The sequence below is a fragment of the Rhizobium sp. J15 genome (assembly GCF_002531825.1).
GTDB lineage: Bacteria > Pseudomonadota > Alphaproteobacteria > Rhizobiales > Rhizobiaceae > Rhizobium.
In genome coordinates, this window is sequence record NZ_NWSX01000010.1 from 1 (window position 1) to 57,671 (window position 57,671).

The 57,671-nt window shown below is 61.8% G+C and carries 50 protein-coding genes and 1 pseudogene (1 of these 51 running past the window's edge); 23 read left to right on the top strand and 28 right to left on the bottom strand.

Annotation, left to right across the window (positions count from 1 at the left end):
- The 3 genes from CO670_RS11320 to CO670_RS11330 all read right to left on the bottom strand — a co-directional run.
- Window positions 1-394, bottom strand: a 394-nt coding sequence (locus CO670_RS11320) for an electron transfer flavoprotein subunit beta/FixA family protein (RefSeq protein ID WP_141502261.1), incomplete at its 3' end; no start/stop codon positions are given.
- A 31-nt stretch (window positions 395-425) separates the two neighbouring features.
- Complete coding sequence (locus CO670_RS11325) at window positions 426-1,031, bottom strand: dimethylsulfoniopropionate lyase (protein WP_097590326.1); 606 nt, start codon at window positions 1,029-1,031, stop codon at window positions 426-428.
- Window positions 1,032-1,131: 100 nt separating this feature from the next.
- Window positions 1,132-3,168, bottom strand: coding sequence for an NADH:flavin oxidoreductase (locus CO670_RS11330; protein ID WP_097590327.1), 2,037 nt, complete (start codon window positions 3,166-3,168; stop codon window positions 1,132-1,134).
- A gap of 147 nt (window positions 3,169-3,315) precedes the next feature.
- On the opposite strand from CO670_RS11330, the gene CO670_RS11335 reads away from it, so the two are divergent.
- From CO670_RS11335 to CO670_RS11365, 7 genes are all read left to right on the top strand, one after another.
- The gene (locus CO670_RS11335) at window positions 3,316-3,945 is read left to right on the top strand and encodes a TetR/AcrR family transcriptional regulator (protein ID WP_097590328.1); all 630 of its coding nucleotides are present in this window, start codon (window positions 3,316-3,318) and stop codon (window positions 3,943-3,945) included.
- A gap of 13 nt (window positions 3,946-3,958) precedes the next feature.
- Window positions 3,959-4,753: a pyrroline-5-carboxylate reductase dimerization domain-containing protein gene (locus CO670_RS11340; protein ID WP_097590329.1), complete on the top strand. Its 795-nt coding sequence runs from the start codon at window positions 3,959-3,961 to the stop codon at window positions 4,751-4,753.
- Window positions 4,754-4,821: 68 nt separating this feature from the next.
- A complete protein-coding gene (locus tag CO670_RS11345) occupies window positions 4,822-5,823 on the top strand; it encodes an ABC transporter substrate-binding protein (protein WP_097590330.1) in 1,002 nt (333 codons plus the stop codon).
- A 94-nt stretch (window positions 5,824-5,917) separates the two neighbouring features.
- The gene (locus CO670_RS11350; protein WP_088675604.1) at window positions 5,918-6,805 is read left to right on the top strand and encodes a proline/glycine betaine ABC transporter permease; all 888 of its coding nucleotides are present in this window, start codon (window positions 5,918-5,920) and stop codon (window positions 6,803-6,805) included.
- Complete coding sequence (locus CO670_RS11355; protein ID WP_097590331.1) at window positions 6,798-7,877, top strand: glycine betaine/L-proline ABC transporter ATP-binding protein; 1,080 nt, start codon at window positions 6,798-6,800, stop codon at window positions 7,875-7,877. Before CO670_RS11350 ends, CO670_RS11355 begins: the two co-directional genes overlap by 8 nt.
- A 27-nt stretch (window positions 7,878-7,904) precedes the next feature.
- A complete protein-coding gene (locus tag CO670_RS11360) occupies window positions 7,905-9,158 on the top strand; it encodes a DUF3422 domain-containing protein (protein WP_097590332.1) in 1,254 nt (417 codons plus the stop codon).
- Window positions 9,159-10,030: 872 nt separating this feature from the next.
- A complete protein-coding gene (locus CO670_RS11365) occupies window positions 10,031-11,041 on the top strand; it encodes a helix-turn-helix domain-containing protein (protein WP_097590333.1) in 1,011 nt (336 codons plus the stop codon).
- On the opposite strand, the gene CO670_RS11370 is transcribed toward CO670_RS11365, so the two are convergent.
- From CO670_RS11370 to CO670_RS11400, 7 genes are all read right to left on the bottom strand, one after another.
- Window positions 11,038-11,313, bottom strand: a complete 276-nt coding sequence (locus CO670_RS11370) for a hypothetical protein (RefSeq protein ID WP_097590334.1) — start codon at window positions 11,311-11,313, stop codon at window positions 11,038-11,040. The genes CO670_RS11365 and CO670_RS11370 overlap by 4 nt on opposite strands.
- Window positions 11,310-13,604 (bottom strand): FdhF/YdeP family oxidoreductase, encoded by a 2,295-nt coding sequence (locus CO670_RS11375; protein WP_097590335.1) that lies wholly within the window; start codon window positions 13,602-13,604, stop codon window positions 11,310-11,312. Before CO670_RS11375 ends, CO670_RS11370 begins: the two co-directional genes overlap by 4 nt.
- 210 nt (window positions 13,605-13,814) lie before the next feature.
- The gene (locus CO670_RS11380) at window positions 13,815-15,746 is read right to left on the bottom strand and encodes a diguanylate cyclase (protein ID WP_097590456.1); all 1,932 of its coding nucleotides are present in this window, start codon (window positions 15,744-15,746) and stop codon (window positions 13,815-13,817) included.
- Between the two features lie 271 nt (window positions 15,747-16,017).
- Window positions 16,018-17,457: a coniferyl aldehyde dehydrogenase gene (locus CO670_RS11385; RefSeq protein ID WP_097590336.1), complete on the bottom strand. Its 1,440-nt coding sequence runs from the start codon at window positions 17,455-17,457 to the stop codon at window positions 16,018-16,020.
- 22 nt (window positions 17,458-17,479) lie between these two features.
- On the bottom strand, window positions 17,480-18,586 hold the full coding sequence (locus tag CO670_RS11390; RefSeq protein WP_097590337.1) for an NAD(P)-dependent alcohol dehydrogenase: 1,107 nt from the start codon (window positions 18,584-18,586) through the stop codon (window positions 17,480-17,482).
- Between the two features lie 54 nt (window positions 18,587-18,640).
- Window positions 18,641-19,465: a p-hydroxycinnamoyl CoA hydratase/lyase gene (locus CO670_RS11395; protein WP_097590338.1), complete on the bottom strand. Its 825-nt coding sequence runs from the start codon at window positions 19,463-19,465 to the stop codon at window positions 18,641-18,643.
- A 40-nt stretch (window positions 19,466-19,505) separates the two neighbouring features.
- Complete coding sequence (locus CO670_RS11400; RefSeq protein WP_097590339.1) at window positions 19,506-21,092, bottom strand: AMP-binding protein; 1,587 nt, start codon at window positions 21,090-21,092, stop codon at window positions 19,506-19,508.
- A gap of 213 nt (window positions 21,093-21,305) precedes the next feature.
- On the opposite strand from CO670_RS11400, the gene CO670_RS11405 reads away from it, so the two are divergent.
- Both CO670_RS11405 and CO670_RS33350 read left to right on the top strand, forming a co-directional pair.
- Window positions 21,306-21,791 (top strand): MarR family winged helix-turn-helix transcriptional regulator, encoded by a 486-nt coding sequence (locus CO670_RS11405; RefSeq protein WP_097590340.1) that lies wholly within the window; start codon window positions 21,306-21,308, stop codon window positions 21,789-21,791.
- Window positions 21,792-21,808: 17 nt separating this feature from the next.
- A pseudogene (locus tag CO670_RS33350) lies at window positions 21,809-22,055 on the top strand (hypothetical protein).
- A 360-nt stretch (window positions 22,056-22,415) separates the two neighbouring features.
- Here the strand turns inward: CO670_RS33350 and CO670_RS11415 are convergent.
- Together CO670_RS11415 and CO670_RS33725 are read right to left on the bottom strand one after the other, a co-directional pair.
- A complete protein-coding gene (locus tag CO670_RS11415; protein WP_088675592.1) occupies window positions 22,416-22,616 on the bottom strand; it encodes a hypothetical protein in 201 nt (66 codons plus the stop codon).
- A gap of 817 nt (window positions 22,617-23,433) precedes the next feature.
- A complete protein-coding gene (locus CO670_RS33725) occupies window positions 23,434-23,601 on the bottom strand; it encodes a hypothetical protein (RefSeq protein WP_348628101.1) in 168 nt (55 codons plus the stop codon).
- A gap of 321 nt (window positions 23,602-23,922) precedes the next feature.
- On the opposite strand from CO670_RS33725, the gene CO670_RS11425 reads away from it, so the two are divergent.
- Window positions 23,923-24,876, top strand: a complete 954-nt coding sequence (locus tag CO670_RS11425; RefSeq protein ID WP_097590341.1) for a sterol desaturase family protein — start codon at window positions 23,923-23,925, stop codon at window positions 24,874-24,876.
- 204 nt (window positions 24,877-25,080) lie between these two features.
- On the opposite strand, the gene CO670_RS11430 is transcribed toward CO670_RS11425, so the two are convergent.
- Both CO670_RS11430 and CO670_RS11435 read right to left on the bottom strand, forming a co-directional pair.
- Window positions 25,081-26,190 (bottom strand): sulfite oxidase, encoded by a 1,110-nt coding sequence (locus CO670_RS11430; protein ID WP_097590342.1) that lies wholly within the window; start codon window positions 26,188-26,190, stop codon window positions 25,081-25,083.
- Between the two features lie 329 nt (window positions 26,191-26,519).
- A complete protein-coding gene (locus CO670_RS11435) occupies window positions 26,520-27,419 on the bottom strand; it encodes an AraC family transcriptional regulator (RefSeq protein ID WP_097590343.1) in 900 nt (299 codons plus the stop codon).
- Window positions 27,420-27,643: 224 nt separating this feature from the next.
- On the opposite strand from CO670_RS11435, the gene CO670_RS11440 reads away from it, so the two are divergent.
- The 8 genes from CO670_RS11440 (at window position 27,644) to CO670_RS11475 (ending at window position 36,190) form a co-directional block, all read left to right on the top strand.
- Window positions 27,644-29,107 (top strand): aldehyde dehydrogenase, encoded by a 1,464-nt coding sequence (locus CO670_RS11440; protein WP_097590344.1) that lies wholly within the window; start codon window positions 27,644-27,646, stop codon window positions 29,105-29,107.
- 66 nt (window positions 29,108-29,173) lie between these two features.
- The gene (locus CO670_RS11445; protein ID WP_097590345.1) at window positions 29,174-30,478 is read left to right on the top strand and encodes an ABC transporter substrate-binding protein; all 1,305 of its coding nucleotides are present in this window, start codon (window positions 29,174-29,176) and stop codon (window positions 30,476-30,478) included.
- Window positions 30,479-30,484: 6 nt separating this feature from the next.
- Complete coding sequence (locus CO670_RS11450; RefSeq protein WP_097590346.1) at window positions 30,485-31,237, top strand: ABC transporter ATP-binding protein; 753 nt, start codon at window positions 30,485-30,487, stop codon at window positions 31,235-31,237.
- On the top strand, window positions 31,234-31,962 hold the full coding sequence (locus CO670_RS11455) for an ABC transporter ATP-binding protein (RefSeq protein WP_097590347.1): 729 nt from the start codon (window positions 31,234-31,236) through the stop codon (window positions 31,960-31,962). Before CO670_RS11450 ends, CO670_RS11455 begins: the two co-directional genes overlap by 4 nt.
- Window positions 31,959-32,873, top strand: coding sequence for a branched-chain amino acid ABC transporter permease (locus CO670_RS11460; protein WP_097590348.1), 915 nt, complete (start codon window positions 31,959-31,961; stop codon window positions 32,871-32,873). The genes CO670_RS11455 and CO670_RS11460 overlap by 4 nt, the downstream gene beginning before the upstream one ends.
- Complete coding sequence (locus tag CO670_RS11465) at window positions 32,870-33,895, top strand: branched-chain amino acid ABC transporter permease (RefSeq protein ID WP_097590349.1); 1,026 nt, start codon at window positions 32,870-32,872, stop codon at window positions 33,893-33,895. The genes CO670_RS11460 and CO670_RS11465 overlap by 4 nt, the downstream gene beginning before the upstream one ends.
- Window positions 33,896-33,935: 40 nt before the next feature.
- The gene (locus CO670_RS11470; protein ID WP_097590350.1) at window positions 33,936-34,721 is read left to right on the top strand and encodes a coniferyl-alcohol dehydrogenase; all 786 of its coding nucleotides are present in this window, start codon (window positions 33,936-33,938) and stop codon (window positions 34,719-34,721) included.
- 23 nt (window positions 34,722-34,744) lie between these two features.
- Window positions 34,745-36,190: an aldehyde dehydrogenase gene (locus tag CO670_RS11475; protein WP_097590351.1), complete on the top strand. Its 1,446-nt coding sequence runs from the start codon at window positions 34,745-34,747 to the stop codon at window positions 36,188-36,190.
- A 50-nt stretch (window positions 36,191-36,240) separates the two neighbouring features.
- Here CO670_RS11475 and CO670_RS11480 read toward each other — a convergent pair whose 3' ends face one another.
- Window positions 36,241-36,669, bottom strand: coding sequence for a chemotaxis protein (locus tag CO670_RS11480; RefSeq protein ID WP_245425792.1), 429 nt, complete (start codon window positions 36,667-36,669; stop codon window positions 36,241-36,243).
- A 512-nt stretch (window positions 36,670-37,181) separates the two neighbouring features.
- Between CO670_RS11480 and CO670_RS11485 the strand changes: the two genes are divergently transcribed.
- Window positions 37,182-37,751, top strand: coding sequence for a hypothetical protein (locus tag CO670_RS11485; RefSeq protein WP_097590353.1), 570 nt, complete (start codon window positions 37,182-37,184; stop codon window positions 37,749-37,751).
- A 51-nt stretch (window positions 37,752-37,802) separates the two neighbouring features.
- Here CO670_RS11485 and CO670_RS11490 read toward each other — a convergent pair whose 3' ends face one another.
- From CO670_RS11490 to tssH, 13 genes are all read right to left on the bottom strand, one after another.
- Window positions 37,803-38,981, bottom strand: coding sequence for a hypothetical protein (locus CO670_RS11490; RefSeq protein ID WP_097590457.1), 1,179 nt, complete (start codon window positions 38,979-38,981; stop codon window positions 37,803-37,805).
- A gap of 28 nt (window positions 38,982-39,009) precedes the next feature.
- Complete coding sequence (locus CO670_RS11495; protein WP_097590354.1) at window positions 39,010-39,687, bottom strand: GAD-like domain-containing protein; 678 nt, start codon at window positions 39,685-39,687, stop codon at window positions 39,010-39,012.
- Window positions 39,688-39,704: 17 nt separating this feature from the next.
- Entirely contained in the window at window positions 39,705-40,415 is a 711-nt protein-coding gene (locus CO670_RS11500; protein ID WP_176538921.1) for a GAD-like domain-containing protein, read from the bottom strand.
- 213 nt (window positions 40,416-40,628) lie between these two features.
- Entirely contained in the window at window positions 40,629-41,372 is a 744-nt protein-coding gene (locus CO670_RS11505; protein WP_176538922.1) for a GAD-like domain-containing protein, read from the bottom strand.
- A gap of 79 nt (window positions 41,373-41,451) precedes the next feature.
- On the bottom strand, window positions 41,452-42,186 hold the full coding sequence (locus CO670_RS11510; protein ID WP_097590357.1) for a GAD-like domain-containing protein: 735 nt from the start codon (window positions 42,184-42,186) through the stop codon (window positions 41,452-41,454).
- A 48-nt stretch (window positions 42,187-42,234) separates the two neighbouring features.
- Complete coding sequence (locus CO670_RS11515) at window positions 42,235-43,347, bottom strand: hypothetical protein (RefSeq protein WP_097590358.1); 1,113 nt, start codon at window positions 43,345-43,347, stop codon at window positions 42,235-42,237.
- Window positions 43,347-44,855 (bottom strand): DUF4150 domain-containing protein, encoded by a 1,509-nt coding sequence (locus CO670_RS11520; RefSeq protein WP_097590359.1) that lies wholly within the window; start codon window positions 44,853-44,855, stop codon window positions 43,347-43,349. The genes CO670_RS11515 and CO670_RS11520 overlap by 1 nt, the downstream gene beginning before the upstream one ends.
- Complete coding sequence (locus CO670_RS11525) at window positions 44,852-45,958, bottom strand: DUF2169 domain-containing protein (protein ID WP_097590360.1); 1,107 nt, start codon at window positions 45,956-45,958, stop codon at window positions 44,852-44,854. Before CO670_RS11525 ends, CO670_RS11520 begins: the two co-directional genes overlap by 4 nt.
- Before the next feature lie 13 nt (window positions 45,959-45,971).
- Window positions 45,972-48,236 (bottom strand): type VI secretion system tip protein TssI/VgrG, encoded by a 2,265-nt coding sequence (tssI, locus tag CO670_RS11530; RefSeq protein ID WP_097590361.1) that lies wholly within the window; start codon window positions 48,234-48,236, stop codon window positions 45,972-45,974.
- A 29-nt stretch (window positions 48,237-48,265) separates the two neighbouring features.
- On the bottom strand, window positions 48,266-49,189 hold the full coding sequence (locus CO670_RS11535) for a hypothetical protein (RefSeq protein ID WP_245425795.1): 924 nt from the start codon (window positions 49,187-49,189) through the stop codon (window positions 48,266-48,268).
- Between the two features lie 10 nt (window positions 49,190-49,199).
- Window positions 49,200-50,276: a hypothetical protein gene (locus CO670_RS11540; RefSeq protein WP_097590459.1), complete on the bottom strand. Its 1,077-nt coding sequence runs from the start codon at window positions 50,274-50,276 to the stop codon at window positions 49,200-49,202.
- 151 nt (window positions 50,277-50,427) lie between these two features.
- Window positions 50,428-50,904: a type VI secretion system tube protein Hcp gene (locus tag CO670_RS11545; protein WP_009990920.1), complete on the bottom strand. Its 477-nt coding sequence runs from the start codon at window positions 50,902-50,904 to the stop codon at window positions 50,428-50,430.
- A 41-nt stretch (window positions 50,905-50,945) separates the two neighbouring features.
- Window positions 50,946-53,708 carry a type VI secretion system ATPase TssH gene (gene tssH, locus CO670_RS11550; protein WP_097590362.1) on the bottom strand — a complete coding sequence of 921 codons (2,763 nt, stop codon included), beginning with the start codon at window positions 53,706-53,708 and terminating at the stop codon, window positions 50,946-50,948.
- Window positions 53,709-53,938: 230 nt separating this feature from the next.
- On the opposite strand from tssH, the gene tssA reads away from it, so the two are divergent.
- The 4 genes from tssA to tssC (CO670_RS11570) form a co-directional block, all read left to right on the top strand.
- Entirely contained in the window at window positions 53,939-55,003 is a 1,065-nt protein-coding gene (gene tssA / locus CO670_RS11555) for a type VI secretion system protein TssA (protein ID WP_245425797.1), read from the top strand.
- 78 nt (window positions 55,004-55,081) lie between these two features.
- Window positions 55,082-55,606, top strand: coding sequence for a type VI secretion system contractile sheath small subunit (gene tssB, locus CO670_RS11560; RefSeq protein WP_097590364.1), 525 nt, complete (start codon window positions 55,082-55,084; stop codon window positions 55,604-55,606).
- Between the two features lie 127 nt (window positions 55,607-55,733).
- Window positions 55,734-57,215 carry a type VI secretion system contractile sheath large subunit gene (gene tssC / locus CO670_RS11565; protein WP_097590365.1) on the top strand — a complete coding sequence of 494 codons (1,482 nt, stop codon included), beginning with the start codon at window positions 55,734-55,736 and terminating at the stop codon, window positions 57,213-57,215.
- Window positions 57,216-57,282: 67 nt separating this feature from the next.
- On the top strand, window positions 57,283-57,671 hold the 5' end (the start) of the coding sequence (gene tssC / locus CO670_RS11570; RefSeq protein ID WP_097590366.1) for a type VI secretion system contractile sheath large subunit. The gene runs 1,000 nt beyond the window's last position; 389 of the gene's 1,389 nt are visible here — the first part of the coding sequence; it begins with the start codon at window positions 57,283-57,285; its stop codon lies off the right edge, out of view.

Below are 57,671 nucleotides of genomic sequence, written 5' to 3' on the forward strand. Positions count from 1 at the left end.
CCAGCATCTGGCCGGTCTGGTTGGAATCGTCGTCGATCGCCTGTTTTCCGGTGATAACAAGCCCCGGCTGTTCGGCATCGGCGACCGCCTTGAGGATCTTGGCGACGGCGAGCGGCTCGACCTGATCGTCGGTCCCGACCAGGATCGCCCGGTCGGCGCCCATGGCGAGTGCGGTGCGCAGCGTCTCCTCGGCCTTGGCGGGGCCGATCGACACGACCACAACCTCTTCCGCTTTACCGGCTTCCTTCAGCCGCAGCGCTTCTTCCACCGAGATCTCGTCGAACGGGTTCATCGACATCTTCACATTGGCAAGCTCGACACCCGTGCCATCCGGCTTCACCCGGATCTTCACGTTGTAGTCGACAACCCGTTTGACTGGGACGAGAATCTTCATTTTGCGAACCCCTTATAATTCTAGACGGCCGTCAGTGCGGCCGGTCGGCAAGCAGCGCCCAGAAGGCGAAGAGCGGCGTCTCCACCGACCTCATGGCATGTTTGATCCCTGGGATATTGTAGAACGATCCGCCGATACCAGGCGAAAACCAGTCCCCCTCCCCCTGCTGGAACTCCCCCTCGGAAAGCACGAGATAGACCTCCTCCGGCGCATGGTCATGATCGGGATAGCGCACGTGCGGCGCCATCAATGTCACGCCGAGCCACAGGTCGTTCCGCTCCTCCAATCCGCCCGGGCCGATGATCATGGCATTGGCATGCCCATCGACGAAATTGTCGCTGGCCGTGTGGTCATACTTGGTGCGCCGGCGCCATTCAAGCATTGGCTCGATGCCTTTGAACCGCTCGATCAACTGCGTCAGCGAAGCATAGGAGCTATCGGCCGAAAGCGCCACATCGAGGTGATGAGCGCAGACGGGCAGCCGGCTGCCTTCGCCCGCCCGTGCAGTCCCCGGGCGCTCCAGCGCCGCAAAGAACCCGTCGAGCGAGCGGCGGGCTTCCGGCGCCTTGGCGAACTGGCCGAAAGCCACGGAAGCCGCCTCCAGGAAATGCTGGAGGTTTTCATTGCGTGAACTCATCCCATCCCCTCCCTTGGGAGCATGAAACCATCCGAAACCGGCTTACGCTTTCCGGCATCATGCTCCGGATGACCGGCCGGCGAACCGGCCGATCCTGCGATCATATATCCTTCGCGATGCGCAGACCGTCATAAATGGCGGCATGCGTGTTGCGCGCAGCGACGGCGTCGCCGATCCGGAACAGCTGGAACTTGCCCTCCGGATTGCGAGTGACGGACTGCGGTTCACCCTGAAGAAGCTGGTCGTGCGAGATCTCGCCGAGATTGGTCGAATTGGGCTTGAGCTCGAAATAGAGCTCGTCGAGCGGGATGGTCCCGTGGTTCACGACGATCTGGTCGTAGCTGTGCTGCCGGGCAATCCCGCCGTAATCGCTGCCGACATGGGCCACGAGCTGGTTGCCGCTCTTTTCGACGGCTTCCAGGCGATAGGTGACGGTAAAGGTCACGTCATGCTTCTGCAGCGAGCGCATATAGGGCACCAGGTTCATGGCCATGACTTCAGGCGCGAAGGACCGGTCCGGCGTCATGATCTCGACCTTGGCGCCTGATTTGGCCAGGAACTCCGCCGCCTGAAGGCCGGCATGATCGCCGGCGTCATCGAAGATCAGCACGTTGGAGCCCGCCTTCACATCGCCGGAGATGATGTCCCATGCGGAAACCACCAGCTCGTTGCCGCTCGTGAGAACCTCCGTATGCGGCAGGCCGCCCGTCGCGATGATGACGACATCGGGGCTTTCAGCCTCGATCGTGTCGGCTTCCGCCCATGTGTTGAAGTGGAAGGTGACGTCGTATTTTTCGCACTGGCTCATGCGCCAGTCGATGATGCTGATCATTTCCCGGCGGCGTTCGCTCTGCGCGGTGAGACGGATCTGGCCGCCCGGATTGTTCGCCGCTTCGAAGACGACAACCTTGTGGCCGCGCTCGCCGGCGACACGCGCCGCCTCGAGACCGGCCGGTCCGGCGCCGACGATGACGACCTTCTTCTTCACATCGGCCTTCGCCAGGATGTGGGGCATGGTCAGTTCGCGGCCGGTGGCGGCATTGTGGATGCAATAGGCGGCGCCGCCCTGATAGATGCGATCGAGACAGTAATTGGCGCCGACGCAGGGGCGGATATCCTCTTCCCGCTTCTCGGTGATCTTTCGGACGATATGCGGGTCGGTCATGTGCGCGCGTGTCATGCCGACCATATCGACCTTGCCGGCCGCGATCGCGTGGCGCGCGGTGGCGACATCGGGGATCTTCGCCGCATGGAAGGTCGGGAACTGGGTGGCGGCGCGGATTTCGCCGGCGAAATCGAGATGCGGCGAATTCGCCATGCCCTGGATCGGGATCACGTCGGTCAGGCCCGCGTCGGTGTCGATATGGCCGCGGATCACGTTCAGGTAATCGATGAGGCCGCTTTCCTTCAGGCGCTTGGAGAATTCGAGGCCTTCGGCCTTGCCGGTGCCGCCGGGAAGACATTCGTCGGCTGTGTAGCGCAGGCCGAGAATGAACTCCTCGCCCACCCTTTGCCGGATCGCCTTGAACACGTCGAAACAGAAGCGCAGACGATTTTCGAAGGAGCCGCCATAGGGGCCTTCGAGCTCGTTGGTGAGCGGAGACACGAACTGGTCGATCAGGTGGCCGTAGGCCTCGAGCTCGACGCCGTCCATGCCGCCCGCCTTCATGCGCTCGGCGGCATCGGCGAAATCCTTGATGATCCGCTCGATATCCCAGTCTTCCATCTTCTTCGGGAAGGCGCGGTGCGAAGCCTCGCGATGATGCGACGGGGCGACGACCGGCAGCCAGTCGCCCTTGTCCCAGCGCGTGCGCCGACCGAGATGGGTGAGCTGGATCATGATCGCCGCCCCCTCTTCGTGCACGGCGTCGGTCATTTCCCTGATCCAGGGAACGATCTCGTCCTTGTAGGCCAGCAGATTGTTGAAAACAGGCGGGCTGTCCCTGGAGACGGCGGCAGAGCCGGCCGTCATCGTCAGCGCCACGCCGCCCTTCGCCCGCTCCACCGTATAGGCGCGATATTTCTCCTTCGGCATGCCGTCCTCGGGATAGGCCGGCTCGTGCGAGGTCACGATGATACGGTTGCGCAGCGTCAAATGCTTGAGCTGATAGGGCTGAAGGAGGGGATCGTTCGACATGGGCCGTGGTTCCGTATTAAAAATGTCGAAGCAGACGCTAAGCGCAATGTACATATGTGTCAATGTTGAAAACAAGTCAGTCTTTAATTTCGACACTAATGTACATTTTTCTTGTGCTCAGCCTCGGAATTTGATAGGAGATTACGTATGGATCAGTCTTTGAACGACACCGGTTGGCGCGGATCACAGGAAGGATGGCTGGAAGCAGCTTACCATTCCCTGCTGGATTCAGGCGTGGATTCGGTGAAGATTCTGCCGCTGGCAAAGAAGCTCAATCTCTCGCGAACGAGCTTCTACTGGTTCTTCAAGGATCGGGAGGAACTGTTGAGCGCACTGGTGGCGCGTTGGCGCGATAAGAACACCGGCAATATCGTCAAGCAGTCCGAGGCCTATGCGGAATCGCTGGCCGAGGCGATGCTCAATGTCTTCGACTGCTGGCTCAACACCGATCTCTTCGACGCCAAATTCGAATTTGCCGTGCGCAGCTGGGCGCTCCAATCAAGCGAGCTTCTCGCAGAAGTCCAGCAGGCCGATCAGATCCGGCTGGAGGCGCTGAAACGCATGTTCATGCGCTTCGGGTTACCAGAAACGACATCGGATGTCAGAGCGCGGACAACTTATCTCGTTCAGATCGGCTACATATCGATGCAATCGAAGGAGGAACTCGCCGTCCGCATGAAACGGATTCCGGAATATATCGCGATCTACACCGGCGAAGTGCCGCAGCAGAGGGAGCTCGACCGCTTCTTCTCCCGGCATGGCTATAAGCCCGGCTAGAGGAAGACCCGAGATGAGCGCTTCCTTGAGGATCGGTATCATTGGCGGCGGCGGCTGGCTTGGCGGAGCCATTGCCGGCTCGATCCTCGATTCCGGCCTGGTCGTTCCTCAAAACCTCTCTCTCTCCTATCGCAGGGAGCAGCCGCGCCGTTTTCCGAATTCCTTCTGGACCGCGGACAGCCAGGAGCTCGCCGACCGCTCGGATGTGATCCTGTTTTCCGTTCGTCCCGATGACTGGCATCCCCTCGAGGTCGACGCCTCCGGAAAGCTCGTCATCTCGGTCATGGCCGGCATTCGCCTGGCCGCCCTTTCGGAACGCCACAGGACCGGCCGCGTCGTGCGCGCCCTGCCGAATGCCGCTGCCGAAGTGGCGAAATCCTATACGCCCTGGATCGGCGCGAGCGGCATCACGGAAGACGACCGCGCCGTCGTGCGCGCCATTTTCGAGACGTGCGGATCGCAGGACGAAGTCGCAGGGGAAAGCGACATCGACTATCTGACCGGCCTTTCCGGATCCGGACCGGCCTTCCCGGCGCTGCTCGCCGCCGCGATGATGCGCGACGCCGTCGCCCATGGCCTGCCGGTGGATGTGGCGCGCCGCGCCGTCAACACGGTGATGACAGGTGCCGGGCGCCTGCTGGAACGCCGCGACGAGTCGCCCGACGATGTCGTTCAGACCTTTCTCGACTACCGCGGCACGACCGCGGCAGCCATCGAAACCATGCGTGCTGGCGGGTTCGACGCCTCGGTCGCCAATGGTCTTTCGGCGGCGTTTACGAAATCGGTAAGTATGGGAGACGCTTCCTGAAAACCGTCGGAGCGGGTTACTGCGGCGCCCCGCTCATCAAGTACAGCCGCTAAACAGAGGGAACGAGAATGAAAAAACTACTTGCATCGACATGCCTGACATTCGGCCTGATCGGCGGGGCATCTTTTGCCAGCGCCGCCGAATGCGGCAGCGTGACCATCGCCAGCATGAACTGGCAAAGCGCCGAAGTTCTCTCAAACCTGGACAAGTTCATCCTCAACGAAGGTTATGGCTGCCAGGCTGACATCACCGTCGGCGACACCGTTCCGACGATCACCTCCATGGCCGAAAAGGGCCAGCCGGATATCGCGCCCGAAGCCTGGATCGACCTGCTGCCGGATGTCGTCAAGAAGGGCACGGAAGAAGGCCGCATCGTGCAGGTCGGCTCGCCGCTGCCGGACGGCGGCGTGCAGGGCTGGTGGATTCCGAAATATCTCGCCGACGCCCATCCCGATATCAAGACCATCGGCGACGTGCTGAAGCATCCGGAACTCTTCCCCGATCCGGAGGACCCGAAGAAGGGCGCCATCGTCAACGGCCCGCAGGGCTGGGGCGGCACGGTCGTCACCTCGCAGCTCTACAAGGCCTTCGGCGCCGAGAAGGCGGGCTTCACCCTCGTCGACACCGGTTCTGCTGCCGGCCTCGACGGTTCGATCGCCAAGGCCTACGAACGCAAGGAAGGCTGGGTCGGTTACTACTGGGCGCCGACCGCGCTGCTCGGCAAGTATGAGATGGTCAAGCTCGAAGCCGGCGTGCCGGAGGATTCGGCGGAGTGGAAGCGCTGCATCACCGTTGCCGATTGCCCCGATCCGAAGGCCGCCGCATGGCCGGTCGACCACGTCGTGACGCTCGTTGCCAAGCCTTTCTCCGAAAAGGTCGGCCCTGAGGTCATGGACTATCTGGCGAAGCGCTCCTGGAGCAACGACACCGTCAACAAGCTGATGGCCTGGATGACCGACAACCAGGCGACCGGCGAAGATGGCGCCAAGCACTTCCTGGAAGAAAACAAGGACATCTGGACCAAGTGGGTTTCGCCTGAGGCAGCCGCGAAGATCGAAGCTGCCCTTTAACACCTGACATCGCGGTGCGCGAAAGCGCACCGCCTCTCGCTGCCGATAAAATCAAAAAGACTGCCACGGCTCTTTGAAGAAAAAGGGGATCCGAATGGAATGGTTTTATAAATTCCCGCACATGAACGACGACGCGCTTCGCAATCTGAAGAAGGCGATCGACGACGGTTTTCGCGCATTCACCCGCAGCTACGGCGACGGGATCGAAAGCCTCTTCGTTCCGCTCCAGCACTTCCTGATTGCCGCCGAACGCTTCATGACCCAGACGCCGTGGCCGATCATCACCGCGATCATCCTCGCCATCGCATGGTTTGCGAGCCGCAGCCTGAAGATCGTCTTCGGCTGTCTCGTGACCCTGCTGCTGATCGGTTACTTCGATATGTGGGACGATACGATGCGGACGGTCTCGATGATCTTCGTCTGCACTGTGCTCTCCATCGCCATCGGCATTCCGATGGGCATATTGATGGCCCGCTCCGACAGGCTGCAACGCGTCGTCAACCCGATCCTCGACGTCATGCAGACGATGCCGAGCTTCGTCTATCTCATCCCCGTCGTCATGCTGCTCGGCATCGGCAAGGTGCCCGGCCTGATCGCCGTCGTCATCTACGCCATCCCGCCGATGATCCGCCTGACCGATCTCGGCATCCGCCTCGTCGACAAGGACGTGCTGGAAGCGGCCGACGCCTTCGGCACCTCGCGATCGCAGAAGCTCTTCAAGGTGCAGCTGCCGCTGGCGCTTCCCACCATCATGGCCGGCATCAACCAGACCATCATGATGGCGCTCGCCATGGTCGTCATTGCCTCCATGATCGGCGTCCAGGGCCTCGGCCAGCCGGTGCTGAAGGCGATCGCCAACCAGTACTTCACGCTAGGCATCTTCAACGGCCTTGCCATCGTCGGCATCGCCATCATCTTCGACCGGGTCAGCCAGGCTTATGGCAAAAGGCTCCAGAAGCATCGGGAGACCGTCCATGGCTGAGCATCATTTCGGCGGCATCAAGATCCGCAACCTCTACAAGATCTTCGGCCCCACCCCCGCCGCGCATGTCGAGGCGGTTCAGAAAGGCCTGACCAAGACCGAGCTCAACCAGAAATACGGCCACGTGCTCGGCCTCAGGGACATCAATCTCGAGATTCCCTCCGGCTGCATCCAGGTCGTCATGGGACTTTCGGGTTCGGGCAAGTCGACGCTCATCCGCCACATCAACCGACTGATCGATCCGACCGCCGGCGAAGTGCTGGTCGACGGCGTCGATGTCGTGAAGATGAACGAGAACGAGTTGCGGACATTTCGCCGGCAGCAGACGGCGATGGTGTTCCAGAAGTTCGCGCTTTTGCCGCACCGCAATGTTCTCGACAACACCATCTTCGGTCTCGAAGTGCAGGGCATGGAACGGGCCAAGGCCGTCGACATCGCCATGCGCTGGCTGGAGCGGGTCGGGCTCAAGGGCTTCGAGCAGCGCTATCCGAACCAGCTCTCCGGCGGCATGCAGCAGCGCGTCGGCCTGGCGCGGGCGCTCGCCAACGATGCCCCGGTGCTGCTGATGGACGAGGCCTATTCGGCGCTCGATCCGCTGATCCGCACCGATATGCAGACCGTTCTTCTCGACATCCAGAAAGAGATCAAGAAGACCATCGTCTTCATCACCCACGATCTCGACGAGGCACTGCGTCTCGGCGACCAGATCGCCATCCTGCGCGACGGCGAAGTCATCCAGCAGGGCACCAGCCAGGACATCGTCCTGCGTCCGGCCGATGAATACATCGCCAACTTCGTCAAGGAAGTGAACCGGGGCCGTGTCATCCATGTCGAAGCCGTCATGACGCCGCTGCATTCCGGTGCCGCCCCCGTCGGACTGGCGATTGCGGCGGGAACGACGGTCGAAGAGGCCGTCCGCATGCTGGCCTCTGCGCCGGAGGGCGATGCCCGGGTGATTTCGCCATCCGGAGAAACCTTGGGTCTCGTCACCTTCCGTCAACTTGCCGGTGCTATGGTGAACTCTCAAGAGGCCGGTCATCGGCGCGACAGCACCCTTTCGGTCGCGCTCTGAGCCACCACGAGGGAGAGACGACGCAGCATGCCATTCGGCTCCGAGCATCCGCTGCGCAAGGAGTTACACGATGAACTCCATGCGCGGCCGTCTCTCTATTTCGACGGCGACACCGATGTCTGGCATGTCGCCATCGTCGGCGACAACGCCCCTCCCCCGATCCCGGCTTCGCTGCCGGGATTGGAGGACGTTTCCACGACCCACCAGGGCAATCACGGCATCGGCCGCTTCGCCGGCGGCTGGCTGAAATGGGAAGCCCATACCGAATTCCTGACCCTCACCTTCGTCGTTCCGGCATCGGCCGAGCCCGGCAGCAGCCCGCCTCAGGCGTTCCAGGCCTGCTGCCGCGAGATAGACGGAAAGGCCATCGCCGCCGTCCGCGTGCTGGTGCGCGATGAGAAGGACGGGCAGGTTCTGGAAAAACCGAAGCTCGACTATGTCGCGTCCAAGGTCGGCGGCGGCGATGCGGAAGTGCATTCGAACTTCCGCCTCAGCGACAGCGGTTTCGTCGAATTCCTGCTCTTCAACCGCAACCTCAACGCCTACAGGACCGGCCGCATGGTCCGGCGTTTCCTGGAGATCGAGACATACCGGATGATGGCGCTTCTGGCCCTGCCGATGGCGCGCGAGACGGTGTCGCAGCTTTCGGCTTTCGACCGGCGCCTCGATCTTTTGATCACCCATATGCAGAGCGCCGTCAAAGTCGACAAGGCGCTGCTCTCCGAAGTGACGAGGCTCTCTTCCGACGTTCTCAACTTCTCCGCACTTGCCCGCCACCGCTTCGGCGCGACGAAAGCCTATGCCGAGATCGTCGCCAGCCGGATATCGGAGCTTCGCGAGGAGCGCGCCGAGCAGCGCCAGAGGATCGGCACCTTCATCGACCGGCGTTTTCAGCCGGCCGTCCGCTCGGTCAGCGCCGCCGAGCGCCGCCTCGACGAACTGGCCGAACGCGTCAGCCTGGCCGGAGACCTGTTGAGAACCACGGTGCAGGTGCAGCTCGAGGACCAGAACGCCTCGCTGCTGACCTCGATGGAAGAGCGGGCGCGCGTCCAGGTGCATATCCAGCAGGCGGTCGAAGGCTTCTCCGTCATCGCCATCACCTATTACACCATCGGCCTCGCAAAGATCTGCCTCGACAGCATTACCGCGCTCGGCGTCGATCCGCATGTGGCGAAGCTTGCCGTTCTCGGCGCCATCCCCCTCGTGCTTTTCGCCGTCTGGGCCGCGGTCCGCCATGTGCGCAAAAGCATTGCCGGCTCGCCCCTCAAGGCGCACGAATAGCGCGCGATTTCCCCATCGGTCGGCACCGGCAGAATCGGTTTACCGGGAGGCCGCGTCCGGGGCAAATTGTTACGCAGACGATAGCGTTGCGATTTCCTTCGCGCTTCATGAGAAAATTACGATCCGTGTCCACTTTGCGTAGATATCGCGCAGAATGGGCGCGATGACAGCCTATACATTTTGCGCACGATCAGGCCAGACTGCGTCGCGAAAGGCCGATCTGCCGACAATATCGGCATCCGACAATTGCTCCATGGCTGCGGAACAATAGAATGGACTTCGACCAGGACCATGATGGTCCAAGGTCTCAAAGCCAAACCCGTCCATCGATCACCCCAAGTGATGGGAGGGGGATAAGTCGATACGCGCTCCATCCCGTGCGTATGACCAAATGCCTGTCGGCCTGCCGAAGGCTCGAGCGGTCCACTAGAACCTTCGGCAGGCGACTTGGCAATGGCGCGCATCAGGCGCGCCGCCATGCGCAATTTGGCTAATCGTTTTACCATCGGAATAACCTAAAAACCGGCAGATCGACGGATTGCCAGCCGGTTCCGCTTCTGTCAGTTCCTGGCCTCTGGCTCGAAAAACCTGACTGGATGGGAACTATCGACAAGGCAATTCACAGGCTGGTTCTCGTGCCGCCGCCGCACTTCGGCTCGTGCCGCACCGGCTCGCGCAAGCCGCCGATTTCAATGGCGGCGGCCAGGCCTCATCCACCACTCTTCCTGCTGGACTCTGACGAAATCTGAGGGAGAATGACCACGCATGAACAGTTGCGGGGCAGAAAGAGGGACGTACATCAACATAGCATCCAAGCGGAACGTGCGCTTCGCCGGCTCGATGCAGCGAGATAAAAACAATCGGGGGAGAGCATGACGGAAACCAGCACCCAGCCATTCTCGTTTCGCTTTCGCGGCTCATCCTTCGACAACATGGTTGAAACGCTCGGCGGCGCTTTCGGCGCATTCGATGCCGCGCCGATAGGCCGCGCCCAGGAGTTCCATTGGGGATTGGACTTTTCGGTCGCCGACAGCGCGGTCCTGCTCACCGGCTATCATGAGGCGGAGTTTCAGTTCAATATCGAGCCGACCGTCGATACGACGGAGTATCTGTCGATCGTCGTGCCACGCAGCGGCGGCATGGGGGTGGCATATGGATCTCGCGTCGCCGAGGCCGGGCAAGGAAAACTGCTTCTCTATAACAACTTCGAGCCCGACAGCGTCATCATGCACGGGCAGTCCAATGTCATCGATGAATTGCTGATCAACTGGTCCGTCATTCTTCAGACGATCGGACAGACGTTCGAGATTCCGTTCAGCGGCTCTCTCGACCTGCTGCCCGAACTCGATCTCTCGACACCGGCCGGGCGGACGATCGGCAACCTCACCGAAACGATCGCCATCGGCATGCGCGACGACGGACCGCTGCTGCAATCGCCGATCGCCATGGCGCATATGACGCAGGCGCTGGCCGATCTCGTGGTCCGCATGGTGCCGAACCGGCTCTCGCATTTCCTCGACAAAGGCCCCGCCCTGATCGCGCCCCGCCATGTCCGCAAGGCGATCGAATTCATGCAGGCCAATATCGGTCAGCCGATCACCATGCCGAAGGTTGCCGAAGCGGCCGGCGTTTCCAGCCGGGCACTCGAAACCGGCTTTCGCGCATTCAGGGGAACTTCTCCCGCCGCCTATCTGCTGACGCTGCGCCTGCGCGCGGCGCGGCAGGATCTGCTCGATCCCGAAAGCACCGAGACCATGAAAGCCATCTGCCTCAAATGGGGCTTCTTCCATTTCGGCCGGTTTTCCGCAGTCTATCGGTCGACCTATGGGGAATATCCCTCCGACACCAGGAAGCGCGTCGGCCGCCGCTATGCCGGAGGTTAGAGTTCTGGCAATCTATAATGCACTCTCATCGTCCTCGGCTCCCGCTTGACGATATCAAGCACGCCTTCGCGCTCAGTGAGCGCATTGAGTTCCCGGAGCACGAGGGAATGCGCGATCCCGAGCAGGCGCGCAAAGGAGCGGCTGTCCTCTGCAATTCCGAGCTCGGCCGCGACGAGCAGGCCGGCCTGGATCGCGGTCAGCCTGTCATCCCGCTCCTGCGCCTTGGCGACCAGGGCAAGAAAGCGGTCGACCTCCGACGGCTCTTCGCTCACGCGGCGTTTCGCCGGCGGAAGGACACCATGATCGATTTCGAGGTCGGCGTATCGCTCTCCCTGCCGGCGCTGGCAAGCGGCACAAGCACGTTCAATTCGGGATAATAGCCGGCAATGCTGCCCCTCGGAATGTCATAGGGCACGAAGCGGAAGTCCTGCGCGATGCGCTCGATGCCGTCATCATGCTCACCGACGACATCGACGCGGTCGCCGGCTTTGGCATTCATCGCCTCCAGGTCGGCAGGGTGAATGAAGATGACCTGCCGCTCTCCGTAGACGCCGCGATAGCGGTCGTCGAGACCGTAGACCGTCGTATTATATTGGTCGTGCGACCGGAATGTCTGCAGCGCAAAATGCTCGCCACCCTTTCGCGCGCGCTGGTGCACCGTCTCCTCGGGAAGCGCCTCCGAAGAGAAAGACGCTTTGCCGGCCGGCGTGTCCCACTCCCGATGAGCGGCCGCATTGCGCAGATGGAAGCCGCGCGGCTTGCGCAGGCGGGCATTATAGTCCTCGAAGCCCGGAATGGTCGCCTCGATATGATCGCGGATCAGGTCGTAGTCGCCGGCAAGCTCGGCCCAGCCAACGACGGCGGAACCGACCGTCGCCTCGGCAATGCCGGCAATGATGGCGACTTCCGAGAGCAGATGCGGCGAAGCCGGCCGGTTGATGCCGGCAGAGCCGTGCACCATGCTCATCGAATCCTCGACGCTGACGAGCTGGGAGCCGCCGGCCGCATCGCGATCGATTTCGGTGCGGCCGAGGCATGGCAGGATGAAGGCCGTCTCACCGGGCATGAGATGCGAATGGTTAGGTTTGGTCGCGATGTGCACCGTCAGCTTCAGCCGCCGCAGCGCCTGTTCGACGAGCGCGCTGTCAGGCGTGGCACGCGCGAAATTGCCGCCAAGGCCGATAAAGGCATCGGCCGAGCCGTCAAGCATCGCCCCGATTGCGGCAAGCACGTTGTGGCCGTGTTCGCGGGGAACGGTGAAGCCGAAATGCTTCTCCAGCGCGTCGAGGAAATCCTCCGGCGGCTTCTCGTTGATGCCGACGGTGCGGTCGCCCTGCACATTGGAATGGCCGCGCACCGGGCAGAGGCCGGCGCCGGGCTTGCCGATATTGCCGCGCAGGAACATGAAGTTGGCGATCTCGCGGATCGTCGCGACCGAATGGAGATGCTGGGTGACGCCCATTGCCCAGGTGCAGATGACCCGCTCGGCCTTGATATAGACATCGGCCGCCCGCTCGATCTCGTCGCGGCTCAGTCCCGACTGGTCTTCGATCTCCGCCCAGCTCGTCGCCTCGACGGCGGCCCGGTATTCGGCAAAACCGGCGCAGTGTTCGGCAAGAAATGCGTGGTCGAGCACGGAAGGCAGACCGGCGGCGAGTGCGGCGTCCTCCGCAGCAAGCACCGCTTTCGCCATGCCCCGGACCGCGGCCATGTCGCCGCCGAGCTGCGGCTGCAGATAATGGCTGGCGATGTCGGTCGAGCCGCGGCGCATCATCTCGATCTTGTCCTGCGGATCGGAGAAGCGCTCCAGGCCGCGCTCGCGGATCGGATTGAAGACGACGATGCGCGCGCCGCGCAGCGCCGCGCGGCGCAGGTCGCCGAGCATCCGGGGATGGTTGGTGCCAGGGTTCTGCCCGATCACGAAGATCGCGTCGGCCTCTTCGAAATCCTCCAGAAGCACGGTGCCCTTGCCGACGCCGACTGCCTGGCGCATGGCGATGCCGCTCGCCTCGTGGCACATGTTGGAGCAATCGGGAAAATTATTGGTGCCGTAGACGCGCACGAAGAGCTGGTAGAGGAAGGCGGCCTCGTTGCTCGCCCGGCCCGACGTGTAGAATTCCGCCCGGTTCGGATTGTCGAGGCCTTTCAATATGCCGCCGATCTCGGCAAAGGCATCTTCCCAGGAAACAGGCAGGTAACGGTCGCTCGCCCGGTCATAACGCATCGGATGCGTGAGGCGGCCGTTGAGCTCCAGCTCATAATCCGACAGCTGGCGAAGCCGCGACACCGTATTCGCCGCGAAAAAGGCGGGCGTCGCCCGCTTTTCCGTCGCCTCCCAGGCAACGGCCTTCACGCCGTTTTCGCAGAATTCGAACGACGATCCGTGTTCCGGATCGCCCCAGGCGCAGCCCGGGCAATCGAAGCCATCTGGCTGGTTCGCCTTCAGCATGGTCCGCGCCCCGGAAAGGGGCATGCCGCTTTGCAGCAATTGCTTGCCGCAGCTCTTCAGAGCGCCCCAGCCGCCGGCTGCCGCCGATTTCTTGCCAATGAATTTTGTGTCCATGCGCTCCTCTATTGTCGAAGCGGGGAGAACATCAAGGCCATAGGGACGATGGTTCGATAGAAAAAATCTATCAAAACGCAAGAAGGCGGCTGTCTATGTGCGACGTCAGCTTAAAGCACGTCGCGATCCTTCAGATCCGCTCGCCGTGCTTCAAGCTTTTTTTTCGCGTGTCGTTATCGCAAAACCGCGCACACTTTTGCGCGACACGCTTTAGCCGGCTTCCTTGATGGCGTGCCGGTCATGGTTCGGCGAGTGCGCCAGAATGCGATTGCGGCCTTGCGTCTTGGCGTCGTAGAGCGCAGCGTCGGCCTCGGTCAGCAGGCGGTTCGGATTGGTCCGCAGGACGGCGCCCGTCGCGCAGGAGACGCCGATGCTCGCCGTCACCCTTTGGAATTCGCTGCCGGTATGCACGATATTCTCCTGGGCCAGGCGGCGCGCGAATTGCTCGGCGACGATCATCGCCCCCTTGGCGCTAGTGTCCGGGAGGAAGACCACGAATTCTTCGCCGCCGTAGCGCGCGACGATATCGGCCGGGCGGCTGACGGACTGGCGCAGGCACTTGCTGACGACACGCAGGCATTCGTCCCCGGCGGGATGGCCATAGGTGTCGTTATAGGCCTTGAAGCGGTCGATATCGACCATCAGCAGGCTGAAAGGGGTGTTCTTCCTGGCGCTGCCCGCGGTCTCGCGCGCGAAAGCCTCATCGAAGGCGCGGCGGTTGACCATGCCGGTGAGCCCGTCGGTTTCGGCCAGATTCTTCAGTTGCTCGGCCGACAGCCTGAGCGCGATTTCCGCCTGCTTCGTCGCGGTGATATCCGAGACGACGGCCATCGCCGTGCCGTCTTCCGCCAGCCTTGTGCGGATGCTGCGCCAATCGCCGTTGTGAAGCTGAACTTCTTCGTCCTTGTTGCTGTGCAGCGAAGCGGTGGCGCGCTTGATCCACTCCTCGGGATCGCCATCCACAGCACCGGGCCGCTCGCCGGTTTCGACGACGCGGCGCAGGATATCGCGGATGTTGGCGCCGACCACGCGCGCATCCCCGGAGAGCGGGAAGGCTTCGCGATACTGATCGTTGCAGAAGAGAAGAAAACCCTTGCTGTCGTACATGGCGATGCCATCGGACATGCTGGCCATCGCATGCGACAGCAGGTTCTTGCTTTCACGCAATTGCCGCTCCAGCGCGGCGCGCTCGGTGACGTCGCGCGTGACACCCGCAAGGCCGATCACCCGCCCCTGCTTGTCCCGCAGCGGCACTTTGGAAGCGAGCAGGAAACGGCCCTCGATCCGTTCGCTGGAATCGATCAGCGGCTTGCCCGTTTCCATCACCTGCTGCTCGAGATGATACAGTTCTTCAGCGAGCGGCTGCGACATCAGATTGAAATCCGACAATCCGGTCATCTCCGCCGTCGTTCGGAACCGGAAGAGGCGGGTCATGTTTTCATTGACCGTGATGAAGCGGCTGTTTCGGTCCTTCACATAGAGATAGTCCGGCGACTGCGAAAATGCCGTCACCAATATGCTTCGCTCCAGCTCCCATTGCTGCGTCTTCAGAAGAACGAAGCCGCCGAGCACCGTCGCCAGGCAATTCAAGGAGGTCAGGGGAAAACCGACGCCGGCCAGAACATGGGCCTTCACGAGGGTGGGAAGCAAGGCCATCGAGGCGACCAGCGCGCCGCCGAGGGCAAGGCTCACCAGCGCAACGTCGCGGAAGCCGGCAGACCGTTTGCGTGTCCAGAAGCAACCTGCCAGACCGACGCCGGTCGCGGCAGCGATCGCGATGATCCCGTCGATCATCGCTGTACCGCCGACGACAAAACGGAAGGCGATCGCCAGCGATGCGGCAAAAGCCGCCGCGATCGGCCCGCCGAACAGCCCGGCCAGGGCAAGAGGCGCAAAGCGCAGGTCGATATAGATGCCGGGGATGAATTCGATCGCCAGCAAAATGGATCCGATGGAGGCGCTGCCGGCCAGGATGCCGAAGGCGATCTTTTCCTGTTTGAACGAGCGATGCTGAAATTGGATCGAAAAATGCGCCCAGAGCGAAATTGCCAGGCACACGAATGAAAGGTTGCCACCAAATTGCGTCCAGATGCCATTCACCGCGTTGGATCCACCTTCCAAGACATGTAACGAACTCATCATAGGCAAAACTGGTTTGGGCTTGGTTAAATCGGAGCCGATCGCCTGCATTTCCTGCGCCAAGGCCGATGGCTCGAAAATTGATTCTCGGTGCCGGCGCCAGAACGACGCTGTCACGCAGAATATAAGGCACTCTTAACAACGCCTCGCATCATCGCCGGGAAACGTATCCCGACGACATAAGCATGCGTTATTCGGATAGGCCTGCGCAATAAGACTATCCCTGCGCGATATGCGACCTAAGCGGAAACCGACGGTTGCTGCGCATCCTCCGCTACTTGCAGATCGCCGCGGCCAGGAAGCCGCGCATCGCATTGCCATAGGGCGGCCGCATCATGTATTCCGCTTCCACCATCTTGCTCTGATGATAGACGGCGCGTGGATGCGAAAAGGCGAGGAAGCCGAACTTGCCATGATAGGCGCCCATGCCGGAATGGCCGACACCGCCGAACGGCAGCCCCTCCGCCGTGACATGGCTCATGCAATCGTTGACCGTCACCCCGCCGGAGGTCGTATTGTCGAGGACGCGGCGCTCCTCTTCCTGATCTTGGCTGAAATAATAGAGGGCGAGCGGGCGTGGGCCGGCATTGATACGATCGACAACCTCGGCAATATCGCGATAGGCGACGACCGGCAGCACGGGTCCGAAGATCTCCTCCTGCATCACGCGCATATCATCGGTGGGATCGAGGATCAGGGTCGGCGGTATGCGATGGGCCGATTGCTGGGAGAAGTTCTCCGCCGCCGGATTGATCTCCACGACACGCCCGCCCTTGGCCTTGGCATCATCGATCAAGCCCCGGATGCGGGCGTGATGACGGGCATTGACGATCGAGGTGTAGTCGGGATTTTCCTTCAGCGTCGGATACATCGCGCCGACCGCCGCCACCGCATGTTCGGCAAAGGCTTCGACGCCTTCCTCGGGCACATAGACATGATCAGGCGCAAGGCAGATCTGGCCGGCATTCAGTGTCTTGACCGTCATGACCCGGCGCGCAGCATCCGCGAGATCTGCCGAACGGCCGACGACGACGGGCGATTTGCCGCCGAGTTCGAGGGTAAGCGGCGTCAAGTTTTCCGCCGCCGCGCGCATGACATGATGGGCGATCGCGGTGCCGCCGGTAAAGATCAGATGGTCGAAGGCAAGCGATGTGAAGGCGGTGCCCGTCGCCGGCCCACCCTGAACGACGGCGATCTCCGTTTCGTCGAAGGCGCGGGCGATAAGCTCGGCCATCAGCGCCGAGGAGGCCGGCGTTACCTCCGACGGTTTGATCATGGCGCGGTTGCCGGCGGCAAGGATGCCGGCGAGCGGCGCAAGCGCGAGCTGATAGGGAAAATTCCACGGGCTCAGGATGCCGACGACACCTTTCGGCTGATAGATCACCCGGGCCACCGCATCCGGGAATAGCGCCTCATGCTCTTCCGGCTTCAGCCATTCGGCAAGATGGGTCTTGGCATATTTAAGCGAGCCGACGCAGGTGAAGACATCGAGAAGCAGGCTCGCCTCGACGCTGCGGCTGCCGAAATCCTCCGACAGCGCTGCGGCGATCATATCCTTATGATCGACGAGAAGGGCGATGACGCGGTCGATGCGATCGATGCGGGTCGCAATATCGGGCGGCCCGTCCTTCAGGAACGACGCCCTTTGCCGGGCAAGCAGCGCCTTCATGGCGTCGGGGCTGGTATCGGCGGCGATTGAGGTGACGCTGTTCATTCTTTCCTCCCTTTGAACGGTGTCAGGCGGCCGGCTGGCGCACGACCGGTTTCAGCACGATGCCCTTCTCCGAATCCTCCACCGCCCGGTTGATGTCGGCGAAATCATAGAAGGTGACGAGCCTGTCGAAGGGAAAGCGGCCCTGCCGATGGAGATCGATCAAGAGCGGGATCAGCACGTCGGGATTGGAATCACCCTCGACGATGCCGCGCACCCGGCGTCCGCCGGAGAGGATATGGGTGAGATCGAGCGTCAGCGTCGCGCCGTGCGGCGAGGCCCCGACGATGCCGCAGGTGCCGCGCGGCGCGAGCACCCGCACGCATTGATCGATCACGGCAGGAACGCCGGAGGCATCGATCGCATAATCGACGCCGGCGCCGGTCAGCGCCATGATCGCTGCGACCGCATCGCCGGCCTTGCCGTTGACGATATCCGTCGCACCGAGTTCGCTAGCAAGCGTCAGCCGCGTTTCGTTCACATCGACCGCAATGATCCGGGCAGCGCCGACGACCCGCGCCGCCATGACGGCGGCAAGACCGACCGAACCCATGCCGAAAACCGCGAGCACCTTTCCCGGCTCGACCTTGAGCGCGTTCATGACCGCGCCGGCGCCGGTCTGGATGCCGCAGGCAAGCGGCCCGAGCAGCGCCAGATCGGCGTCATCAGGCACCTTGACGATGTTGCGCTCATGGCAGAGCGCGTGGCTGGCGAAAGAGGACTGCCCGAAAATATTGCCGTGTACCCGCTCTCCCCGATAGGAAAGCCCGCTCGAACCATCCGCCCGCGAACCGAAGAAATTGCGCGGGAAGAATTCGTGGCAATAGGTCTCCTCGTGATCGTTGCAGCTCGGGCAATGACCGCAGGAATTGAAGGTCATGACCACATGATCGCCGGGCTTCACCTTGGCGACACCCGGGCCGACGCGCTCGACGATGCCGGCGCCCTCATGGCCGAGCACGACCGGTTGGGGCACCGGCAGGTGCTGATCGCGCATGACGATGTCGGTATGGCAAACTCCCGTTGCGACGACACGGACCAGGATCTCGCCCTCGCGCGGCTCCTCCAGATCGAGGCTTTCCAGCGAAAACGGCATATGCGGCGCACGCGCCACCGCGGCATGGATCTTCATTGCTTCCTCCTCCCGATAGCAATCCGGAACGGCCCGGCCATGCCGGGCCTGACCTCAACGACCGCGCTTGTAAGCGCCGAGCCCCGGCTGATAGGTCTTGTCGTCGAGGAACTGCTTCAGTCCCTCGTCGCGCCCCTTGGTCTTGTCGAGGAACAGCATCTGCTCCAGCTTGGCGTAGATGTAGTCGTCGGCGAGATCCCACGGCAGGTTGCGCACGCGCTTGTAGGTGTCCTTGGCGGCCTTCAGCGTCACCGGGTTCTTTTCGAGCAGGCTGGCGCAGATCTTGCGGACGCGGGCTTCAAGCTCTGCAAGCGGCACCGCCTCGTTGACGAGACCCATTTCCGCAGCCTTGCGCCCGCCGAACAGCTCGCCGGTCATGATATAGTAGAGCGCGTCGCGGTGGCGCATCACCTCGGCCACCGCGCGGGTGACATTGCCGCCCGGCAGAATGCCCCAGTTGATCTCGGAGAGGCCGAAATTCGCCTCCTCGGCGGCAATGGCGAGGTCGCAGGAAACAAGCGGCGTGAAGGCGCCGCCGAAGCACCAGCCGTTGACCATGGCGATGGTCGGCTTTTCGAAATACATCAGCCGGTTCCACCAGCCGCCGGATTGGCGCCGCGCCTTCAGCGTGGCATCGCGCGGCTTGTCGTCGTTGTCGCGGAAATATTCCTTCAGATCCATGCCGGCCGACCAGGATTCGCCAGCGCCGCGCAGCACGAGGACGCCGCAGCGCTCGTCACCTTCGAGTTCGTCGAGCACTTCGAGCATCCGGGCATTCAGAGCCGGGTTCATCGCATTGCGCTTTTCCGGACGGTTGAGCGTCACGAAGGCGATGCCGCCATCGAATTCGACCAGGACCGGCGATATATTTTCAGTCATGAGTTCACTCCATTGGTTTCGGCGCGAGACCGGGGCCGCTTCAGGGGGCCTGTCGTTGAAGGATTTCTTCGGAATGGTGCTGGCGCAGAACATGTTTCTGCACTTTGCCGGAGGCGGTGCGGGGGATGGTTTCGACGAAGAGGATGCGGGCCGGGCGCTTGAAAGCGGCGAGCCTTTCCCCGCAATGGCCGGCGATCTCCCCACTCGTTGCCGCAGCCCCCGGCCGCAGCACGACATAAGCGACGCCGCATTCGCCCCACCTTTCGTCGGGAACCCCGATAACGGCGGCGTCGAGAATGGCGGGATGGCTTGCGAGCGCGGCCTCGACTTCTGCGGGGTAAACATTTTCGCCGCCGCTGATGTACATGTCCTTCAGCCGGTCGACGATTCGATAGAAGCCGTTGGCTTCGCGCCGGCCGAGATCGCCGGTGCGGTACCAGCCATCGGTAAAGGCGGCCGCGGTTTCCCGCGGCTTGTTCCAATAGCCCGACGTTACCGCCGGTCCGCGCAGCCAGAATTCACCGATCTCGCCCTCCCCGACATCGCGGCCATCCTCGCCGACGACGCGAATGTCGAGCAGCGGCGCCGGAAGGCCGACGCTGCCGGGATTGTCCTGCACCGCGCGCCGGTCGATCGGCACATGCAGCACCGTTCCCGCCTCGCTCATTCCGTAGCCGTTGACCAGTGCGACGCCATCGTCGAGATAGCTTTCGATCAGCGCCTGCGTCAGCGGCGCGCCGCCGACGAAGAGCGCGTGCAGGCCGGAAAGAGCCGCGGCGCTATAGGCAGGATCGTTACGCAAGGCGAGCGCGATCTGCGGCACGGCAAAATAATGGGTGATGGCGCGTTCACGATCGGCCAGGGCAGCCAGCGTGCGTGCCGGCGTGAAGCGGTCGGAGACGACGAGCGTGCCGCCGAGCATCAAGGTGGTGCGCGCTACCGCGATCAGCCCGATCGTGTGGAAGAATGGCAGGTCGCAGAGCGCGACGGAGCCCGGTCCGATCTCGCCGACGAAGGAGAAATTGACCGCGGCGAAAAAGGCGTTGCGGCGGCTGATGACGACGCCCTTCGGCTGCCCCGTCGTGCCTGACGTATAGAGAAGGACGCAAGCTCCGTCGGCATTTGCGGGCACCGGACCGGCAGGCCGGCTCGCCTCGATCCGCGCGGCAAGACCGGCCGGGCCATCCGCCGTCGAGATCACCATCATTTCGGGATTGGCGTCCGCAAGGCTCGCCACGGCGGATGAAAACTCCTCGTCATGGACCAGGAGGGCCGGCGCGCAATCGGCAAGGATCGACCGAAGCTCGGCGGCGTTGAGCCGCCAGTTGAGCGGCACATAGATGGCGCCGGCGCGCTGGCAGGCAAAGGCGAGCACGATCGAATCCATCGAATTGCGCGCCAGCATGGCGACACGCGCTCCGTCCCTCCGCGCCCCGAGCATCACGCTCAGGAAACCGGCGCAGCGGGCGATCCGCCGATCGAGTTCGGCATAGGTAAGCTGCCTGCCGGTGGCGATCTCGAACAGGGCCTGACGATCCGGCGCGACGCGGGCGCGGTAAAGGATCGGATCGTCCTGCACCAGCCCGCAATCCGCCCGCAAAGCCATCCCGGAAAAGGAATGCGCCATTTTCTCCCCCCATGCCCGCCGCTCCTCCGCGACAGGCATCAAATTTGTATGCAACACATACTAATATTTTTTCCCGGCGAGATGCAAGATGCCGTTTGAAGAAAATCCGAAAGCCCGAGCGGACGAGAGAAATACTCGCGGCCGCCGCATAAGGCATATTGACTAACCCGCTGATTTTGATGGTTATGGCGCCTCAACGAGGCGAGACGAACGATGGCCGCAAAACCACCGCAGGATGATTTCGACACCGAGGAGGCTTCCGCAACGCCCCATCTCGATGTCGGCCGGCTTGGCGATCTCCTGGGCTTTCACCTGCGCATGGCGCATGTCGCGATCTATCGCGACTTCGCCGAAACCATGGAAGAGCTGGCGCTGACACAGAAGCAGCTCGCGGTGATGGAACTCATCTCGGCCAATCCGGGCGCATCGCAGATCGACCTCGCCAACACGCTCGGCACCGACCGCGCAACCATGATGGCCCTCGTCAACCGGCTGGCCACCCGCGACCTGGTCAAGCGCCGCCCCTCCGCAGCAGACCGCCGCCGCCAGGAACTGCATCTGACAACAGCGGGACAGGCGATGCTCGCACGCGCCCGTAAGCTGATCGACAGGCATGAACAGCATTTCATCGACCTGTTTTCGGGCGATGAAATGGCGGCGCTGCTCACCGCGCTGAAGCGGATCTATAGGGGAAACTAACATCCGAAAGACGAGAAATGGCCTCCAATGACGACATCATCCGAACCCTCGGGCGCCTGGAAGGCACTCTGACGGCATACGACAGCGTGGTCCAGCTCCGAAAAGATCTGAGCGACGAGAAGGCGAACGCCACGAGGGGAGGGCCGTCATTCGCAAGCGCCTCGACGCTTGATCGCCATCGCCGGCCTACCGATCGGCAGCATTGTGGCCTACATGAGCGATCGCGCGATAACCTGGGTAAGGCACTGGCTGAGGATAGATTAGATAGCCGTCGAAAGCGTCCTGAACGCAGAGCAAAAAAGTGGGCCGCACGGCTACTGCCATGGGGTTTGGCAGTGCAGCGAACTGCTTGACCGCACGACCCGCCGGATAAACGGACGATGGATTCCGCAGTTCCACGATGTTCGTCAGCGTACGCTGACAGGTGTGGTAGGGGGTCCGAAGTGGCGCTGGGGCAAGCGGATCACGGACGTTTCCCCACGAAACTGGTCAAAAAAAGCCCCGCTGGATTGGCGGGGCTAGTTAACGCTTTTGGAAAGGACGAATGTGCGAGTCTCCGTAGAGACTGTACGTCCGATAGTAAAACGCTGCAAAGCAAGGGAAGTTCCATGTATTTTTCAATATTCAAATCAACAAACGCAATAGAGCCTCTTCGTCTGTAACTCCGTGTTGATACGACTGGATGATCCGAGCCGCCAGATCCTGCCGCTCTGCATCCGATTTGACCTGTTTGGCCAGAACGACGTGATCGAACACCCTTTGGCATAGGGCCACTTCGTCATCATTCAGCACGCTTTGGGTCTGGAATACCTGAGACAGGATCATGACGCCCTCACTTCCCATGCTAACCTTAGGCCGTGAGCGCGATGGTTCAACGTAAGAGCACCTCACGACTTAGTGTTCGGCCTGCATCGAAGGCGTCGGGCCGCGCGGAGCGTCGCTTTGGGAGCAGACCGGAAACCTACCTCCGCACGACCCAACTCTGGAATCGGGTGGATCGCTGGGAGAAGGGCATAATGCGATCTAAAAGTACTGGTTTTCTCCCGCGATCCAGTGATCTAACCTGATTGTCACTGTGTAGTTCCCGTAAGGTGCCGGACGAGAAACCCCCGCAATTTGCGGGGGTAGTGTGTGGGGTTGTTTTGTAAGCATTGCGCCGAGGCGCCTACAAAACTTTGCATAATTTTCTCTTGGTCCGCAATAAGTCGTACTTTATCCTTTAGAATTATATTTCCGGCTGTAAAGTAACGTGTTGTACGTTGCCGGACCAAAGATCGGACACCATCTACAAAGCGAAATAATATCTCCTATTATAGATGTAGTGCCGCCTGGCGATTATTTGCTTACCCCAAGCAATGGTGTCTCCTGTGCGCTGGGCGGCCAACCGGCCTAGCATCAGTCACACCAATCCTTGCGACGCCCCGGCGTCCACGGCCGGGCGAACCCTTCTTGTAGCAGGGTCCTCCCAACATCTTCTATCTTCGTCATTCGTTCGATGTTGACGAGCGGCCGGTGCGACTGCGTCTTGCCACCGCGCTGCTCGATTCGATCCCGGAAGCCCTTTCAGTCAGAAGCTCTTTCAGCCATCCCTTGGAGATCAGCGCCAGCTTCCGTTCCTTGACGCACTTCGCATGCGATCCGATCACCGGTGTGTCGATGCCGGAAACGAAGGCAACACCTTCCCCAGCAGTCGCATATTTTTGCCGTCGCATTTCACCGTGTCGCCGTCGACGGCCGTCAGGGAGGCGCACAGGATGAGTTCAGCAATCATTTCGAAGAGCTCGGTTCCTAAGTCGTTCCATTGGGTCATCGTCCCGCCACGCCTCATGCTCGTGTTGCGTAGCAGGGCTAACGGCGTCGTCTCCGCGGCAAAAATACTGCGGCAAGCTGTATGCTCACTCTGGCACTTTACGTCGTAAAGAGCCCGTCGCTACTTTCAACTATACCCCGGCAGATTAATAAATTCAGGCAATTGATTATCTTCAGACCCGCGCCAACCTTCAGTAGATCGGCGGTCGATGACTCTGCACTTCCACCATCAAAAGGACGCCCCGATCGTCCTTTTGAGCAATCGGTCGAAAGCGCGTCGCCAGGACTAAGCTGTAAGGGTTCGTGTTTGGGGTAAGGTGCCATGGAGCTGGTCTATTACTGCGTGCACAAGCTTGGGAGCTTTTTTTACAACACTTATTATCTGAATGGTCGGGCAATGGCGCTCAGTTTCGCCATTTCTATTGGCTTGGTTCTGACCGTTTTCGCGGTGGAACTCGCCTGTGTGGGGTTCGGCAATTCCGGGTTCCGTCGGGTTTTCTTCGAACGCACCAAATCCACGATCACCGACATCGTCTATTTCGTCCTCCAGGCGACGGGTATGATTACGTTATTCGCGGCGCTCGCATCATTCGGTTTGTCCTATGCCATCACCCACGCGGCCCAGGATGCCCCCCACCTGGATCTTGCCCGGAGGCTGCCAGGCTGGGCACATGTTCTCTTGTTCCTAGTGCTGTCAGACTTCTTGAGCTACTGGCAGCATCGGTTGATGCACCGGCTGCCCGTACTATGGCGGCTGCACGAATTTCACCACGCAGCCGAAGAGTTCAACGCGCTGACTTCGTCGCGCGAGCATCCGCTGGAGAAGGCCATAAACGTGGCCATCATGGTCGTTCCGGCGCTGCTTATCGGGCTGCCAACGGCGGAATTCGCCTTCGTGACCATCACCTTTGGCGCCATTGGTCTGGTCAAGCACAGTGCCATTCCCTGGCATGGCTGGTTTGGCAAATACGTGATCCAGTCACCACGCGACCACTTCATCCATCACTCCCGAGTGCGGGAACATCACGACAAGAATTTCGCCAATTATTTTCCGATCTGGGATCATTTGTTCGGCACCTATTACGAGGGTGAAGCAGAAGGTGCAAAGCTCGGTCTCGACCGCAACTACTTCAACCAAACCGATCCGTTCCGCGAAAGCATCGCCACAGAAATCCGTTTCTTCCAACGCGCGTGGCAAGCCGCCAAGGCCGTAAGCCCCATAAGCGGAAAACCTGTCTCGCCGCAGGGGCTGTCGGGCCCGGGGGAGCGCCGTTAGCGCGAAGCCGGCATCGGTTTGATGTGAAAAGCGGCAGCTTTCGGGGACCACACACCTAGCATCCGTTTGCCCTGATGTTGGGCAATCAGTGTTCGGCAGCTTCGCGCCGTCATCGAGCCGCAGGTCGCAGTTGCTGCAAAGCGGACATGACACAACGCGGGTCGCAGTTTCGCCAAAAAGCCGCCATTCCGCCCCATCGGGTAATTAGATCACGAATTCCTCTTCGTACGTCTGTGGCTCGGGAACGACCGTAACCTCCACCGGAACGATCCAATTGGCCGCGTAGCTCTCACAGTCGGAATGCGGGAGGTCGGGCTGCACGCACCCCGCCCCATCGATCGCGCGACATCGCAGTATATATCGCCCCACTTCTTCAGGGGTCCATATGTACTCCCACAAGCGCCATGCAAAGGGACGTTCTGTTTCAAGGAGCCTTCCCTCGCGCCAGCCCCTGCCATCTCCGGTGCAGACCTGCACCTGCCGGATAGCGGCCTCTCCGCTCCAGGCGGCTCCGAAAATCCGATACGGTTGGCCGACGATGAGACGCGCGCCCTGCACGGGACGCGCGATCTGCGCTTTTACCTGCATCTCCGCAAGGGGGACCAGCCTGGGTTCCCCGAGGCTGCGCTCCCAACGGAAATAGTCGCGCGCCTGCCAGTAGCCAAGGAACGGTTGCTCCACAACCGTGATATCAGTGATCCACTTGACCCAAGCCATGCCGAACCAGCCACCCACGACCGCGCGTAGCGGGTAGCCGTGATCGCGCGTCAACGGCTCCTCGTTCATCGAATAGGCTAGGATCGTGCTGTCAGCGATGGCCTTCTCAAGCGGTAAACTGCGCGCAAAAGCGATGGGACCGGGAGAAGCCGTTTTCTTGTTCGTGTCGACGACGCCGCTGTCGGCACCTACGAGCAGAACCTCACGTGCGGTTCGCTTGACGCCCGCCATTTCCAAAATCTCGCGCAGAGGAACGCCTGTCCACGCGGCGTTCCCGACGGCTCCGTTCTGCCACTGCAATCCCTCCCTCGGCGGCACATAGTAGACGCGCCCGTTCCCGGCGCACTCGACGACGGCGGTGAAAGTCGTGCTCCGCATCGCCTTGATGCTGTCGAGGTCAAGTTCGATCGGCCGCTCCACCGCCCCGCCAACGCGCAATCTCCAGTCTCGTGCATCGAGGTCCGGCGACGGGAAATGGTTTCGCACGAAGAACAGCTCGGTTGGGATCAGCCAATCGGAGAGCGACGCAAACGGAAACTCGATGTTCTGTGGGGATTTCTGTCGAACTATTAGGCTGGGTCGCTCTGGTGTCGGCATCGTCCTCGTCTCCCCTTCCAAGAGGTCGCGCGAATTCCGGTTCGATCACACCGCCCTTCGCAGTGCGTCTGTCGCGTTCCGCCTTAGACCCTAGCACATACCGCACGTTCCTCGCATCGACCTCGAACGGCAGCAAAGGGCCGACCCCGGACCTTGGCGGCAAGACCTCTGATCTCCGCTTTCGTTTTGGGTGTCTACCAGCGGACAGTCGGCCTTCGGCAGCATGTCGGCATTACCGATTTTGGCGCGCAATGACGCTATTTGCGCATTGCAGTCCTATGCCGGCTTGGAATTAGGTCAGCACGATTTGCGACCCAATGACTCTGGGCCTAGGGCCAGTCCGCATAGCCCGAAGACAGCATACTGTTTTCCGAACCGGCGGAGGCGCGAGCGATCTCGCGGTAGCCGGCGGGGGAAAGGCCGGTCTTGCGCTTGAAGAAATGGCTGAAATAGGTCGGGTCGCGGAAACCGAGACTGTCGGAGATTTCCTGAATGTTGCGGGCCGAGCGCTCCAATCTCAGCTTTGCCTCCTGCACCACGCGTTCGTGCAGGAGCTGGATCGGCGAGCGGCCGAGCGCCCTCTGGCAGATGGAATGAAGCCGGTCGGCAGTGACGCCGAGTTCCGCGGCATAATCGCTGATCGGACGGTGCTTGCGGAAACCGGCCTCGACGAGCTGGCGATATCGCTGCAGGATCGATCCGGTTTCGCCCTGCCCTCGCTCCTCGCCTCTTTCCCCGCCGCAGCCGCGCCAAAGCGCCATCAGCGCCAGCCTGATATAAGCGGCTGCGACCATCCAGGAGGAGCGGGCGGGATCGCCGAGTTCGCGCACGAAACCCGAAATCAGCGGCGCGATTTCGGCCACCAGCTGAGGATCGGCGGCTTCGACCAGCTTGCGCTGCTCGGTGAAGAGGCGCAGCGAATAGGATTCCACCTTGTCGCCGATCGCATCGACCATGATCTGCGCCGACACCCCGACAAGATGGGCCGCGGTGCCGGCGGCAATGGAAAGATCGCATCGCGCCTGCGGCGGCAGGAAGGCGATGAGCGGCCCGTGCAGCGGCCGGTCTTCGCCATTGTCGAAATGCAGTTCGGCCGAGCCGTCCCCGAGCAGGAAGAAATGATGAAAATCGGCGTAGATCCCTTTCTGGAAACGAATGCGCCGGTGCGAGAGCGACGGCCCGTGCCATTCGCCCCTCGCATAATGATGAATGCCTCCGTTCGTCGCCAACGTCCGCCCTCCTCTTTCGCAGCGAACAGTGCGGCAATCGCCGGATAATTACAATATTAACCCAATAAATCGCATTCCATCCTGAAACGATCGGCGTAACCTCCTCTCCATCAGCCTTTGGGAGGAGGCACCTCGACAGATGCGGGAATGGTTGGACGGCCCTTGGGCCGCGGCTTCCGCTCGTCTTCTCCCACGGCAATGAAACAAGCGCCGGCTGGCGGCGGATGGGGAAAACGGTGTTTTCGGCAAAGCTGATGATCAACAACGAGGCGGTGGAGGCGTCCGACGGGGCAACCTTCGAACGCATCGATCCGCTGACTGGCGACGTCGCGACGGTCGCCGCGGCGGGCTCCGTCGCCGACATGGCGAGGGCCGCCAATTCAGCCGCGGCCGCCTTTCCCGATTGGTCGCAGACCGGCCCGGGCGAGCGCCGCCGGCTGCTCAATGCCGCCGCCGACCTTCTCGAAGCCCGCACGCCCGAACTCATCGCCGCCATGATCGGCGAAACCGGCGCCACCGCGCAATGGGCGGCGATCAATTGCGGCCTCGGCGCCGATATTTTTCGCGAGGCGGCGGCGATGACGACGCAAATCTCAGGTGAGCTCATTCCGTCAGGCATTCCGGGCAGCATGGCAATGGCGGTGCGCCAGCCGGCCGGCGTCTGCGTCGGCATTGCTCCGTGGAATGCGCCCATTATCCTCGGCACGCGCGCCGTCGCCATGCCGCTTGCCTGCGGCAACACCGTCGTCCTCAAGGCCTCCGAACTCTGCCCGAAGACCCATGGGCTGATCGGCGATATCCTGCGCGACGCCGGCTTCCCGCGCGGCGTCGTCAATGTCGTCTCCAATGCACCAAGTGACGCCGCCGCCGTCGTCGACGCGCTGATCGCCCATCCGGCCGTACGCCGCATCAACTTCACCGGCTCCACCCGCGTCGGCAGGATCATCGCCGAAGCCTCGGCACGGCATCTCAAGCGCTGCCTGCTGGAACTCGGCGGCAAGGCGCCCTTCATCGTGCTTGCCGATGCCGATATCGACGAGGCGGTCGGCGCCGCCGCCTTCGGCGCCTTCATGAACCAGGGCCAGATCTGCATGTCGACCGAGCGGATCATCCTCATGGACGAGATCGCCGACGGCTTCATCGACAAGTTCCGGTCGAAAGCCTCAACCCTTATCGCCGGCAGCCCCAAGGACGGCAATACGCCGCTCGGTACGCTGATCAACGCCGAAGCCGTGCGCCGTGTGCGGTCATTGATCGACGACGCCGTGCAGAAGGGCGCCGTCCTCGTCTGCGGCGGCGAGGCGCATGGCACGCTGATGGATGCGACCGTCATCGATCACGTCACGCCGGCCATGCGTATCTATCGCGAGGAGAGCTTCGGCCCGGTCGCGGCGATCATCCGCGTCGGCAGCATCGACGAGGCCGTGACGGTTGCCAACGACAATGAATACGGGCTTTCGGCGGCGGTTTTCAGCGGCGATGTCAATGCCGCGCTCGCCGTCGCCATGCGGCTCGAATCCGGCATCTGCCACATCAACGAGGCGACGGTTTCCGACGAGCCGCAAATGCCGTTCGGCGGCGTCAAATCGAGCGGCTACGGCCGCTTCGGCGGCAAGGCCGCGATCGATGAATTCACCGAGCTTCGATGGGTCACCATCGCATCGGGAAAACGGCAATATCCGATCTGACTGCAGCTCGGCCGGAATGGACAGGAAACGGGCGGGAGGCCCGCACCAAGAGGGAGGAATGATTTCATGAGCAGGACATTCAATGCGGCGTCTCTCACGCGCCGCTCTTTCATCGCTTCGGCCGCGGCAGGCGGCGCGGCGCTGGCGCTTTTCGGCCGTACGGCCTTCGCCGAGAGCGGCGATACGCTGAAGGTCGGCTTCATCAGCCCGCGCACCGGCCCGCTCGGCGGCTTCGGCGAAACGGACGGCTATGTGCTCGATCTCGCACGCAAGGCCCTGGCGAACGGCCTGCAGGCCGGCGGCAAGACCTGGAAGGTCGAGATCCTCGACCAGGACACCCAGTCCGATCCCTCGCGCGCCGGGCAACTGGCGAAGGAGCTCATCAACAACCAGGCGATCGACCTGATGCTCGCCGTCTCGACGCCCGAAACGATCAATCCGGTGTCCGACGCCTGCGAGGCGGCGGGCGTCCCCTGCCTCTCGACGGTCATGCCCTGGGAGGCCTGGTACTTCGGCCGCGGCGCCAAGCCGGGCGCGCCCTCGCCCTTCAAATGGACCTATCATTTCGGCTTCGGCGTCGAAGAATTCCACAAGGCCTATGTCTCGCAATGGAGCCTGATCGAGACCAACAAGAAGGTCGGCGTCATGTATCCCAACGACGCCGACGGCAATGCGATCCGCGCCCATCTGGCGCCCGCCCTCGCCAAGGCCGGCTTCACCATCATCGATCCCGGCGCCTATGAAACCGGCACCACCGATTTCTCGGCGCAGATCGCCCTCTTCCGGCAGGAAGGCGTCGAGATCTTCAACTCCTTCCCGATACCGCCCGACTTCGCCGCCTTCTGGCGCCAGGCCGCCCAGCAGGGACTCACCCAGCAGATCAAGATCTGCCAGATCGCCAAGACGGGCCTCTTTCCTTCCGACATCGAGGCGCTCGGCGATCTCGGCATGAACATCGGCAGCGCCGCCTATTGGCACAAGGCCTTCCCCTACAAATCGACGCTGACCGGCGTCTCGGGAACCGAGCTTGCCGACGGCTATGAAGCGGCAAGCGGCAAGCAGTGGACGCAGCAGCTCGGCGCCAGCCTCGCGCTTCTCGATGCCGGCTTCGACGCGCTGAAGGCGAGCAGCGACGTCAAGAGCAAGGAGGCCGTTGCCAAGGCGCTCGCCTCGCTGAAGACGACGACGATCGCCGGCAAAGTCGACTTCACCAGCGGCCCCGTCGCCAACGTCTCGCCCGGGCCGATCATCGGCACGCAATGGGTAAAGGCGGCGGAAGGCTCGAAATTCGAGCTCGACTATGTCGTCACGGAAAACGCCACCGACCCCAACGTCCCGGTCGGCGCCAAGCTCACCGCCTACAACGGATAACGCACGGTGCAGCAGCAAACTCAAAATCGACCGGGAGGAGCCTTCCTCTCGGCCCAAGGAATCCACAAGCGGTTCGGCGCGCTCGTGGTCTTGGAAAATCTCGATTTTTCCATGGGCGACGGCGACGCGGTCGGCATCGTCGGGCCGAACGGCGCCGGCAAGACGACGCTGCTCTCCGTGCTCGCCGGCGCCTTCCCGCCGAGCGCGGGCACAATCACCTTCGACGGCGCCGACGTCACGCGCCGGACGGCGGCGGAACGCTGCCGCTCGGGCCTGGTGCGGACCCATCAGATCCCGAAACCCTTCAGCGGCATGACGACCTTCGAAAACGTCTTCGTCGCCGCGTCCCATGGCAATGCCGCAAGCCGCGACGAGGCCTATGACCGCGTGGTGGATTCGCTTTCGCTCTGCGGCATGCTCGGCGTCGCCAACCGCCCGGCCGACACGCTCGGCCTGCTCGATCGCAAACGGCTGGAGCTTGCCCGCGCGCTCGCCACGCAGCCGCGGCTGCTGCTACTCGACGAGATCGGCGGCGGACTGACCGACGGCGAGGCGAGCGAGCTCGTGGAAACCATCCTCGAACTGCGCCGCCGCGGCATCGGCATCGTCTGGATCGAGCATATGGTCCATATCCTGCTGCAGGTGGCCGAGCGGCTGATCTGCATGGATGCCGGCCGGATCATCGCCGATGGCGAGCCGAAAGCAGTCATGAGCAACGCCGAAGTCGTCAAGGCCTATCTCGGAGGAACGCCCGCATGAGCCTTCTCTCCATCCGCAACCTCGACGTCCGCCATGGCCTGCTGCAGGCGGTGCGCGGCGTCAGCTTCGATATCGCCAAGGGCGAGGTGCTGGCGCTGGTCGGCGCCAACGGCGCGGGCAAGACGACGCTGCTTCGCTCGATCGCCGGCGCTCACCTTCCCGCCTCCGGCGAGATCCTTCTCGACGGCGAGGATCTCGCCGCCATCCCCTCCCACAAGCGGATCGCCAGGGGCATCGCCCTGGTGCCGGAAGGCCGGCGCCTGTTTTCGCAGATGACCGTCGAGGAAAACCTGCTTCTCGGAAAGAGCTGCGGACGCAAGGGCGAATGGAGCGTCGATCGCGTCCTCGACGCCTTTCCGAACCTGAAGCCCCGCCGCCACGCCAAGACAGGGCATCTCTCGGGCGGGGAGCAGCAGGCGACCGCCATCGGCCGTGCCCTGATGAGCAACCCCGATATTCTTCTGCTGGACGAGGTCTCGCTCGGGCTTTCGCCGCTCGTCGTCGACCGCGTCTATGCCCAGCTGCAGTCGCTGCTCACATCAGGGACGACAATTGTGCTTGTCGAGCAGGATCTCGCCCGCGCCATGAGTGTCGCAAGCCGCGTCATCTGCATGCTGGAAGGACGCATCGTGCTCGACAGGCCGGCGGCGGCCGTCACCCGCGAACATGTCACCCAGGCCTATTTCGGATTGCACCGGGCCGCCGGCGAAAGGAGCGCATCGTGATCAATTCCCTGCTCCAGGGCATCCTGCTCGGCGGCTATTACGCCGTCATCGCCTGCGGACTGTCCTTCATGTTCTCCGTCATGCGGATCATCAATCTCGCGCATGGCAGCCTGGCGATCGCCGCCGCCTACGGGCTGTGGCTGCTTGCCGCCAAGGCGGGCATTCCACCTTTTGCCGGCCTGCTGATCGTCCTGCCGGTCATGGCGGTCCTCGGCTGGATGCTGCAGCGTTTCATCCTCGAACGCAGCGCCCGCGGCGGCACGCTGCTGCCCATTCTCACCACCTTCGGCCTGTCGATCGTCATCGACAATCTGCTGTTCGAACAGTTCGGTGCCGACACGCGCTCGCTCGCGCCCTTTATCGGCAACCTCTCCTATGCATCCTGGCAACTGCCGGGTCACATCTTCGTCGGCAAGCTCGCTGTCATGATGATGGTGACGGCGATCCTCCTTCTCGGCGCGCTGCAGTTCTTCCTCAGCCGCTTTGCACTCGGCCGCGCCATCCGTGCCACGGCCGAAGATCCCGATACGGCAGGGCTTGTCGGCATCGATGCACGTAGAGTGAATGCCGTCGCCACCGCAATCACCATGGTCACGATCGGGATCGCCGGCGCCTTTCTCGGAATGCGGGCAACCTTCAGCCCCTATGCGGGCGGGCCGCAGTTGCTCTTCGCCTTCGAGGCGGCCGTCATCGGCGGCGCGGGATCACTCTGGGGCACGCTTGCCGGCGGCATCATTCTCGGCCTTGCCCAGTCGCTCGGCGCGCAGCTGCATCCGCAAGGCTTCCTGATCGGCGGCCACGCCATGTTCCTGCTCGTCCTTTTCGTGAGGCTGTCCCGGTTCGGCATACCTCGGCTCGACAGGCTCGGCGCCTTCCTCAACTTTCGAGCACGTCTCAGGAGCCCGACATGACACTCGTCTCCAACGGAATATCGATCGAACGCTGGACGACGTCGTCACGGATGGCGCTCGGCGCCATGGCCGCCTTGCTGGTGCTGCTGGCGCTCGCTCCCACAATGCTCGGCGCCGGCGCGATCGACCGGATGACGGCCCTGTTCATCTATGTGATCCTGGCCGCCATGTGGAATGCGCTCGCCGGTTTCGGCGGGCTCGTCTCCGTCGGCCAGCAGGTGTTCTTCGGCCTCGGCGCCTATTTCACCATCCGGCTTGCGGATGCCGGGCTCGATCCCTTCGTCTCGATCTTTGCCGCCGCGATCGTGACCGGTGCGCTGTCGGTGCCGCTTTCGCTCTTCATGCTGCGGCTGAAGGGCGGTGAGTTCGCGATCGGCATGTGGGTCGTCGCCACGCTCGCCCACCTGCTCGTCAATCTCGACAGCCTCATCCAGGGCGAAACGGGAACCTCGCTGATCTCGCTCAACCTCTATGACAGCGGCATGCGGCGGGCGGCGATCTATTGGCTTGCGCTCGCCTCCATGGCGGCCCTGCTCGGCGCGCTCTTCATGCTGATGAGAAGCCGCGCGGGAGCGGCCATGCAGGCGATCCGCGACAATGAAGAGGCGGCGACCTCGGTTGGCGTGCGGGTGATCGCGACCAAGCGGCTGCTCTTCGTGCTCGCCGCCTTCGGCATCGCCGTCGCCGGCGGCTTGTGGCTTGCAACCGCCACGACCTTCCAGCCGAAGACCTATTTCAGCGTCCAGTGGACCGCCTACATGATCTTCATGGTGCTCGTCGGCGGCATCGGCAAGTTCGAAGGCGCGCTCCTCGGCGCGATCCTGTTCTTCGTCATCGAAACCTTCTTCGGCAGCGCCGGCGTCTGGTATCTGATCGGTCTCGGCGCCACCGCCCTGATCTTCTCCCTCTACCTGCCGCGCGGGCTCTGGGGCGAAATCGAACGCCGTTTCGATTTCCAGCTTCTGCCCGTCGGCTATCGGCTGAAACTTCCCGGTCCGAACAAGATCAAATGGGAAGAATGAGCCGGCTTGCCTTCAGTTTCTCTTGTGAAAGGTGACATTCATGCTTTTTGGTAAAACGATCCTGGTAACCGGCGTGGCCTCCGGCATCGGTGCGCGCACGGCGGAACTGGCGGGCCAGATGGGCGCCGAGGTCATCGGCATCGACGTGCGCGAACCCGCCCATGGAAACGCCGCCTTCATCCGGGGCGATCTGTCCACGCCATCGGGCGTTGCCGAGATCGTCGCACAGCTGCCCTCGCGCCTCGATGCGCTCGCCAATGTCGCCGGCCTTTCCGGCAATACCGGCGTCGTCTCGACGCTCGCCGTCAATTTCTACGGCCTTCGCGCCCTGTCGGAAGCGGTGGCACCGCGCCTGCGCGAAGGCGGCGCCATCGTCAATGTCGCGTCGATCGCCGGCTATGGCTGGCGCGCCAATCTCGAGCGGGCGAAGTCGCTTACCTCAATCGAAGGCTTCCCCGACGTGGCGGCGGTCGCTGGCGAATATCGCCTCAAGAATGAGGAGGGCTATCCGCTTTCCAAAGAACTGCTCCTGCTCTGGACCATGCGCGCGGCGCACCAGCCGCTGTTCAAGGCGCGCGGCATCCGCGTCAATGCGGTGAGCCCCGGGCCGGTGGAAACGCCGATCCTCAAACAGTTTCGCGCCGTGCTCGGCGATGCGAGAGTCGACAGCGACATCACCCGCGTCGGCCGCGCCGGCACCGCCGCCGATATCGCGCCCGCCGTGCTCTTTCTCTGCTCGGATGGCGCGCGCTGGATCAACGGCACCAACCTTGCCGCCGACGGCGGCCTCGAAGCATCCATCAATGCCGAGGTTCTCGGCTTCTAATTCTGTTTCTGAGGAGATCCCCGATGAATATTTCCCTGCTCATAAACGGCGCGGACCGCGCGGCCTCCGGCGGCCGGACCTATAACCGCCTCGACCCCTTCACCGAGAAGCTCGCAAGCCGCGCCGCTGCCGCAAGCCTGGAAGATGTCGCCGCCGCCGTCGACGCCGCTTCCGCCGCCTTCGTCAGTTGGTCGAAGACAGGCCCCGGCCAGCGCCGCGCCATCCTGATGAAGGCTGCCGATATCATGGATTCCAAGGTGAGCGAGTTCACCCGGCTGATGATCGAGGAGACCGGCGCCACCGCGCCCTGGGCCGGCTTCAACGTCATGCTCGCCGCCAATATCCTGCGCGAGGCCGGCGCCATGGCGACGCAGATTTCAGGCGAGATCATTCCCTCCGACAAGCCGGGCACGCTCGCCATGGGCGTTCGCCAGGCCGCCGGCGTGTGCCTGGCGATCGCGCCCTGGAATGCGCCCGTCATTCTCGCCACCCGCGCCATCGCCATGCCGATCGCCTGCGGCAACACAGTCATCCTCAAGGCATCCGAGCAATGCCCCGGCACCCACCGGCTGATCGCCACGGCGCTGACCGAAGCAGGCCTTCCCGCCGGCGTCATCAATGTTCTCACCAACGCACCGGAGGATGCGCCTGAAATCGTCGCCGCGCTGATCGCCCATCCCGCCGTCAAGCGCGTCAATTTCACCGGCTCGACCAAGGTCGGCAAGATCATTGCGGAGACCTGCGGCAAATATCTCAAGCCTGCCCTCCTCGAACTCGGCGGCAAGGCGCCGCTCGTCATTCTCGACGACGCCGATATCGACGGCGCCGTCAATGCCGCCATTTTCGGCGCCTTCATGCATCAGGGCCAGATCTGCATGTCGACGGAGCGGATCATCGTCGACGAGACAATCGCCGATCAGTTCGTCGCCAAACTCGCCGCCCGCGCTAGCCAACTGCCGGCCGGCGACCCGCGCGGCCATGTCGTGCTCGGTTCGCTGATCAGCCTCGACGCCGCGAAGAAAATGGAAGAGCTGATCGCCGATGCGACGGCCAAGGGCGCAAAACTCGTGGCCGGCGGCAAGCGCTCGGGCACCGTGGTCGAGGCGACGCTGCTCGATCACGTCACACCTGACATGCGCGTTTATGCGGAAGAATCCTTCGGCCCGGTCAAGCCGATCATTCGCGTCTCCGGCGAGGAGGAAGCGATCCGTATCGCCAACGACACCGAATACGGCCTGTCGGCGGCCGTCTTCAGCCGCGACGTGCAACGGGCGATGGCGGTCGCGGCGCGGATCGAATCCGGCATCTGCCACATCAACGGTCCGACACTGCATGACGAGGCGCAGATGCCCTTCGGCGGCGTCAAAGGCAGCGGCTACGGCCGCTTCGGCGGCAAGGCGGCGATCACAGAATTCACCGACCTGCGCTGGATCACGGTGGAGGATTCCGCCCAGCACTATCCCTTCTGAGGGAAGCGCCACCGCGCCGCAACGGTTATTCCGTTGCGGCGCGGGCCCTCTCAGACCGAGAAGCGGGCCAGCGCCTCGGCAAGCTTCAGCCAGAGATCATGGGGCGGCGAAGGAATCGGCCGCGAATCCTCGTCGGAGGCCCTGACTTCGTAAGCGAGCTCGGTCGAGCCGGAGCCGGCCAGCATCCGGCGGAATTTCGTGGCCCTGTCCGTGAACCGATCCGAACCTCGTTCCCCCAACACCTTGCGGATCGTCACCAAAGCCAGATTGAAGTTCTTCTGCAGTTGCCCAAATGCGCCGCGATGTTTGTCCCGCATGCCTGCATGGAGATCCCCGTGAGCGAGAGCGGCCATCGCCGCGTTGAAATCGCAGAGGTTGTCGTCGATCGACGCAATCAGCTCATTGAGAACAGCTGCCGAGCGGCGAAGATCCGCATCCGCATAGTCGGCGCTCATGCGCGCCGTCAGATCACCGCTCATGACGGCAGGCACCAAGGCCGCGATTTCAGCGCAGAATCTGGCTTTCTGATCCGGATCTGCGACCAGATCCGAGGTCATATCCCGCCCTCGGCCATTCGTTGTCTCGACCATGCGCAATAGGCCCTAGAGCAAAGCACCGTTGCCGCGAGAGTCGCAGCAAAGCATGAGAGCAAAACCGCTATGAACCATATCGTATTTCCATATGCCTGCCGACCTATCGCGCCTGTGCCACATTCGAGCGAGCCGGATCGCACGGGTGGCGGAAACCGGCCTCATCCAAGGCGGTAACGTTTAAGGAAATCCTTCGCCGCTTCCGCAGCCGCCGGTTTTTCGCGCAGATCGGATAGTCCCTGCGTATTTTGATCGTAATCGAGCGGTGGATACGTGCGGAGATCCGCATTTCTCCCGCGCTGGTCGGTTGAAGCACGCGGCGCGGCAATATATTCCCCGGCCGGTAGAAACCCAGCGCCGCCGATGGCGGGCTTTGACAGCTTTCTTGAGGTCGAGAATAGATGAAAACGCCGCAGCGGAAATTCGTCGTCGAATTCAAGTCGGGACGGCGACAACCAAAGGCGCGGACGACCTCGATCTGGGGCGACACGGATTTCAAGGCCCTGGCCCGCGAAGTGCAGGACCAGTCACCGCATCCGTTCAACGCGGCCGAATCGGCCGCCGAAAGTCGCGACACCTTGCCCGAGCCGCTGAACCAACATCCTATCGGCCAGATCGATGCGAAGGCCGCGGGAGCGGCGCCACCAGAAACGGCGCAACAGCAGGCCGCCATCCCGATTGCCGAAGCCATCGTGCCGGCGCAGGAGGGCCAGCCGGCATTGCAGCCTGCGGCGGCGGCGAAGCGCGCGCCGCGTAAATATTCGAAGACCAAGCCGGCCGCCCCGGTCGCACTCGCTGTGATCGCCGAGGCGAACCCGCGTCCGCATTTTGAAGCGGAAGACGCTCCGGGTTCCAAACAGGATATCGCCTTCCTCGAAGCGGAAAACAAGCGCCTCAAAAGGCTGCGGGCCGAACAGCTCCACGCCGAAAATCTTCAGCTAAGGACGATGCTCGCCCGCTTCGAGAGCTAAGCGCGCCGGCTACGCCGTCAGCCGAAGACTGTTCAAGATGCGCGGCGGCGTTCAGCTCTCAAGCCATTGGGCGAGAAGCTTGGCCGCCGCCCGCTTGCGGCCGACGCGAATATCGGCGGCGCCGGTGTCGAAATCCAGGCCGTTTTCCTCACGCAGCTTTCTCAGCCATGCCGGAAAGGCATGAAGGTTTCCGCGCCCGAGAACGGGAAAACCGAGCTCGTTCCGGTAGCTCTTCTTTTCGCTTTCCGAAAACTCCCCGCGTTCGGCCAGCCGCGCGGTCAGCTCCCATTCCCAGTCCGGGTTCGGCCGGATCTGCAACCGTGCGACATTCCTGGCAATCAACGGATGATCCGCTGTGCCGCGCAGCGGGATGGCGACATGAATTTCCCAGTCCTCGTCGTCCTCAAACGGCAGGCCCAGCCGCTGCGCCAGCGCGACGGTCTCCGTGGCGTTGCGGCGCGCAAGCTCGATCTCCCTGAGCTGCTGCGCCAGCGAGCGGAACCGCTCTTCGTCGGCCTCGATATCCGGCAGGACCGCTTCGACATAGCGGTGCAGTATCGCCAGCTGCTCGACGCGCCGCATGAGGACATATTCGCCCTCCAGCATATCCGCGAGCAGATGGGCGCGGGTCGCCTTGTTGAGCAGGCAGATGAACACCATGCCCCAGAAGCGGAGATTGGTGACGTTGTAGCTATCTTCGCCGTAGCGCCTGTCGTGGCGGTAGCCGAGATGCCTGAAAACCTCGAGGATACGTGCCGCCTCGTCGGCAAATGGAGCAAACTTCGCCTTCTTGTCGCGCTGGGCGGGCAGCGTCGTGTAAACGCCGACCTGCGTGATGAGTTTGAGCCGCGCCTTCAGCGCCTTGGCCGACACCGTCTCGCCGCTCGGCAGCGCACCCGTATCGTCGAAACCGAAGACGAACAGCAGCTTATGCCGCCGCGACATCTGGATAACACCGCCAAGATCGAGAAACGGCAGCATGCGCCTGTAGGCCTCGATCAAGAGCGGCATCTCCTTCTCGCCGACCAAAGGCAGACCGCCGGCGACGCGCATGAAATGGAAATAGAAATCGACCTGCTCACCCGCATCGAGCAACCCGGACGCTTTGGCCGCCAGCGGCCCGATCCGATGATGATTTGCCGGCCAGAACTTCCCCTGACGCCGCTCGGCAAAGGCCTGGTTCTCGTCAGCGATGAATGTGCGCAGGAGGTTTGCGTCGGCGGTTGTCATGATCAAGTACCTGAAATTTGTTCGTTCGTCATTCTGCGCCAACTTCGCGGACCGCCGCGACACTAGCTGTGGCGGAATTATAAAGGGTGAAGCAAGTCGCTTGAGCCGCAATCGTCATGGCCGCGAGCGCAGCTGCCGGGCGGAGATTGTCGACGGTGATCGGCCCGCCAAGGGCCGGATGAAGTTTGGGCGCGTAGATTTGCCCCACGTTCAGTTCGCCATGCGCGAGCAGCAGCCGCTTGAACATCGGCTTTCCCCGCTCGTCCGGCGTGTCGTATGACTCTGCATCTACACTGCCGATCACGATGCCCAACGTGATTTTGGGATCCATATCGGGCTCAGGTGAAAACAGTTCAGGGCAATGCACCCTTCCATAAAGCATGTTGATTTCAACAACTTTATAGTCCTCGTTCCAGGCAACCAATTCCCCGAAAGCCGAGAAACCGAGCGCGTGCGTTCGTTCCGGCTTCAGATCGCGATCACCATCGAGAACCAGTGCCAGCACGGATTTATATTCATCCGGATTGCAGAACTGGAAATAGCCCTCGAGCCACTTTCCAGCGGAATGAAGGCTCATGAAGTCAAGAAAACTATCCGGAATGTGGCTACGGAAAGAATCCAGGGTGGCGAACGGCAACCGAAATCCGTCCTGCGGCTCACCAAATTTCCTCAAAGCATTTTGATAGGTGATGAAAAGGTCGGCCATCGCTTCTACCCCCTCAGTTATCTCGGCGATCCAATCTCGCGCACGCGTTCGAGCCGCCCGTAAGGATTATTTGGATCGTTTGTATCGAGGATGTAACGTTCCATCCCTATACGGACAAATTGGTTCAGCATCAGAAGATGCTCGATGATCGGCGTTTTCACGATTGTTTCAGGAGTTCCTTGTCCGCCGAGGGCAAATGCGGGCGAATAGCCGTAGATTTCTCCGGGCTTCAGGGGTCCGAGAGCAGTCAATGCCCATTCGAAATCGTTCAGGTCCTGTTCGGCAAAGTACGTCCGTTCCTCTTTTGCAAGACTGATCGAGTTGGCGACATAGCAATCATCCGTCCAACGTTCACCGGTATCGGGTCGCTGTTCACCCTGTTGAGAGCTGAACACCGGATTGTAGGCGGCGATATCAAGCGTGATGATCTTTGTGTCATTACGCCAGCCATACAGTTTTCCAAAAGCATCGTATTTGAAGATAACGAAATCGGCTGGTGCGTATTCCGGGTCATTCTGGAAGACGTCCTTGAGTAGCCCATCGAAAGCCCGCGGGTCCGAGACCCAGAAATATCCATCCTGGAAAGAGCACCACCCGACCTCGGCCCAGAACTCCAGAAGTCCGCCGGGCACACGTCCGCGATAGGCTTCGATGACATCGTGGGGCATTGGCGTGACGTCAGAGGGCTGGCCTGCTTTCGATAGGATCTCGGCAAAGTCCTGTTGCATCCTCGTCCTCATGCGGTTGCCCTGTCGTCCAGGGGCTTGGATAATCTGGTTCACCGACGTAATTATCGCGTGGGATGCTCATGCCCGTCCCTCACTCGGGCGAGCATGAAGTGCCGCTTCGACTTGAACCTGCGTCGACGTCAGCGATGTTTCACGTGCTCCGGAAGGGGAACGCACGTCTGCGATGCTGCAGCAACCGCAAGTCGGCACAAACTACCGGACGGCACCCGCGGGGATCGTTTGAGATACAATTTGTTGCTGTCCTCCGACTTCAACTGCGAATGAATAATAAATCTCATCGGGCACGCGCGAGACGGCCTCGGAAATTTTCAGCTTCTGGTAATGATCAGCCGTATTTCGTGCCGCATTCCTGTCTCGGAAATAGATCTCGTTCTGCGAAAGCTCACCCAGGCTCCGACGGAGCTGCGGTGTGAGGGCTTTACCGCTGCCGTCATAAATCGCCTTGTGCGAATCTGCGCTCGTTGCCCCCAGCAATATGTTCCAGACGTCCTCCGGCGTAGACCTTGCCTCCAGAAACAGCTCGACCGCGTTGTGGGGCATGTCCACACCGGCCGCGCGATAGATCTCCTCCAGATCATAGGGCGGGGGATCGGTGCGGCTTCTGCTCGTCAAATCCATCAGCAGCGCGACATCGAGCGAGAAAGTGAAATGTCGTCCTGCTCTATGCCAAAGATTGACGGTTCCGAGGCTCGAATATCCGAAGGCGGAAAGTTCATCAGCATTCAATTCCGGCACATTGGCGAGCATCTGGGGGAAGAAGCCATCAAAAAGTGCAGGCGTGCACAGCCAATAATTCCTGTTTGCATAGTACCCCACGCCATGTTGCACCCAGAACTCTATCAGGTCCTCTGGAACGCGCCCGACGGCACTGTCCGCTTCGACCTCGGAAATTCTTCGTGCCTCGCGCGGCTTGCCTCGTGCCTCAAGAAACTCCACTGCGGTAATTCGCATCTCAAACCGTGATCGGAAAATGAACCAATACTCTCTGCCTCGTCGGAATCTACCAGCCGCGACCTCATCGGCTCTGTGGCCCGATCGTTCGGCGCGGCGTCACTGTACCAAAACCGCCTTCTCCTTCAGCGGGCGGTGCATAGTCGTAATAGGTTGGCGGTTCCATTGAAGCCAAAAAGACCAGATGCTCGACCAATGGCATCTTCTGAAGATTCTTCAGAATATTGCGGCCGCCCAGATTAAGCGCAGGCGCAAAGCCGTAAATTTCTCCCCATGTGAGAGGCCCCAGAGTTTCCAAAGCTCGAGGCATCATGTTTTTCCGGTTTTCATCCTCCCATGGTGGCGTGGCCGATGAGAAACGCCCTGAAAAACACAGCCCCAGCATAACTTCGTCGGTCCATTCACGCTGGTTTTCCTCATCATACTCGCGAGGATCAACACTAACCTTGTTCATCAGGAGGTGCAGCCTGATCATGGCGTCGCCATACCAGATATCGATTTCCCCAAAGGCGGTGTAGCCGAAGGCATACATCTTTTCGGGATCGAGCTCCGGATCGCCGCGAAAGACATAGTCCAGCACCGGCTTGGGCAAGGATGGATCGCAAAGCCAATACTGACCGTTGGACCAGCTGCACCAGCCATGATCTGCCCAGAAACGGAGAAGAAAATCCGGCAACTTGCCGCGGTAGGCCTCTATCTCAGCTCCGCTCGGGCGGGTGATGTTGTCGATCTTGTAAGCCGAGAGGAACTCGTCGAACCACTTGATCTCGAAGATATTGTAGTTTGATTTTTCAGCCACGTCCTACGTTTTCGGAAAGCACCTTGTGTGGAAATGAGTGCCTTCGCCCTATTGCTTGGCAGGCAAGCCTTTGAACTCACGTTGCAAAAGTGACGGTGGGATCCGATACCAGTTCCAGAATTGCCCGTCCCATCTGCTCACTCCATGCTTTCGGTCAAAATAGATCAGCGTGTTGTCGAAAGCTTGGATTTTTAGGGGGGCGGGAACGTTACGGTTTATGGCTGCCGAATTTAGTTTTGGTTTCACGATGCTGAGCTTGTGACCATCAAACCGCCGAAGACCATCGTCTGTCGCTATCAACAGCTCGGAACGATACCATGCGGCGTCGAATAACGTTTCCGTATCCCCGCGAAACCCCACTTTCTCAAATCCCCCTTCTATGGTTCCCTTCAGTATCAAACCTGCCACGCCCAAAAGCCAGATGCGTTGCTCCGGATCGCGATATAGCCCCTTGATCACGCAATCTTCAGGGACTGACAATCGTGAGAGCTCACCATCCAGATAACGGTAAGCCCGTTGCACGCGTGGCTTCGTACTGCGCTCCGACCGTTGCTCCTTCATCATCTTTAAGAACTGCTCCGGGCTGACATTTTCCCAGCTCTTGGGATCAAGTTGCGTAGCGTTCGGCGCAGAATAAGGTCTTTGAAAACTTTCGATGACGAGCGAACCGTTCAAGGCAAGCGCCTTTCCGAAATGTTCGGCCTCATAACCGTCCTCCCGGAATCGATCCGCGGAAAGCCGTTGCCACGCTCCTAGACTCTCTCTGCGATAGAGTTGGCGGCTATCCCCGACGACATATTGATTATGTCCATCGATAACCAACGCGTGGACTGCCCCAAAACCCTCGGCGTCGTCACTGAGAACTCCCGCTCCGGGAATCTTCGATCGCTCCACCTGTTCGTCTTTCAGGACATAGACGTCGCCCTCGTTGCTGAGCGCTACAGGTATCGAGCCATCCAGAGCTTCGACTTCCATATAGCCGATATCGACGATCTCACGCTCGACATCCGTTCTGCTCCACGGCTGAGAAAACCTTCCATCATAGGAAATGATCGCAGTAAATGGATCGTCATATTCCAGCTCACCAACACATATTGTGAAGCGGTCCGCGTCAAATGCCGCGGCGGCTTGAATTGTCGCCTTCCAGTCACTGCCTATCATCAATAATGTCCCCTTCTAAGAACAGTTTCGGCATCGCCGGACGGAAGTGGTCGTTCTTTCGTTCGCCCAGGAGCTGCAAATCCTGTTTTTGATGCCACCTGGCCTGTTGCCATGGCGGCAGCTAATGCTTTGCATTCTTCGGGCAAATCCGGGATGTCTTCAATAACCTTGATACTTTCAGCCAATATTGCTCCCATAGGCGCGGTGCCCGATACGGGGCTTGCGAGGTCCAACAACCGTTGCCGGAGCACGCCGTGCAATCCTTCGCTATCGCTCCCATGCTGCCGGCTTAGCAGACAAATCGACATCCCTTGGTTAAGTGTCGGCGCGTTCGGGATACGATTCTCTGTTGAATTATATTCGGATTTAGCAGGTCGCCGCCCCAGCCGATAAGCCATGTCAGGAACAATATGGTGAGCATTGCCCCGGCATATCGGCTCGATCTCCTCATAGGAACCAACGATGCATCGGCGTTGGGAGCCTTCCTCGTCAATGCGCGCACCCTCTGTCTGTGGTAATGGTTGGGGTTGCTGCCTTTCCTCTACTTGCTGCTGCCTCCGGCGGCGGGCATTCTCTGCCCGCTCTGATTGGAACCACTTCTGAATATCATCAACGTCGACGCCCTGCTCCTGGAGTTCCCGTGATTTCCGGAAGAGCACACGTTCGAAATCATCTTGCGGCATCTCATCGTACCACGGCATTGCCGTCGAGGTTGGCCACATGCCCTCGATAAACGCTCCGATACCAGTCATTGCCCTACCAAATCGGCCGAGCCTCCCGACCCATTTGCCAACTTTGATCGATGGCCGGGGCGGAGGCCTATTCCACTGGGGAACATTCGGCCGGATGACCTGCCCCGGGGGTCGCGGCACCGGGGCAGGTCGTACCGGCACAGGGACCGTTTGAGGCACCGTTGCCGGTGCCGCCTGAGCATATTGCGCACCCATGATCAGCGGCTCGGGCGAGGCATCGCTTATCACACGGCCTTCGTCTGAACTGGCACCATTCGAGCGCAGCGATCCCCGAACCGGATCATCGTCTTCCGGCGGAGCGTATGTCTGTGTCCCGCGCACGAAGATCGCTTCACCCTGTGTATTCCGATTGTTCATCCAAAAGCGGTCGAGATGACGGATAACGTGTGAGCCTTCGGCGCGTACCTGCTCGGCATGACCAATCGGCTCGCAAATATTCTCAACGGTGCCGGATTTGAAACCCTTTTTTGTTCCCGGGGCGTCACCGTGGACGTGGGTCGTGCAGGAGCGCATGACCATCGCCTTCTTGCCGGTGAAGCGGACGGATGGCGTATAATCTTTGTCGTGCCCGCAATAGTCGACGATCGGGTACGGGATGGGGACGGCGGACGAGCCTACCGGAGTCAGGCAGACATCCGGCGACAGCGAAACGACCCGCGCCTCGTCCAAGTCGCGCAATCCCTCTCGCGGTTGTTTCGTCGTCCAGGGGCTTGGATAATCGGGCTCGCCGACATAGTTGTCGCGCGGGATGCTCATGCCGCTACCCCGCCAGGAGCATCGGCCTCGACGTTGAGCCGTACCCGCGTCAGCGTCAGCTCGGTTCCGAGAGCCTCCGCAAGCGAAAAGCGGGCTCGCCAGGTCAGCATCACTCGCTCGTCGTCTCGCCAGTCGAAATGCACGCCGTCGAGCGACAGCACGTGCCATTCGTCGCGATCACGGCGGACACATCGTACCCCCAGCGTTATTCCCGGCAGCCGTCCTGCGGCGCGCGCAAAGCGCGGGTGCAGATCATCCAACTGATAATCCTCGTCACCGGCCAGATGCGGAACGGCAACGAGATCCGGGTGAGCGCTTTGCCAAAAACGCGGATCGAAATCCTTCGGCAGAAGGGGATGACGCTCGTTGAGCCAGACATCGTCATAGGTGCCGGCATGTTGCTGGCGGGACCGCCACCATGGGGACACGAGACCCAACCCCTGCGGCTCGACCGACTCCCGCCAGTTCAGCTTTTCGCCAGGCAAGGTTATTTGCGGCGCGGCGACAGGCGCGTGATCTGGAGGCATATCGAGATTGACGATGCCGCAACCGAGGGGATTGCGGGCTTCGACATCGGCCGGCGTTTCGGTCTCCGGTTCGCCGGTGCCGGGAATTCGACCGCCATAGGCCTTGCTCCAGCACATCGGCACCTGGGATACCGGCTCGGCTTCACTCAGTTGCCAGTCCGCCAGCACGCGCTTTGCTTCCGTTGCCGAAAAGCCGGCCCATTTTCCCTTGATAACAGGGCGCCAAAAACGCGTGCCATGGACCTCAAGCTTTTTGGACAACTTTCCGACGCGCAGGCCGACCTGCCATGAAAGCGCCGGTGCGTCGTCCGGCGCATAAGCATTGCCGAGGAAGGTGATGTCGGTCCCGGTCTTCTCTGGCGTGAGATCGGTTTGGCGCAACAGAGGGCCGGCATGGGGATCGCCGTCATAGGCGTCCTCCCATTGGAAATCTTCCTGTTTCGCAGCGATAGCGAGAGCCTCGCCCTGACGATGAACAAACGTTCCACGAACCGACACGACGCAATCCAGATCTCCGTTCGCATCGAACTGCCGGAAAGCCATGGCTGGGAAAGGAAGCCGATTGACCAGTTCCAAGCGGATGTCCTCCTCAGTTCAGGTCGATCGGCTTGCCGCGCATCTGGTAGTGTTCGGTCGCAACGAAGTTGAAGGTCTTGCCGAGGATGATCACTTCGCCATTGGCTTTCATGATGAATTTGGAATCGCCGCATTCGATGACGAATTCCTCGCCGACCGCGATCTTCTTGAACTTGCCGACGCTCTCCAGCGAGGTCTGGCCGACATTGGTGACCTTGCTCATGCCGATCTGCTCGGCCCGCGCTATGCCGATCGTGTCGGATTTGAAGGCGCCGACGATCGTGTTCATGATGCCTGGCATCGGGAAAAGGCCCGAAGCCGCATCGCCGACGCCCGTGCCGGAGCCGGCGAGCGCCGTGCCCGCATCTGCTCTTGGCGACGGTCCTGACACCACGCCCTCGCGGCTGCCCAGTCCGCCGGCGCCGAGAAAGCCGAGCGCCGAAGACGCAACGGTGCCGGCGAAGGCCGCAAGTCCGGCCCCGCCGCCGCCTGCAATTTGCCCGGCCTGCGCCAGGAGCCCCGCAGTATGTCCGGAGAGCCCGCTGACCGCCCCCATCAACGCCATCGCCATCGGCCCCGTCCCGCCGACGACCGTGTTCACCGAACCGCCGATCTCGTGCTTCTGATTGCCGCTCACTTCCACCGCGCGGTTGCCGCCGATGGCCGAGACCTCGTGGCGGTCGACGCGTTTGGTGCGGTCGTTCAGCACGCGCGTCGTCTGGTCCTTCTGAGCGTGGAAGAACATGTTCTCCTGGCCGGCCTCGTCCTCGAAGGTCATTTCGTTGAAGCCGGTGCCCTTGTGCGTGTTGGAGCGCATGACCATGCGGGTCTTGTTGGCCGGCAGATCGTATGGAACCGTGTTGGAGGGATTGGGCACCACGCCTGTCACCAGCGGCCGGTCGGGATCGCCGTCGACGAAGGCGACCATCACCTCCATGCCGATGCGCGGAATGACCTGTGCGCCCCAGGTGCCGCCGCCCCAGACCTGGCTGACGCGCACCCAGCAGGTGTCGGAACCGTCCTTCTTGGCCTTGCGGTCCCAGGGGAACCACAGCTTGATGCGGCCGTACTGGTCGGGGTGGATCTCCTCGCCGGCGGGACCGGCGACGATCGCCACCTGCGTGCCTTCGATGCGCGGCCGCTTCGTCTCACGATGCGGCGTCATCGGCACCCGCGACGGCACCGCCTCGAAGGTGTTGGTATATTCCGGCTCGTTGCTGTTGGTCTCGTAGGAGCGGTCGACGACGGTATGGGTCGCCTTCACCACCACATGCTCGTCATACACGTGATCGGGATGGGCGACTTCATAAGGCGTGAAGCGGCGCCCTGCCTCCAGTATGCGGGATGTGGAATCGCCGAAGACCCGGTCGTGATCGGCTTCGGAGGCCTGCATCCTGAGTTTTTCGGCCCGCTCCGCCTCGGCGACGGAGGAAATGCGCGCCGGATATTCGTAGAGTTCGCGCTTGGTCGCTTCCGGCATCTGCACGAGCGACGGCGTCATGGTGCCGGGCACCATGCGCGGGGTTTCGAAATTCCAGTCGGCGCCGGCGCGCTGCCCCGGCACATAGGAATAGCGCCGGCTCCACTCGGTGATGTGGTTGCGATCGGCGGAACCCTGCGCCAGGCGGACCCGCGCCTCGCCCTGCGCCGAGGGCGACGGGCCGAGCCAGGATTGGGCGCTGTCGGCCACATGCAGCTTGTGTTTGCCGTCCTCGTGCGAGAACCAGTAAAACAGGCCGTCTTCCTCGAAGCGGCGGGTGAGATAGGCAAGGTCCGTCTCGTTCCACTGCACCGAATAATGCTGCGGCGGCGGTGGCGTGATTACGCCCGACGTATCGGGCGCCGGAATGCCGTGCTCGGAAAACAGCGTCTCGACGATGTCGACGGAGGTCTTGTCCATCCAGATGCGGCAGTCGGAACGGCGCGACAAGAGCCACATTTGCGGCCTCAGCACCATGGAATAGGAGCGCAGGCCGCGGGTGATCGGCGGCCCCTCGTTGAGCTCGGTCACCAGGCCGTTGAACGGCCGGCGCACGCCGCCTTCGCCATCGCCCTGCTGCACCTCCACGGAGACGTCCATCAGCCGGCCGATCAGTTCCTCCGGTTTGACGGACGGCTTCTTGGCGCGCGCCGAAACCTTGATTTCGAAGAGCGAAGAAATGCCTTCTTCGATCGTCACCCGCTCCGGCAGAATCTGGTCCTCGCCGAGCGGCGAGACGATCTTCAGAATACGGTTCGCCTGGATGAAATCGGCGGCGAGGGATTGCAAATCGTCCATAACGTCACGTTCCGTCTTGGAAAGCCGAATTACTGCTGTTGCGGCCGGGGATGGGTCTTCAGATAATCCGCCAGCGCCTGGAAATATTGCCCCAGCATCTCGCCATTGGCCTGGTCGGACACCCGCCTGTAACTTTCGACGAGCGCGTCGCGCTTGGCCTTTCCGCCCGGGCTCTCATAGAAATCCGTCAGCACCGACAGGTCTTCCGGCGGCAGGGTGGCCAGCACGAAGGTCAGCCGCGCCTTTTCGTCCGCCCGCGCCATGTCCTTGGGAAGCGGCTTTTCGTTTTCGCTTCTCGCACGCAGCGACGCGATCACGCCCTTCATCTCGGATTGCAGCTTGTCCTGCGGAACCGACGTCAGTTTTGCGGCATCGGCGCTGGAAAGGGCCTCCAGCGACAGATACATGGCCTGCGAGGTGACCGCGCTTTCCACGGCAAGATCCGGGCCAGCCATCAGATCGGCAAGCGCTTTGATAGCGGGGCCTTTGTCGGGGTCGGCAAGGCGTGTTTCGATCTCCTTCGCGGCTGCCTGATCCTGCGCCTGATACATGCGCGCGACCTTTGCCTGCCCCTCTTGCCATGCCGCGGCCGCTTTGGCGAAAGCCTTGGGATCTGCGGCATCGTCGCCAGCCGCAGCGACGGCTTTCGAAATTTCGGCAAACATGCCGTCGGTGTCGAAGGAAGACCGCGCAGCGGTCTCGAGCAGCGGCTGCGCATCGGATGTGGGAACGCTCCGGTCGGCGGCCGCCTTGGCGACGCTTTCGACGGCGCCCGGCGTGGCGGAAAGGCGCGAGGACACCGCTTCGATCTCAAGCAGGGAGTGATCGGTGGAACCGGATGCGCCGACCATGGCGGCAGCGCTCGCGACCATGACACCCGCGAAAGCGGCCACAACCAGCGGCCAGCGCATGCGCCCCATCAATCCCTGCTTGAGAACACCGGTCAACAGCATCGGCACCGCCTTAGATCATCCTGACATCGGTGAGCTGCTTCGGCCGCGCATCGGCGGAAAGCCGGTTGATGATCTGCTCCGCCTTCACCATCTGGGCGCTGCTTGTGGGGTCCATGAACAGCTTTTCGGCAAAATTCTGCTCCGGATAGAAGGAAGAATTGCCGGTGAGACGGCTGAGCGTGTTGATGCGTTCGCGCACGACCGATCCGATATTGTCGTATTCCACACGCTGACCGGGATCGTAGGGCTGGAAGGGCCGGCCCGTCAGGCGCGGCGAAATGGATTTCGGATAATCGGCCGCCGAAGGCAGCTGCGGGATGGCCTTCTTGCTGTATTCGACGTCGCGGCCGATGCCGCCAACGGTGCCGCCGGTGGAAGGCGCATAGGTCACGAGCTTGTCGGAATCCAGAACCGCGCTCATGTAGAACAGCAGCTCCATCTTCTGGGAGAGGCGGTTTTCGTCCACGCGCCTGCTTTCGGGCGGATTGCAGAACGGCGTCTGGCCGACCAGATCGGCAAGCCTGGATTTGCCAGCTTCGCTGATCGTGTTGTCATGCTGCACGCCCCTGATGAATTCATGCACGCAGACGTGGTTGATGGCGATGAAATCGTCGATCCGCGTCTTGAAATTCAGGGCAGTCGGCGCGGAGGCGACCGGCGCGCTGCTCGTCAGTTTTTCCGCTGCGCTGGTCACCTGCTTGTTGGCGAGCTTCTTGGCTTCGTCGAGGACGCCGCCGAGCGCAAACATCACCACCTTGCTGTTGGCGGCGGCGTGCATGACGTTGAAGGTGCGGTTGAGGTTGTTGTTGCAGATCACGCTCAGCGCGGCGCGGCCGGCCAGCACGCGCACCGAGGTCGTCGCGAAGGCCGCCATCATGATGCTGCCCGTCAGGATCGAAGCGGAAAACACGAAGAGCTCGGCCAGCATCCGGTCGCGGGCTTCCTGGGCCTTTGTGGTTTTCTGAAAATTGTCGATGGCGAGATCGTAGGCCCTGACATAGGGGCTGGAAACGTTCGTCTCCCATTGGGACTTGTACTTGGGCAGTTCTACCAGAATATCGTTCAAACGCTCAGTTGCAGCCGACACGATCATCTCCATTGTCAAAGCGCGAGGATGTCTCTCAACTCATCTGCGGAAACAGCATGTTTCAGCGCCTTCCCCGAGGGCGGGGAAGGCAGCCGGAAACATGGAGTTGCAGTGCCGGCGGCAAGGCCGGCACTGCCGATGGCGAGAGGCTTTAAGCGGCCTTGGTGGTGGCGAGATCGTAGGAGGCGATCATCGGCGACTGCGGCGAGTGCTTGTCGTCGTAAGGCGTGTACTTCACTTCCATCTTGGTGAAGTTCAGCTTGATCGTCTCGACCGGGCGGTCACCGTTGGAATCGATCGAGTAGCTGGCAATCAGCGTGTTCTCGAGCGAATATTCGATATAGGTGTCGCCGGGATTGCCCGTGGTGACGAGATGGATGACGGAGCGCTTGCCGGTGCGGCCCGAGCAGGCCTCCTGGAAGAGCTTGGTCGACGAGGAGTCGCTGACCTTGGTGAGGATCACTTCCGAAACGGTCGGCTCGGAAGCTTCGCGGTTCGCGGCCGAACCAGCGGAGGTGTTCATGTTGCGGGAAACGTTCCAGTGAATGGCTTCGATGTCCATCCACTTGCGATGCTGCTCGTGAGTCGCATCACCCTGGATACCGTCGATTTGAAGATAAATCGGCATTCTGTCAGCTCTCCTGTTGGCGGTTGAGTGCCTAGTTGCGTCTAAGGCGTAGTTGCCTTTCTTTTCGCTGCTCCCCGGGTGCGTTTGCGGCCCGGGGTTACTTCATCCGACAACCGGCTTTCCCCCGGCGTGCCGAATTCCTGTGGGGCGGCCTCTTCGGCATCGAGGCCGAATTGATGGCCGTCGTAACCGATGGTGATCCCCGTAATCTTCTTCTGCTGCGCGACCGCATCGAGGAAAAACGTCGAAAGAACGGGCAGCAGGTCGCGCGCGATCATCACCTCGATGGCGCGGGCGCCCATCTCGCTGGTGCGGGCGCGGGAAATCAGCGCCTCGCGCGCCTGCGGCGAGAGCGAAAGCGTCGTCCCGTAGGTCGTCCCGACCCGCTCGCGGATGCGGCCGATCTGGATGTCGACGATGCCGGACAGCGTCTCGGACCCAAGCGGCATGAAGGGCAGCACGGTGGTACGGCCGAGGAAGGCTGGCTTGAAATGCTTCTGCAGTTCCGGCAGCAGCATCGCTTCCAGCGCTTCCGCCTCCGGCATCGTTTCGGGATCGGCCGAAAGTGCGGCGATCATCTCCGAGCCGGTATTGGCGGTCATGACGATAGTGGTGTTCTTGAAATCGATGTCGCGGCCTTCGCCGTCGCGCAGCGTTCCCTTGTCGAACACCTGGTAGAAGATTTCCTGAACGCCGGGATGCGCCTTGTCGATCTCGTCGAGCAGCAGCACGCCATAGGGCCGGCGCCTGACCGCTTCCGTCAGCACGCCGCCTTCGCCATAGCCGACATAACCGGGCGGCGAGCCGAGGAGCATGGAAATCTTATGCTCCTCCTTGAACTCTGACATGTTGATGGTGGTGAGATAACGGCTGCCGCCATAGAGCATGTCGGCGAGCGACAGCGCGGTTTCGGTCTTGCCGGTGCCGGACATGCCGACGAGCAGGAAGACGGCCGGCGGGCGGCGGGGATCGGAGAGCCCGGCGCGTGCCGCGCGCATGGCCGAGGCGATCCGCTCGATCGCCGCATCCTGTCCCAGTACCCTTTCCTTCAGGCGGGCATCGAGCGTCTTGACGGTCTCGATCTGGTCGGCGAGCAGCTTGCCGAGCGGAATTCCGGTCCAGCGGGCGACCACGGCGGCGACGACTTCCTTGTCGACGACGCGCGGCAGCAGCGGTGTGCGGTCCGTCACCGCCGCCAGGCTGCGTTCGGTCGCGGCAAGGGCTGCCCGCGCGCTCTCCGCCGTCATGGCCTGGGGCGGGAATGGCGCGACATTCGTGCCATCGCCGGCATTGTCGGCCGGCGCCAGCGGAGTGACGGCATCGTCGGGAGAGAAGAATTCTTCCAGCCGGTCGGCCTCGCGGACGAGCCGGTTCTCCTCGTCGAATTTCGACCGGAGCGCCTCGATTTCCGCGAGAATTTCCTGCTGTTTGACGGCGATGTCTTCAAGCCGGGCGAGCTTTTCCGGCGTCTCCGGTTCGCGCGCCAGCCAGCTTGATTCGGCTTCCAGAAGATCGCGCTCCTCGGAAAGCGATTTCAGCGCCTCCGGCATCGTCTGGCGCGCAAGCGCGACGGCCGCTGCGGACGTGTCGATAAGGCTGATCGCCTTGTCGGGCAGCTGCCGGTCCGGCAGATAGCGCGCCGAAAGCCGGACGGCGGCAACGATCGCCTCGTCACGGATGCGGACCTTGTGATGGGCCTTCAGGCTTTCGGCCACACCGCGCAGCATGCGGATCGCCGATTCCTCGTCGGGCTCGCGCACATGCACGGTCTGGAAGCGGCGGGTCAGGGCCGCGTCCTTCTCGATGAAGCGCTTGTATTCGCCCCAGGTCGTCGCCGCGATCGTGCGCAGCTCGCCGCGCGCCAAAGCGGGCTTCAGGATGTTGGCGGCATCGCCCTGGCCCGCCTGCCCACCGGCGCCGATCAGCCCGTGGGCCTCGTCGATGAACAGGATGATCGGCTGCGGCGAGGTCTTCACCGCGTCGACCACGCCATGCAGCCGCCGCTCGAATTCGCCTTTGACGCCGGCGCCGGCCTGCAGCAGGCTCAGATCCAGGAGCAGCAGTTTCACATCTTTTAGCCGATCCGGCACGTTGCCGGCGGCGATCTCCAGCGCCAGCGCTTCCGCCACCGCAGTCTTGCCGACGCCCGCCTCGCCGACGAGGATCGGGTTGTTCTGCCGCCGGCGCGTCAGAATGTCGATCAGCTGCCGCAGCTCGCGATCGCGCCCGATAACCGGATCGATACGGCCCCCGCGGGCATCCGCCGTCATGTCGTGGGTGTAGAGGCGCAGGAACTCGTTGTCCCCGGATGAGGTCGCCGGCACGGAAAGCTGTTCCGACGCGCTGGGCGCCGCCTTCTCCAGCAACCTCTCGAGCGCCGCCCTGTCGAGATTGCGCAGGGACGGGGCAATGCCGCGGATAACGGCGCGCAGCGCCGAATCGCTCGTCAGCGCGGCAAGCAGATCGGCAAGAAGCACGACATCGCGCCCGCATTGCAGCGATGCAACCAGCCAGGACTCCCGGCCGAGGGAAAGCAGGTTGGGCGAGAGCGCGAGTGCTGCGCCGGCTTCCCGGGGGACGTCGGCGATAGCGGCGTCGAGCTCGCCTCTCAGCGCTTCGGAAGAAACCGCGAGCTCTTCGAATACGGCGGAAAAGCCCGCAATATCAAGAAGGGAGCGAAGCCAGTGGGCGATGTCCACCATGGCGTGCTGATGACGCACGGCAAGCGAAGCCGCTGTCTCAAGACCGACACGTAGATTGGGCTCAAGCGTTCTTATGAGACGATTGAGATCGATATGAGACATCCGCAAGTCCTGTTTATACGTCGAAATTCGGCGCGCTCTCGTGATGCGAAGCAACAACTAGGGCGCTCATAAACCCTTGTCCAGAACAAAAACGACTCTATTTAAAAAAATGAGCATAAAGAAAGTCGTCATAAATCCGTCATCGTTCTGAAATGGTTGACAAGCCAATACAGGCCGCCCAAAATGCCAGCTCTCCGCAGTATGCTCTGATTTTTGAGGTATTTAACAGCGTGAACGTCCACGAAATTATAAATTCACTTGAACAAGATCGCCCGTGTGGAGAAAACGTGCGAAACAATACTATGCATCGCGAAATATACTACAGAATTAAGGACGCGAGAAACGCCGCTCGTACAGCCGAACGTAGTATTTCTCCGGGTGAAGTTATTACGCTTGCACCTGCCTGGCACGATGTTAGCAATCTTGGATTGCAAATCCTTTCTTCCCGGAGCAAGGACATCGAAGTATTGGCCTGGCTTGCCGAAGCCCAGTTGCGGCTGCGCGGCTTCTCAGGATTGCGTGACGTCTATGTTGCAACCGTGTCGCTTTTGGACAAGTATTTCGATGCCCTGCATTCGATCGGGGATGGCGACTTCGAGGAGCGGTTTGCGCCTTTCGCGGGCCTCAACGGCGTGGGCGGCGAGGGAACGCTGATCCAGGCTATTCGTTTGACATCGTTGATCCCGGACGGAAAGTTCGCTCAGTTTTCGCTGTGGGATTTCCAGCTTTCGCAGCGGCCGAACGAAATCGAGCGGCGCAAGGAATTGCAGCAGGCGGCGGCGGAAGCCGGTGTCGCTCAAATGTCAGCCTATCTCGGCGTACTCACCGAGTGCATCGCCGCTTTCGACCGCATGGTCGAAATACTTGACGAGCACTGCGGTGACCAGGCGCCGCCGAGTTCGAATACACGCAATGTTTTGCAAGAGGCCGCCGCTGCAATCCGCGTACTCGCCGGTATAGAAGACCCCGTCGCGGCGTCCGAAGCCCCTGCCGCGCATGGTTTCGAGCCCCCGCAGGCCGCCGCCGGCGGCGAGGCGGAGGCCATTCGGCCGCGGCCCGTCAGCGCCGAGGCGATTCGCTCGCGGGAAGAAGCCTTCGAGCTTCTGGCCGCCGTTGCCCGCTATTTCCGCCGCACCGAGCCCCATTCACCCATTTCCATGTCGATCGAGACGCTGGTGCGCCGCGGCCGCATGGATTTTTCCGAGCTTCTTGCCGAGCTTCTGCCCGAACAGCACGCACGCAATGCCGTGCTGACGGCAGCCGGCATACAGCCCGTATCCGACAGGGGAGGCTGACGGCGCGCGGCCGGCCGACCGGCAGCAATCTGCAGCATCCCTATTCGCAATCCGCCGATGAGACGAAGGAGAATCTCGATGGCAAGTGTGCATGAGAAACTGGAACGGGTTCGCAAGCCCAGGGTCCACATCAAATACGAAGTGGAAACCGAAGGCGCGATGGTGGTGAAGGAACTGCCCTTCGTCGTCGGCGTGCTCGGCGACTTTTCCGGCAATCCCACGCAGCCGCTGAAGCCTTTCGGCGAACGCAAGTTCGTGCAGGTCGATCGCGACAATTTCGACGACGTCATGCGCCGGATGACGCCGGGCCTGACGATCTCCGTCGAGAACACGCTCGAGAAAAACGGGACGGAGCTTCCGGTTTCGCTGAAATTCGAAAGCATGGCCGATTTCGAACCCGGCGCGATCGTCGATCAGGTGCCGGCGCTGAAGGCCCTGCTCAATGCGCGCAACCAGCTGCGCGACCTGATGAGCAAGGCGGACCGCTCCGAGGAACTCGAGCGGCTGCTCGAAGACATTCTGCAGAACAAGGCCGACCTCTCGCAGCTGATCGCCCAGCTTGGCGGCGGCAAGGCCGACGAGCCGAAGGACGTGGTGAACTGAGCGGCGGAGGCCGCGAGCGATCGTGGCCGCCCGTGGAATGCCTGAAGAGTCGTTGTCCGGCAGCGGCCCCTTGGAAGGGAAGCCTCATCCCTCAAGGACCGCCGCTTTCGCAAAAAGGATCGTATAGATGACCGCTGAAACGCAATTGCAGACAAGGGAAGAAGCAGGGTTCGCGCCTGATCAGGACCTGCTTTCGAAGGTCGTGGCCGCAACCCGCCAGACCGAGCCCGACCGTGCCCAGGACCTCCTGCGCACGCTGACCGACCAGGCCCTCAAGGGCACCGTTACCTATGATCGCAACCTGACGATCACCTTGAACAACGCCATCGCCGAGATCGACAAGGCGATATCAGGCCAGCTCGCCGCGATCATGCAGTCGCCCGAGTTCACCAAGCTCGAAGGCGCCTGGCGCGGCCTGCACTATCTCATCAAGAACACCGAGACGAGCGCCAATCTGAAGATCCGCGTGCTCAACGCATCCAAGCGGGATATCGCCAAGGATCTCGCCAAGGCCGTCGAGTTCGACCAGTCCCGTCTGTTCAAATCGGTCTATGAAGACGAGTTCGGCACGCCGGGCGGCGAGCCGATGGGCGCGCTGATCGGCGATTACGAATTCGACAATTCCTTCGACGACGTGCAGCTGCTCCAGGGCGTCTCGATGATCGCCGCCGCCGCCTTCGCGCCGTTCATCTCGGCCGCAAGCCCCCGCATGTTCGGCTTCGAGGATTTCCGCGAGCTGGCAAAACCGCGCGATCTCGAAAAGATCTTCGAGACGGTGGAGTATGCCAAGTGGCGCAGCCTGCGCGAGAGCGACGATTCGCGCTTCGTGACACTCGCCATGCCGCGCGTGCTCGCCCGCATGCCCTACGGCCCGAAGACCAGCCCGATCGAGGAATTCAACTTCGACGAGACCGGCGGCTCCAAGACCGGCGAACTGCCGCACGGCTCCTATTGCTGGATGAATGCGGCCTATGTGATGGGCACGCGCCTGACCGAAGCCTTTGCCAAGAACGGCTGGTGCACGGCCATTCGCGGCGCCGAGAACGGCGGCAAGGTCGAAGGCCTGCCGATGCACATCTTCTCCAGCGACGACGGCGATCTCGACCTGAAATGCCCGACGGAAGTCGGCATCACCGACCGCCGCGACGCCGAACTCGGCAAGCTCGGCTTCCTGCCGCTCTGCCACTACAAGAATACGGACTATGCCGTGTTCTTCGGCGCCCAGACGGCGCACAAGCCGAAGCTCTACGACCGCCCCGAGGCCAATGCCAATGCGGCCGTTTCGGCCCGCCTGCCCTACATGATGGCGACTTCGCGCTTTGCCCATTACCTCAAGGTCATGGGCCGCGATAAGATCGGCTCCTTCATGGAGGCGGAGGATTGCGAGGCCTGGCTCAACCGCTGGATCTCCAACTACGTCAACGCCAATGACGAGGCCGGCGAAGAATCGCGCGCCAAATATCCGCTGCGCGAGGCCAAGGTCACCGTGCAGGAAATACCCGGCAGGCCGGGCGCCTACAACGCCGTCGCCTGGATGCGTCCCTGGCTGCAGATGGAGGAATTGACCACCTCGCTGCGCATGGTCGCCCGCATTCCCTCGAAGAACTGATGAAACCGGGACCGGCGCGGCAATTCAGCTGCGCCGGTCCTTTCGAAACATTTCTCTCAGGTTGACGATGGGTTCCAGCACTGAATGGCGGCGCCGGGCGGATCAGCTGATCGCGCTGATCGACGAGGCGTTGAACAGGCAAGTCAATGCCATTCTCCACCATCCCGATTTCCAGGCGATGGAGGCGAGATGGCGCGGCCTTGCCATGCTCGTGCGCGAGGCAAGCCGCAGCGGCGAAGTGAAGGTCAAGCTGCTCGGCGTCAGCTGGCGCGAACTCGCGCGCAGCATGGAGCGCGCCAGCGATTTCGACCAGAGCCATCTGTTCGAGCTGATCTACAGCCGCGAATTCGGCATGCCGGGCGGCGAGCCCTTCGGTCTGCTGATCGGCGATTATCATCTTTCTCCCGCCGATCCCGCCGACGGCGATCCCGTCGGCACGCTGTCGCAGATCGGCAT

What these genes read in the sequence shown, in the direction of transcription:
- CO670_RS11325 (WP_097590326.1), bottom strand. Translation starts at nt 1,031, where the DNA reads ATGAGTTCACGCAATGAAAACCTCCAGCATTTCCTGGAGGCGGCTTCC.
- CO670_RS11330 (WP_097590327.1), bottom strand. Translation starts at nt 3,168, where the DNA reads ATGTCGAACGATCCCCTCCTTCAGCCCTATCAGCTCAAGCATTTGACG.
- CO670_RS11335 (WP_097590328.1), top strand. Translation starts at nt 3,316, where the DNA reads ATGGATCAGTCTTTGAACGACACCGGTTGGCGCGGATCACAGGAAGGA.
- CO670_RS11340 (WP_097590329.1), top strand. Translation starts at nt 3,959, where the DNA reads ATGAGCGCTTCCTTGAGGATCGGTATCATTGGCGGCGGCGGCTGGCTT.
- CO670_RS11345 (WP_097590330.1), top strand. Translation starts at nt 4,822, where the DNA reads ATGAAAAAACTACTTGCATCGACATGCCTGACATTCGGCCTGATCGGC.
- CO670_RS11350 (WP_088675604.1), top strand. Translation starts at nt 5,918, where the DNA reads ATGGAATGGTTTTATAAATTCCCGCACATGAACGACGACGCGCTTCGC.
- CO670_RS11355 (WP_097590331.1), top strand. Translation starts at nt 6,798, where the DNA reads ATGGCTGAGCATCATTTCGGCGGCATCAAGATCCGCAACCTCTACAAG.
- CO670_RS11360 (WP_097590332.1), top strand. Translation starts at nt 7,905, where the DNA reads ATGCCATTCGGCTCCGAGCATCCGCTGCGCAAGGAGTTACACGATGAA.
- CO670_RS11365 (WP_097590333.1), top strand. Translation starts at nt 10,031, where the DNA reads ATGACGGAAACCAGCACCCAGCCATTCTCGTTTCGCTTTCGCGGCTCA.
- CO670_RS11375 (WP_097590335.1), bottom strand. Translation starts at nt 13,604, where the DNA reads ATGGACACAAAATTCATTGGCAAGAAATCGGCGGCAGCCGGCGGCTGG.
- CO670_RS11380 (WP_097590456.1), bottom strand. Translation starts at nt 15,746, where the DNA reads ATGATGAGTTCGTTACATGTCTTGGAAGGTGGATCCAACGCGGTGAAT.
- CO670_RS11385 (WP_097590336.1), bottom strand. Translation starts at nt 17,457, where the DNA reads ATGAACAGCGTCACCTCAATCGCCGCCGATACCAGCCCCGACGCCATG.
- CO670_RS11390 (WP_097590337.1), bottom strand. Translation starts at nt 18,586, where the DNA reads ATGAAGATCCATGCCGCGGTGGCGCGTGCGCCGCATATGCCGTTTTCG.
- CO670_RS11395 (WP_097590338.1), bottom strand. Translation starts at nt 19,465, where the DNA reads ATGACTGAAAATATATCGCCGGTCCTGGTCGAATTCGATGGCGGCATC.
- CO670_RS11400 (WP_097590339.1), bottom strand. Translation starts at nt 21,092, where the DNA reads ATGGCGCATTCCTTTTCCGGGATGGCTTTGCGGGCGGATTGCGGGCTG.
- CO670_RS11405 (WP_097590340.1), top strand. Translation starts at nt 21,306, where the DNA reads ATGGCCGCAAAACCACCGCAGGATGATTTCGACACCGAGGAGGCTTCC.
- CO670_RS11415 (WP_088675592.1), bottom strand. Translation starts at nt 22,616, where the DNA reads ATGATCCTGTCTCAGGTATTCCAGACCCAAAGCGTGCTGAATGATGAC.
- CO670_RS33725 (WP_348628101.1), bottom strand. Translation starts at nt 23,601, where the DNA reads ATGACCCAATGGAACGACTTAGGAACCGAGCTCTTCGAAATGATTGCT.
- CO670_RS11425 (WP_097590341.1), top strand. Translation starts at nt 23,923, where the DNA reads ATGGAGCTGGTCTATTACTGCGTGCACAAGCTTGGGAGCTTTTTTTAC.
- CO670_RS11430 (WP_097590342.1), bottom strand. Translation starts at nt 26,190, where the DNA reads ATGCCGACACCAGAGCGACCCAGCCTAATAGTTCGACAGAAATCCCCA.
- CO670_RS11440 (WP_097590344.1), top strand. Translation starts at nt 27,644, where the DNA reads ATGGGGAAAACGGTGTTTTCGGCAAAGCTGATGATCAACAACGAGGCG.
- CO670_RS11445 (WP_097590345.1), top strand. Translation starts at nt 29,174, where the DNA reads ATGAGCAGGACATTCAATGCGGCGTCTCTCACGCGCCGCTCTTTCATC.
- CO670_RS11455 (WP_097590347.1), top strand. Translation starts at nt 31,234, where the DNA reads ATGAGCCTTCTCTCCATCCGCAACCTCGACGTCCGCCATGGCCTGCTG.
- CO670_RS11465 (WP_097590349.1), top strand. Translation starts at nt 32,870, where the DNA reads ATGACACTCGTCTCCAACGGAATATCGATCGAACGCTGGACGACGTCG.
- CO670_RS11470 (WP_097590350.1), top strand. Translation starts at nt 33,936, where the DNA reads ATGCTTTTTGGTAAAACGATCCTGGTAACCGGCGTGGCCTCCGGCATC.
- CO670_RS11475 (WP_097590351.1), top strand. Translation starts at nt 34,745, where the DNA reads ATGAATATTTCCCTGCTCATAAACGGCGCGGACCGCGCGGCCTCCGGC.
- CO670_RS11480 (WP_245425792.1), bottom strand. Translation starts at nt 36,669, where the DNA reads ATGAGCGGTGATCTGACGGCGCGCATGAGCGCCGACTATGCGGATGCG.
- CO670_RS11485 (WP_097590353.1), top strand. Translation starts at nt 37,182, where the DNA reads ATGAAAACGCCGCAGCGGAAATTCGTCGTCGAATTCAAGTCGGGACGG.
- CO670_RS11490 (WP_097590457.1), bottom strand. Translation starts at nt 38,981, where the DNA reads ATGACAACCGCCGACGCAAACCTCCTGCGCACATTCATCGCTGACGAG.
- CO670_RS11495 (WP_097590354.1), bottom strand. Translation starts at nt 39,687, where the DNA reads ATGGCCGACCTTTTCATCACCTATCAAAATGCTTTGAGGAAATTTGGT.
- CO670_RS11500 (WP_176538921.1), bottom strand. Translation starts at nt 40,415, where the DNA reads ATGCAACAGGACTTTGCCGAGATCCTATCGAAAGCAGGCCAGCCCTCT.
- CO670_RS11515 (WP_097590358.1), bottom strand. Translation starts at nt 43,347, where the DNA reads ATGATAGGCAGTGACTGGAAGGCGACAATTCAAGCCGCCGCGGCATTT.
- CO670_RS11520 (WP_097590359.1), bottom strand. Translation starts at nt 44,855, where the DNA reads ATGAGCATCCCGCGCGACAACTATGTCGGCGAGCCCGATTATCCAAGC.
- tssI (WP_097590361.1), bottom strand. Translation starts at nt 48,236, where the DNA reads ATGGACGATTTGCAATCCCTCGCCGCCGATTTCATCCAGGCGAACCGT.
- CO670_RS11535 (WP_245425795.1), bottom strand. Translation starts at nt 49,189, where the DNA reads ATGCTGTTGACCGGTGTTCTCAAGCAGGGATTGATGGGGCGCATGCGC.
- CO670_RS11545 (WP_009990920.1), bottom strand. Translation starts at nt 50,904, where the DNA reads ATGCCGATTTATCTTCAAATCGACGGTATCCAGGGTGATGCGACTCAC.
- tssH (WP_097590362.1), bottom strand. Translation starts at nt 53,708, where the DNA reads ATGTCTCATATCGATCTCAATCGTCTCATAAGAACGCTTGAGCCCAAT.
- tssB (WP_097590364.1), top strand. Translation starts at nt 55,082, where the DNA reads ATGGCAAGTGTGCATGAGAAACTGGAACGGGTTCGCAAGCCCAGGGTC.
- tssC (WP_097590365.1), top strand. Translation starts at nt 55,734, where the DNA reads ATGACCGCTGAAACGCAATTGCAGACAAGGGAAGAAGCAGGGTTCGCG.